46 protein-coding genes (1 of these 46 running past the window's edge) are annotated in these 57,545 nt (G+C 66.6%); 18 read left to right on the top strand and 28 right to left on the bottom strand.

Features of this window, described 5'->3' with window-relative positions:
- Positions 1–108: 108 nt before the first annotated feature.
- The 7 genes from pobA to ASE67_RS08370 all read right to left on the bottom strand — a co-directional run bounded on the left by pobA (position 109) and on the right by ASE67_RS08370 (position 6,711).
- Positions 109–1,278: a 4-hydroxybenzoate 3-monooxygenase gene (gene pobA / locus ASE67_RS08340; protein ID WP_055759370.1), complete on the bottom strand. Its 1,170-nt coding sequence runs from the start codon at positions 1,276–1,278 to the stop codon at positions 109–111.
- Positions 1,275–2,222 (bottom strand): Gfo/Idh/MocA family oxidoreductase, encoded by a 948-nt coding sequence (locus tag ASE67_RS08345; protein WP_055759373.1) that lies wholly within the window; start codon positions 2,220–2,222, stop codon positions 1,275–1,277. Before ASE67_RS08345 ends, pobA begins: the two co-directional genes overlap by 4 nt.
- 124 nt (positions 2,223–2,346) lie before the next feature.
- Positions 2,347–3,189: a class III extradiol dioxygenase subunit beta gene (locus tag ASE67_RS08350; protein ID WP_055759376.1), complete on the bottom strand. Its 843-nt coding sequence runs from the start codon at positions 3,187–3,189 to the stop codon at positions 2,347–2,349.
- Positions 3,189–3,599, bottom strand: a complete 411-nt coding sequence (ligA, locus tag ASE67_RS08355; RefSeq protein ID WP_055759379.1) for a protocatechuate 4,5-dioxygenase subunit alpha — start codon at positions 3,597–3,599, stop codon at positions 3,189–3,191. The genes ASE67_RS08350 and ligA (ASE67_RS08355) overlap by 1 nt, the downstream gene beginning before the upstream one ends.
- A complete protein-coding gene (locus ASE67_RS08360) occupies positions 3,596–4,615 on the bottom strand; it encodes an amidohydrolase family protein (RefSeq protein ID WP_055759382.1) in 1,020 nt (339 codons plus the stop codon). The genes ligA (ASE67_RS08355) and ASE67_RS08360 overlap by 4 nt, the downstream gene beginning before the upstream one ends.
- Positions 4,612–5,460 carry an NAD(P)-dependent oxidoreductase gene (locus ASE67_RS08365; protein WP_055759385.1) on the bottom strand — a complete coding sequence of 283 codons (849 nt, stop codon included), beginning with the start codon at positions 5,458–5,460 and terminating at the stop codon, positions 4,612–4,614. The genes ASE67_RS08360 and ASE67_RS08365 overlap by 4 nt, the downstream gene beginning before the upstream one ends.
- A 54-nt stretch (positions 5,461–5,514) precedes the next feature.
- Positions 5,515–6,711, bottom strand: a complete 1,197-nt coding sequence (locus ASE67_RS08370; protein WP_327196669.1) for a LysR family transcriptional regulator — start codon at positions 6,709–6,711, stop codon at positions 5,515–5,517.
- A 104-nt stretch (positions 6,712–6,815) separates the two neighbouring features.
- Here ASE67_RS08370 and ASE67_RS08375 point away from each other — a divergent pair, with 104 nt between their 5' ends.
- From ASE67_RS08375 to ASE67_RS08385, 3 genes are read left to right on the top strand one after another with little or no spacing between them, the layout of a single operon-like run.
- Positions 6,816–7,487 (top strand): 4-carboxy-4-hydroxy-2-oxoadipate aldolase/oxaloacetate decarboxylase, encoded by a 672-nt coding sequence (locus tag ASE67_RS08375; RefSeq protein WP_055759391.1) that lies wholly within the window; start codon positions 6,816–6,818, stop codon positions 7,485–7,487.
- On the top strand, positions 7,480–8,535 hold the full coding sequence (locus tag ASE67_RS08380; RefSeq protein ID WP_055759393.1) for a 4-oxalomesaconate tautomerase: 1,056 nt from the start codon (positions 7,480–7,482) through the stop codon (positions 8,533–8,535). Before ASE67_RS08375 ends, ASE67_RS08380 begins: the two co-directional genes overlap by 8 nt.
- Entirely contained in the window at positions 8,532–9,419 is an 888-nt protein-coding gene (locus ASE67_RS08385) for an amidohydrolase family protein (protein ID WP_055759396.1), read from the top strand. The genes ASE67_RS08380 and ASE67_RS08385 overlap by 4 nt, the downstream gene beginning before the upstream one ends.
- Positions 9,420–9,483: 64 nt before the next feature.
- Here the strand turns inward: ASE67_RS08385 and ASE67_RS08390 are convergent, their stop codons facing one another.
- Genes ASE67_RS08390 through ASE67_RS08405 form a run of 4 tightly spaced genes read right to left on the bottom strand, consistent with a single transcriptional unit; the run spans position 9,484 to position 13,878 of the window.
- Positions 9,484–11,217: a tannase/feruloyl esterase family alpha/beta hydrolase gene (locus tag ASE67_RS08390; RefSeq protein ID WP_235511842.1), complete on the bottom strand. Its 1,734-nt coding sequence runs from the start codon at positions 11,215–11,217 to the stop codon at positions 9,484–9,486.
- Between the two features lie 17 nt (positions 11,218–11,234).
- Positions 11,235–11,762: a DUF3237 domain-containing protein gene (locus tag ASE67_RS08395; protein WP_055759398.1), complete on the bottom strand. Its 528-nt coding sequence runs from the start codon at positions 11,760–11,762 to the stop codon at positions 11,235–11,237.
- A gap of 55 nt (positions 11,763–11,817) precedes the next feature.
- The gene (locus ASE67_RS08400) at positions 11,818–12,795 is read right to left on the bottom strand and encodes an alpha/beta hydrolase (RefSeq protein WP_055759400.1); all 978 of its coding nucleotides are present in this window, start codon (positions 12,793–12,795) and stop codon (positions 11,818–11,820) included.
- A 21-nt stretch (positions 12,796–12,816) separates the two neighbouring features.
- Entirely contained in the window at positions 12,817–13,878 is a 1,062-nt protein-coding gene (locus ASE67_RS08405) for an alpha/beta hydrolase (RefSeq protein ID WP_055759405.1), read from the bottom strand.
- Between the two features lie 265 nt (positions 13,879–14,143).
- On the opposite strand from ASE67_RS08405, the gene ASE67_RS08410 reads away from it, so the two are divergent.
- Positions 14,144–16,516 (top strand): TonB-dependent receptor, encoded by a 2,373-nt coding sequence (locus tag ASE67_RS08410; protein ID WP_162236339.1) that lies wholly within the window; start codon positions 14,144–14,146, stop codon positions 16,514–16,516.
- 172 nt (positions 16,517–16,688) lie between these two features.
- On the opposite strand, the gene ASE67_RS08415 is transcribed toward ASE67_RS08410, so the two are convergent.
- Positions 16,689–17,636, bottom strand: a complete 948-nt coding sequence (locus ASE67_RS08415) for a LysR family transcriptional regulator (RefSeq protein ID WP_235511843.1) — start codon at positions 17,634–17,636, stop codon at positions 16,689–16,691.
- Between the two features lie 113 nt (positions 17,637–17,749).
- Between ASE67_RS08415 and ASE67_RS08420 the strand changes: the two genes are divergently transcribed.
- Positions 17,750–18,853, top strand: a complete 1,104-nt coding sequence (locus tag ASE67_RS08420) for an aromatic ring-hydroxylating oxygenase subunit alpha (RefSeq protein WP_235511844.1) — start codon at positions 17,750–17,752, stop codon at positions 18,851–18,853.
- Entirely contained in the window at positions 18,850–20,082 is a 1,233-nt protein-coding gene (locus tag ASE67_RS08425) for an NAD(P)/FAD-dependent oxidoreductase (protein WP_055759413.1), read from the top strand. The genes ASE67_RS08420 and ASE67_RS08425 overlap by 4 nt, the downstream gene beginning before the upstream one ends.
- Before the next feature lie 197 nt (positions 20,083–20,279).
- On the opposite strand, the gene ASE67_RS08430 is transcribed toward ASE67_RS08425, so the two are convergent.
- The 3 genes from ASE67_RS08430 to ASE67_RS08440 form a co-directional block, all read right to left on the bottom strand.
- The gene (locus ASE67_RS08430; protein ID WP_055761439.1) at positions 20,280–20,732 is read right to left on the bottom strand and encodes a MarR family winged helix-turn-helix transcriptional regulator; all 453 of its coding nucleotides are present in this window, start codon (positions 20,730–20,732) and stop codon (positions 20,280–20,282) included.
- 58 nt (positions 20,733–20,790) lie between these two features.
- The gene (locus ASE67_RS08435) at positions 20,791–22,053 is read right to left on the bottom strand and encodes an MFS transporter (RefSeq protein WP_055759415.1); all 1,263 of its coding nucleotides are present in this window, start codon (positions 22,051–22,053) and stop codon (positions 20,791–20,793) included.
- A 114-nt stretch (positions 22,054–22,167) separates the two neighbouring features.
- Positions 22,168–25,005: a TonB-dependent receptor gene (locus ASE67_RS08440; RefSeq protein ID WP_055759418.1), complete on the bottom strand. Its 2,838-nt coding sequence runs from the start codon at positions 25,003–25,005 to the stop codon at positions 22,168–22,170.
- Positions 25,006–25,239: 234 nt separating this feature from the next.
- Between ASE67_RS08440 and ASE67_RS08445 the strand changes: the two genes are divergently transcribed.
- Both ASE67_RS08445 and ASE67_RS08450 read left to right on the top strand, forming a co-directional pair.
- A complete protein-coding gene (locus ASE67_RS08445; protein ID WP_200922194.1) occupies positions 25,240–26,619 on the top strand; it encodes a pectate lyase family protein in 1,380 nt (459 codons plus the stop codon).
- On the top strand, positions 26,616–27,347 hold the full coding sequence (locus ASE67_RS08450; RefSeq protein ID WP_055759421.1) for a ThuA domain-containing protein: 732 nt from the start codon (positions 26,616–26,618) through the stop codon (positions 27,345–27,347). Before ASE67_RS08445 ends, ASE67_RS08450 begins: the two co-directional genes overlap by 4 nt.
- 1 nt (position 27,348) lies before the next feature.
- On the opposite strand, the gene ASE67_RS08455 is transcribed toward ASE67_RS08450, so the two are convergent.
- The 3 genes from ASE67_RS08455 to ASE67_RS08465 all read right to left on the bottom strand — a co-directional run bounded on the left by ASE67_RS08455 (position 27,349) and on the right by ASE67_RS08465 (position 30,347).
- Positions 27,349–27,534 carry a hypothetical protein gene (locus ASE67_RS08455; protein ID WP_200922222.1) on the bottom strand — a complete coding sequence of 62 codons (186 nt, stop codon included), beginning with the start codon at positions 27,532–27,534 and terminating at the stop codon, positions 27,349–27,351.
- Positions 27,535–27,583: 49 nt separating this feature from the next.
- Positions 27,584–29,056, bottom strand: coding sequence for a carboxylesterase/lipase family protein (locus ASE67_RS08460; protein ID WP_200922215.1), 1,473 nt, complete (start codon positions 29,054–29,056; stop codon positions 27,584–27,586).
- A gap of 253 nt (positions 29,057–29,309) precedes the next feature.
- The gene (locus ASE67_RS08465; RefSeq protein ID WP_055759427.1) at positions 29,310–30,347 is read right to left on the bottom strand and encodes a LacI family DNA-binding transcriptional regulator; all 1,038 of its coding nucleotides are present in this window, start codon (positions 30,345–30,347) and stop codon (positions 29,310–29,312) included.
- A gap of 119 nt (positions 30,348–30,466) precedes the next feature.
- Here ASE67_RS08465 and ASE67_RS08470 point away from each other — a divergent pair, with 119 nt between their 5' ends.
- Both ASE67_RS08470 and ASE67_RS08475 read left to right on the top strand, forming a co-directional pair.
- Positions 30,467–31,294 carry a 2-keto-4-pentenoate hydratase gene (locus tag ASE67_RS08470; RefSeq protein ID WP_055761453.1) on the top strand — a complete coding sequence of 276 codons (828 nt, stop codon included), beginning with the start codon at positions 30,467–30,469 and terminating at the stop codon, positions 31,292–31,294.
- A gap of 176 nt (positions 31,295–31,470) precedes the next feature.
- Positions 31,471–32,754, top strand: coding sequence for an MFS transporter (locus ASE67_RS08475; protein WP_055759429.1), 1,284 nt, complete (start codon positions 31,471–31,473; stop codon positions 32,752–32,754).
- Positions 32,755–32,907: 153 nt separating this feature from the next.
- On the opposite strand, the gene ASE67_RS08480 is transcribed toward ASE67_RS08475, so the two are convergent.
- On the bottom strand, positions 32,908–33,306 hold the full coding sequence (locus tag ASE67_RS08480; protein WP_055759432.1) for an EVE domain-containing protein: 399 nt from the start codon (positions 33,304–33,306) through the stop codon (positions 32,908–32,910).
- 140 nt (positions 33,307–33,446) lie between these two features.
- On the opposite strand from ASE67_RS08480, the gene ASE67_RS08485 reads away from it, so the two are divergent.
- Together ASE67_RS08485 and ASE67_RS08490 are read left to right on the top strand one after the other, a co-directional pair.
- Positions 33,447–33,854 carry a hypothetical protein gene (locus ASE67_RS08485; RefSeq protein ID WP_055759435.1) on the top strand — a complete coding sequence of 136 codons (408 nt, stop codon included), beginning with the start codon at positions 33,447–33,449 and terminating at the stop codon, positions 33,852–33,854.
- Between the two features lie 75 nt (positions 33,855–33,929).
- Entirely contained in the window at positions 33,930–34,220 is a 291-nt protein-coding gene (locus ASE67_RS08490) for a DUF3297 family protein (RefSeq protein WP_055759439.1), read from the top strand.
- A 184-nt stretch (positions 34,221–34,404) separates the two neighbouring features.
- On the opposite strand, the gene trhO is transcribed toward ASE67_RS08490, so the two are convergent.
- The 6 genes from trhO to ASE67_RS08520 all read right to left on the bottom strand — a co-directional run bounded on the left by trhO (position 34,405) and on the right by ASE67_RS08520 (position 44,275).
- Complete coding sequence (trhO, locus tag ASE67_RS08495; RefSeq protein WP_055759442.1) at positions 34,405–35,340, bottom strand: oxygen-dependent tRNA uridine(34) hydroxylase TrhO; 936 nt, start codon at positions 35,338–35,340, stop codon at positions 34,405–34,407.
- Positions 35,340–36,143 (bottom strand): LytR/AlgR family response regulator transcription factor, encoded by an 804-nt coding sequence (locus ASE67_RS08500; RefSeq protein WP_055759444.1) that lies wholly within the window; start codon positions 36,141–36,143, stop codon positions 35,340–35,342. Before ASE67_RS08500 ends, trhO begins: the two co-directional genes overlap by 1 nt.
- The gene (locus tag ASE67_RS08505; protein WP_055759449.1) at positions 36,140–37,240 is read right to left on the bottom strand and encodes a sensor histidine kinase; all 1,101 of its coding nucleotides are present in this window, start codon (positions 37,238–37,240) and stop codon (positions 36,140–36,142) included. Before ASE67_RS08505 ends, ASE67_RS08500 begins: the two co-directional genes overlap by 4 nt.
- A 149-nt stretch (positions 37,241–37,389) precedes the next feature.
- Positions 37,390–39,888: a TonB-dependent receptor gene (locus tag ASE67_RS08510; protein ID WP_055759451.1), complete on the bottom strand. Its 2,499-nt coding sequence runs from the start codon at positions 39,886–39,888 to the stop codon at positions 37,390–37,392.
- 154 nt (positions 39,889–40,042) lie between these two features.
- The gene (gene ligA / locus ASE67_RS08515) at positions 40,043–42,181 is read right to left on the bottom strand and encodes an NAD-dependent DNA ligase LigA (protein WP_055759454.1); all 2,139 of its coding nucleotides are present in this window, start codon (positions 42,179–42,181) and stop codon (positions 40,043–40,045) included.
- A gap of 39 nt (positions 42,182–42,220) precedes the next feature.
- A complete protein-coding gene (locus ASE67_RS08520) occupies positions 42,221–44,275 on the bottom strand; it encodes an EAL domain-containing protein (protein WP_055759457.1) in 2,055 nt (684 codons plus the stop codon).
- Between the two features lie 134 nt (positions 44,276–44,409).
- On the opposite strand from ASE67_RS08520, the gene ASE67_RS08525 reads away from it, so the two are divergent.
- Positions 44,410–45,930 carry a fumarate hydratase gene (locus tag ASE67_RS08525; protein WP_055761456.1) on the top strand — a complete coding sequence of 507 codons (1,521 nt, stop codon included), beginning with the start codon at positions 44,410–44,412 and terminating at the stop codon, positions 45,928–45,930.
- Between the two features lie 251 nt (positions 45,931–46,181).
- On the opposite strand, the gene ASE67_RS08530 is transcribed toward ASE67_RS08525, so the two are convergent.
- The 3 genes from ASE67_RS08530 to otsB are packed head-to-tail and all read right to left on the bottom strand — an operon-like array spanning position 46,182 to position 50,091.
- Positions 46,182–47,558 carry an alpha,alpha-trehalose-phosphate synthase (UDP-forming) gene (locus ASE67_RS08530; protein ID WP_055759460.1) on the bottom strand — a complete coding sequence of 459 codons (1,377 nt, stop codon included), beginning with the start codon at positions 47,556–47,558 and terminating at the stop codon, positions 46,182–46,184.
- A complete protein-coding gene (locus ASE67_RS08535; protein WP_055759463.1) occupies positions 47,555–49,351 on the bottom strand; it encodes a glycoside hydrolase family 15 protein in 1,797 nt (598 codons plus the stop codon). Before ASE67_RS08535 ends, ASE67_RS08530 begins: the two co-directional genes overlap by 4 nt.
- On the bottom strand, positions 49,348–50,091 hold the full coding sequence (gene otsB / locus ASE67_RS08540; protein WP_055759466.1) for a trehalose-phosphatase: 744 nt from the start codon (positions 50,089–50,091) through the stop codon (positions 49,348–49,350). Before otsB ends, ASE67_RS08535 begins: the two co-directional genes overlap by 4 nt.
- Before the next feature lie 186 nt (positions 50,092–50,277).
- On the opposite strand from otsB, the gene ASE67_RS08545 reads away from it, so the two are divergent.
- The 5 genes from ASE67_RS08545 to ASE67_RS08565 all read left to right on the top strand — a co-directional run.
- Positions 50,278–50,580: a GIY-YIG nuclease family protein gene (locus ASE67_RS08545; protein ID WP_055759469.1), complete on the top strand. Its 303-nt coding sequence runs from the start codon at positions 50,278–50,280 to the stop codon at positions 50,578–50,580.
- A 93-nt stretch (positions 50,581–50,673) separates the two neighbouring features.
- The gene (gene folD, locus ASE67_RS08550) at positions 50,674–51,549 is read left to right on the top strand and encodes a bifunctional methylenetetrahydrofolate dehydrogenase/methenyltetrahydrofolate cyclohydrolase FolD (RefSeq protein WP_055761459.1); all 876 of its coding nucleotides are present in this window, start codon (positions 50,674–50,676) and stop codon (positions 51,547–51,549) included.
- Positions 51,546–52,178, top strand: a complete 633-nt coding sequence (locus tag ASE67_RS08555) for a MarC family protein (RefSeq protein ID WP_055759472.1) — start codon at positions 51,546–51,548, stop codon at positions 52,176–52,178. Before folD ends, ASE67_RS08555 begins: the two co-directional genes overlap by 4 nt.
- A gap of 248 nt (positions 52,179–52,426) precedes the next feature.
- On the top strand, positions 52,427–55,441 hold the full coding sequence (locus ASE67_RS08560; protein WP_055759475.1) for a TonB-dependent receptor plug domain-containing protein: 3,015 nt from the start codon (positions 52,427–52,429) through the stop codon (positions 55,439–55,441).
- Between the two features lie 472 nt (positions 55,442–55,913).
- Positions 55,914–57,545: the 5' portion of a TonB-dependent receptor plug domain-containing protein gene (locus tag ASE67_RS08565; protein WP_055759478.1), read on the top strand. It continues 1,305 nt past the right edge of the window; the window shows 1,632 of its 2,937 coding nt (coding positions 1–1,632); its start codon is at positions 55,914–55,916; the stop codon falls past the right edge of the window.

The following is a 57,545-nucleotide window of genomic DNA, read 5'->3' on the forward strand; positions in this document are numbered from 1 at the left end:
GCGGCATGGCGCCCGCCGAGTTCACGAACCGCCCCAGCCACGGGCATGAGGACACCGAAGCTAACTTATCAACGGCCTGAAAATGGGGAGCACGTCATCACCTTCAAACTACAATGGTAGCCCTACGTAATTCTCCGCAATGGCCGTCTGCATCGCCAATGAACTGACGACATAATCCAGCTCCGCCGTCTGCATGCGATGCTCGAACGCACCGTCTTCCGGGAAGCGGTGCATCAGCTTGGTCAGATACCAGCTGAAGCGTTCAGCCTTCCAGATCCGCGCCAGCGCTCGTGCCTGATAACCGGCAAGGCCACTGTCGTCGTCCATCTGGAAGAACGCGATCAACGCGTCCGACAGATAGGCGACGTCCGACGCAGCAAGGTTCAGTCCCTTCGCACCGGTTGGCGGCACGATGTGTGCGCTGTCGCCGGCGAGGAACAGCCGGCCATAGCGCATGGTTTCAAACACATAGGAGCGCAGCGGCGCGATCGACATCTCCAGCGCCGGCCCGCGGGTGACGCCGTGGTCGGAGAGCGGATCGAACCGCCCGGCCAGTTCGTCCCAGACTCGCTCCTCACTCCAATCCTCGATCCGGTCGGTCAGCGGTACCTGGACATAATAGCGGCTGCGCGTCGCCGAGCGCATCGATGCGAGCGCAAAGCCGCGCGCGCCATTGGCGTAGATCAGTTCGGGGTGGCAGGGCGGCACGTCTGCAAGGATGCCGAGCCAGCCGAACGGATATTCCCGTTCGAACTCGCGCGCCGCCGCCGCCGGGATCGCCCGACGTGAGGGGCCGTGAAATCCGTCGCAACCGATGATGAATTGCGTATCGATCCGGGTGACGACGCCATCCCGCAGGAAGGTGACGAACGGCGTGGCGCTGTCGATATCGTGTAGCGCCACCTCCTTCGCATCGTACAGGATGGTCAGGTCGCGCGCGTCGGCCGCTTCCATCAGGTCGCGCGTCACCTCGGTCTGGCCATAGACGGTGACATGGCGCCCGGTCAGCGCCTTGATATCGATGCGGATCAGGTGATCGTCGGTGGCGAGGTTGAACCCTTCCTCGACCAGCCCCTCCGCGCGCAGCCTCCGGTCGAGCCCAAGCCGGGTCATCAGGTCGGTCGTCACCGCCTCCAGCACACCTGCGCGGATGCGGGCGAGCACATAGTCGGGCGATTGTCGCTCCACGACGATGCAGTCCACCCCGGCCGCGCGCAGCAGATGGCCGAGGAGCAGGCCCGAGGGACCTGCCCCGACGATGACGACCGACGTCTTCATCGCGCGGCGGCCAGCTGCCGGTCGAGCGCGTCGAGGACGCGGTAGCAGGGCAGGACCTGCGCGACGCTGGCGTTGGGTTCGCGGCCTTCGCGGATCGCGGCGATGAATTCGCGGTCCTGCAGCTCGATCCCGTTGGTCGACACTGCGACGCCCGACAGGTCGATCGGCTCTTCCTTGCCCGTCACAAGATCGTCGTAGCGCGCGATATAGGTGCCGGTGTCACCGATATAGCGGAAGAAGGTGCCGAGCGGCCCGTCATTGTTGAAGCTGAGCGACAGGGTGCAGATCGCACCGCTTTCCGCCTTCAGCTGAATCGACATGTCCATCGCGATTCCGAGCTCGGGATGGTGCGGCCCTTCTACCGCGTTCGCCTGCACGATCGGCCCCGCCTGATAGGCGAACAGGTCGACGGTATGCGCGGCGTGATGCCACAGCAGATGGTCGGTCCACGACCGCGGCTCGCCCTTGGCATTCATGTTCTTGCGGCGGAAGAAATAGGTCTGGACGTCCATCTGCTGCACGGCGAACTCGCCGCGCGCGATGCGGTCGTGGACGAACTGGTGGCTGGGGTTGAAGCGGCGGGTATGGCCGCACATCGCGGTGAGCCCGGTCGCGTTGGCCTTGGCCAGCACCGCCTCGCCATCGGCCAGGCTGTCGCACAGCGGGATTTCCACCTGCACATGCTTGCCCGCGTCGAGGCACTGGATAGCCTGCGCCGCGTGCATCTGCGTCGGGGTGCACAGGATCACCGCGTCGAGACCGGGCTGCTCCAGCGCCTCGGCGATATCGGTCGTCGCATGGCCGATACCGTATTTGGCGGCGATCGCCTGGGTCGGTTCCAGTCGGCGACCGACCAGCGAGACGACTTCGACCCCAGCGATATTGCGAAGGCCGTCGAGATGCTTTTCACCAAAGGCGCCGGCGCCGGCGAGTGCGATTTTCATGTGCTTCTCCCTCTCCCGTGTCGGGAGAGGACTGGGGAGAGGGGCAGTCTCTCATTCCCAGTCCTGTCGTTTGTGGTGTTCGACTGCCCCTCTCCCAACCCTCTCCCCTGAAGGGGAGAGGGCTTTAGTTGTCTGGCTTGAGCACGAGGTGGCCGATGGCGGTATTGCTGCACGGCACATGATAATGGCGGTGGAGTGCCTTGGTGCGCTTGCCCATTGCCCCCCGCATGATGAGCCACATCACCATCTCGATCCCTTCGGACCCGGTTTCGCGCAGATATTCGATGTGCGGAATGTGGCGCAGCCGGTCGGTGTCGCCGATCATCCCATCGAGGAAGTCGTTATCCCATTCGCGGTTGATGAGGCCGGCGCGCGGCCCCTGCAACTGGTGGCTCATGCCGCCGGTGCCCCAGACCTGCACGTTCAGATCCTCGGGAAAGCTGGCCACGGCGCGCGCGATCGCCTCGCCCAGCGCCCAGCAGCGATTGCCCGAGGGCGGGGGATAGGTGACGACATTGACCGCCAGCGGAATGACCTTGCACGGCCACTGCGCCACATCGCCGAACATCATGCTGAGCGGCACGGTCAGCCCGTGGTCGACGTCCATCTCGTTGATGATGGTCATGTCGAATTCGTCGAGGATCAGGCTCTGCGCGATGTGCCACGCCAGGTCGGGATGACCATGGACGTCGGGCACCTGGCGCGGGCCCCAGCCTTCGTCGGCGGGCTGGTAGACTTCGCCACAGCCGATCGCGAAGGTCGGAATGATCTTCATGTCGAACGCCGAGGCATGGTCGTTATAGACCAGGATCACGACGTCGGGCTTTTCCGCCTTCTCCCACGTGCGCGTCCAGTCATAGCCGGCGAAGATCGGGCCGAAATAATCGTCGCGATCCTTGTGCAGATCATGCGCGACGCCGAGCAGGGGGACGTGGCTGCTCGCCACGCCGGCGGTGATGCGGGCCATTATCGCGGGTCCCTCTTCGAACGGACGCCCTGCGGCGATCGGCCGCCGGCGTTCATCATCGCTTGATAGTCCTCGACCGACACGCCGGTCATGGTGCTGACCGCCTGCACGAAGCTCAGGCCATCGGTCGAAAAGACTTTCGCGAGGAAATAGATGTTGCCGCCCAGATCGAGGCAGCGATTATAGTCGCGCGACAGGATCGCCGCGCGCTGCTCCGCGCTCAGCGGCCATTGGTCGAGATAGGCCGCCTCGTCCGCCTTCCACCGTTCGCGGTTTTCCGGCTTCATCAGGCTCATCGCGAACTGGTTCATGTGATAGCCCTGCCGCGCCCGCGCAGCGGTGAAGACGCGCGTGCCGGGAATATCCTCGAACTCCGCGAGATAGGCGTGGATGTCGTTGGGTTCGCTCACAGGCCGCGCTCCTTCAGCAGCGTGTCGAGCCGCGGGAAGACGCGACGGGCATTGCCTTCGAAGATCGCGGCGCGTTCCGCGTCGGAAATCTCCAGCGCGTCGACATAGCGTTTGGTGTCGTCGAAATATTGTCCCGTGGTCGGATCGATCCCGCGCACCGCACCGACCATCTCGCTGCCGAACAGGATGTTCTTGTTGTCGATCACATTGGCCAACAGGTCGACGCCGGGCTGGTGATAGACGCAGGTATCGAAGAAGATGTTGCGCATCAGATGCGTGTCGAGCGCCGGCTTCTTCAGCATGTCGGCAAGGCCGCGATAGCGCCCCCAATGATAAGGCACCGCGCCGCCGCCATGGGGAATGATGAACTTCAACGTCGGGAAGTCGGCGAACAGGTCGCCCTGCAGCAGCTGCATGAAGGCGACGGTGTCGGCGGCGATGTAATAGCCGCCGGTGGCGTGCATCGCCGGATTGCAGCTGCCCGACACATGGATCATCGCCGGCACGTCCAGCGCGACCATCGCCTCGTAAAATGGATACCAGTAGCGGTCGGTCAGCGGCGGATGGGTGAAATGCCCGCCGCCCGGATCGGGGTTCAGGTTGCAGCCGATAAAGCCCAGCTCGCGCACGCAGCGTTCCAGCTCGGCGATCGAGGCGGTCATTTCCGCCTTCGGGCTTTGCGGCAACATGCACACGCCGACGAAGGTATCGGGGAACAGGGCGACGACCCGCGCGATCAGGTCGTTGCAACGGCGCGCCCATTCGATCGCCACGCCCTCATCGCCGACATGCGGTGCCATGGCGGAGGCGCGGGGCGAAAAGATGGTCAGGTCCGCGCCGCGTTCCCTGATAAGCCGCAGCTGGTTCGCCTCGATCGTCTCGCGGATGTCGGCATCGCTGATCTCGGGATAGGGCGGGGCGGGTTCGCCCGCCTGGTACGCCGCCACCTGTGCCTCGCGCCAGGCGTCATGGGCCTTGGGCAACACGGTGTAATGGCCGTGGCAGTCGATAATCATGCGGTGTCTCCGAGGGCGGCGAGCTTGGCCGTCAGGCCGTCGGGTGGGGTCAGGCCGAGGCTGCCGAGTGCGTGCTGGCGGCGGATCGTGCCGCGCGTCATCGCCGGCTCGACGCCCAGCGCCTCCAGCGTGACGGCGACCTCCTCCATCTCGGCGGCGCGGCGCAGGCCGTGGGCCATCATCCGGTCGAGATTATAGTCGATCCGGCTTTCCCACCCTTGCGGTTTCCAGCTGGCGTCGAGCGAGGCGATCACCGCGTCCCGCACCCCGGCGCGTTCGGCGGCCAGCGCGCATTCGGCGGTCAGCGCCTCCAGCCCCTTCACCATCACCGACCGGATCATCTTGATCGACGATGCGTCACCGATGGTCGGGCCGGCAAGGGCGACGTTGGTAAAGCCATGGTCGCGCAACACTACTTCGGCCTCCGCCGCATCGGGACCGGCGAGCAACAACGGTACGGCCAGCCGTACGGGCAGGACCGGGGCCATCACCGCGACATCGACATAGCGGCCACCGGCGGCGGTGATCGCCTGCGCGGCGGCGCGCTTGGTATCGGGAGCGACGCTGTTCATGTCGAGCCAGAGCGCGCCGGGGGCAAGGTGCGGCACAGCGGCACGGGCGGCGGGCAGCGCCTGATCGGCGGTCACCAGCGAGAGCACCGCGTGCGCGCCGGCCAACGCAGCCTGCGGCGTGTCGCAACCCTCCACTGCGTGGGCGCGACAGGCGTCGAGCAGGGCGGCGCGCGCCGTCGGATCGGCGACCTTGCGGTCATAACTGCGGACGCCGGGACGGGCGAACGCCTGCCCTGCTTCGCCGAACCCGATCGAGGCGATGATCCTTTCCATGTCCCCGGCCTACCGGGCGAACCGGACATGCCGCCAATCGGAAAGCGCCGGACCTTATCGGTTTTCCTGAAGTCTGGTTTCCTGCGATGCACGTTCGAGCAGCGCGATCAGCCGCGCCTGCCCGGCGGTCGGGCGCCATCCGGTTCGGGTGGTTATGCCGATGGTCCGCACCGTGTCGCTCAGTTCCGGCCCGATCCGCACCAGCAGCCCGGCATCGACCTCCAGTGCGACCTGATCGGGGGAGAGCAGGGTCAGCAGGTCGCTTTCGGCCAGCAGGCCCCGGATCACCATCACCGATCCGCATTCCACCGGCACCGGCGGCAGCGGGCGGCCGGCGAACAGCGTTTCCCAATGGCTGCGCAGCGGGGTGCCGGTGGGGCCCACGACCCAGGGTTGCGCGGCAAGCTGGTCGAGATCGACCGCCTTGCCCGCCAGCGGATGGCCGGCGCGGGCAAAGATGGCGAGCCGGTCGGCGAACAGCGGTACCTGATCGATCCCGGCGGGCGGATCGCCGCGCAGCGCGCCGATCATCAGGTCGATCACGCCATCGAGCAGCGGGTCGACCAGTTCGCGCCACGACCCCTCCACCACGTCGATCACCGTGCCCCGTGCATCGGCGAGGAATAGCGCGAGCGCGTGCGGTAGCAGCAGCGCGCGGCTGAGCGGCATTGCGCCCACCGCGATACGGCCGCCCTCGCCGGCATCGCCGCGCGCCTCGACGATGCCCGCCGCGATCTCCCCCGCTGCCAGGCGTACGCCGCGCGCAAGCGCACGGCCGGCGGCGGTCAGCACCATGCCGCGCCCGCGCCGTTCGGCCAGCGGCGTCGCCCAGATCGCCTCCAGCTCGCGCACCGCGCGGTGGATCGCCGGTTGCGACAGCCCGCTGCTGACCGCTGCGCCGGCAAAGCCGCCCGCATCGGCGAAGTGCAGGAACGCCTCCGCCTGGGTCGCGGTCATCAGCGCATCGGGCCGGGCAAAGCCGCGCTTGCCGCCGCGCCGGCCGATCCCGGCCAGCAGGGCAAAGGCGCGCTCGGTGCGTTCCGCCAGAGCCTGCCCCGCGGCGGTGGCGGTCATGCCGTCGGGGTGGCGTTCGAACAGGCGGGTACCGAGCTGGCGTTCGAGCTTGCCAAGGCCCTGCGTCAGCGCGGGCTGCGACAGGCCAGTGGCGTCGGCGGCGCGGTTCAGGCTGCGCTCGGCGACAATATGGCCGATGGCGCGCAGGTGGCGCAGGTTGAGGTCGAAGGGCTTCACGATGGCGGATATAGCAAAAACTTATGGGCCGCACGCAAGATCGATTGGCATTGCCGCGCGCGACGCGGGACGGACGACGCGACTTGCTCCAGGGAAGGACCGCCATGAACGTCGTCGTGCAGCATATCGACCGGGCCGATGCGGCGGTCATCGACGGCCTAGCCGCCGCCGGGGTCGCGACAGTGCATGAGGCGCAGGGGCGGATTGGGCTGCTGGGCCACCAGCTGCGTCCGATCTATTCGGGCGCGAGGATCGCGGGCAGTGCGGTGACGATTTCCGCTGCGCCTGGCGACAACTGGATGGTGCATGTCGCGATCGAACAGCTGCGGGCGGGCGACATCCTCGTGCTGGCACCGACATCGCCATGCATCGACGGCTATTTCGGCGACCTGCTGGCGACCAGCGCAATTGCGCGCGGCTGTCGCGGGCTGGTGATCGATGCCGGGGTGCGCGACGTGCGCGACCTGACGCAGATGGGCTTTCCGGTCTGGTCGAAGGCGGTGTTCGCGCAAGGAACGGTCAAGAATACGCTGGGATCGGTCAATGTGCCGGTGGTCTGCGCCGGGGCCGCGATCGACGCGGGCGACGTGATCGTGGCGGATGACGACGGCGTGTGCGTGGTGAAGCGCGCCGACGCCGCGGCGGTGCTGGACAAGGCCCGCGCGCGGGAGGCGGCGGAGGAGGGCAAGCGGGTGCGACTGGGCGCCGGGGAACTGGGCCTCGACATCTACGACATGCGCCCCCGCCTCGAAGCGATGGGGCTGAAATATGTCTGACGGCGTGCGCTGCATGTGGATGCGGGGCGGCTCTTCGAAGGGCGGCTATTTCCTGAAGGACGACCTGCCCGCCGACCCTGCCGCACGCGATGCGTTCCTGCTGCGCGCAATGGGATCGCCCGATCCTCGGCAGATCGACGGCATGGGCGGCGCGGACCCGCTGACGAGCAAGGTGGCGGTCGTGAGCCGATCGACGCGTGACGGCGTGGACGTCGACTATCTGTTCCTGCAGGTGTTCGTTGACCAGGCGATCGTGACCGATGCGCAGAATTGCGGAAACATCCTGGCCGGCGTCGGCCCGTTTGCGATCGAACGCGGGCTGGTTGCGGCGGTGGACGGCGAGACGCGGGTCGCGATCTTCATGGAGAATACCGGACAGGTCGCCGTCGCCACGGTGCAGACGCCCGGCGGCGTCGTGACCTATGCCGGCGATGCGGCGATCAGCGGTGTGCCCGGCACCGCCGCGCCGGTGCCGCTGGCGTTTCGTGACACGGCGGGGTCGTCGTGCGGGGCGCTGCTGCCGACCGGGAGCGGCGTCGACAGCATAGATGGCGTCGCGGTCACGATGATCGACAACGGGATGCCCTGTGTCGTGATTGCGGCCGAAGGCGTTGGAATCACAGGCTATGAGGATCGCGAGACCCTCGACGCGAATGCTGCGATGAAGGCCAGGGTCGAGGCGATCCGGTTGCAGGCCGGGCCGCTGATGAACCTTGGCGATGTGACCGAAAAGTCGGTGCCCAAGATGATGCTGGTCGCCGCCCCCCGCGATGACGGGGCGATCGCGGTGCGATCGCTGATCCCGCACCGGGTCCATGCGTCGATCGGGGTGCTGGGCGCGGTCAGTGTCGCCACCGCCTGCCTGATCGACGGATCGCCTGCCGCGAAGGTCGCAAAGGTGCCGCGGGGCAGGCATCTGACGCTGGGGGTCGAGCATCCGACCGGGGTTACCGAATGCGTGGTTACGCTGGATGAGGCGGGCCAGCCGATCGAGGCGGGGATGTTGCGGACCGCGCGGAAGTTGATGGACGGGGAGATTTTCGCGTGAAGGACGAACAGGGCCGTATCCGCAGCTGGACGCTCGAACCCTCCACGCCGCGCTTTATCCCGCCGCCGGGCGCGGTCGATGCGCATTGCCATGTGTTCGGGCCGCAGGCGGACTTTCCGTTCAGTCCCAAGACGAAATACCTGCCGCAGGATGCCGGGCCGGATGCGCTGTTCGCGCTGCGCCGGACGCTGGGGTTCAGCCGCAACGTGATCGTGCAGGCGAGCTGCCACGGCACCGACAATCGTGCCACCTTGCACGCAATTGCCGTGTCGCAGGGCACGTGTCGCGGGGTCGCGGTGGTCGATCCGGCGATCGGCGACGCGGAGCTGGACGCGCTGCACGCCGGCGGTATCCGCGGGGTGCGGTTCAATTTCCTGAAGCGGCTGGTCGACGATGCGCCGAAGGACCGGTTCCTCGACATCGCGCAGCGCATCGCGCGGCTGAGGTGGCATGTCGTCGTCTATTTCGAGGCGGATCTGCTGGAGGAGATGCGCCCGTTCCTCGCGGCGATCCCGGTGCCGGTGGTGATCGACCATATGGGCCGCCCCGATGTGACCCAGGGGCCGGACGGCGCGGACATGGCCGCGTTCCGCTCGCTGCTCGACAGCCGGGACGATATCTGGACGAAGGTGACCTGCCCCGACCGGCTCGACCCCGCCGGGCCGCCCTATGCCGATTTCGTGGCGGCGGTGCGGCCGCTGGTCGAGGCGTATCCCGACCGGGTGCTGTGGGGCACCGACTGGCCGCATCCGAATATGGAGAGCGTGCTGCCCGACGACGGCGCGCTGGTCGACGTGATCCCGGCGATCGCGCCAACCGAGGCGTTGCAGCGCAAGCTGTTGGTCGACAATCCGATGCGGTTGTACTGGCCGGAGGGAGTGTAAACTTCGGCGCCCTTCGCAGAAGAAGCAGCGTCACCCCGGGTCAAGCCCGGGGTGACGATGGAGGTCAGCGCACCGCCTTGCACTCGAACGCGGCCGCCTTTTCCGTATCACCCGCCCCCGCGACCGGCCGTGCGACGAGCGGGTAGGGGCAGAGCGGGCGGGTGCGGCCGGGCCATGGCGTCATCGGGCCGGCGCTCGCGTCGATCCGGTCGGGGGCCTGTCCCTGCTCGACCCAGCGGACCAGCGCGCCCAGGCCATCGAACTGGTCGGTCGCCGGCCCGCCCTGACAATGCGCCATGCCCGGCACCGGGAAGACCCGGACGAACGACGCGGCCTGTCCGCCGTTCTTGCCGTCGACATCGTTCCACCACGCGATCGTGTCGTTGATCGAGAAGACCGGATCGGACGCGCCATGCGGCACGATCATCCGCCCGCCATGCTTGCGAAACCGGCCGAGGTCGCTCGACCGTGCGGCAATGTCCTCCCATGCCGATCGGGGAAAGCCCGGTGCGGTGGCGTGGATCTTGGCCGGATCGCGGTCGAAGTCATAGGCCATGGCGAAGTCCATCCCCGCCTGCGGCCCCGGTTCCAGCGCGCGCGGCGGCGTGGAAAAGATCGTCGCAAGCGCCGGCGCGCCCATCGCCGCATTGATCGCGGGGACGGCCGGGGTTGCCAGCCCCATCTTCCAGATGCGCCAGCCATTATCGGCCATGCCGGCGTCCCACGGGAAGCTGGCATAGAGCGCCTGTCCCCGGCTGTCGCGCGGGCCGCCAAAGGCGCGGACCATCGCATCGATCTGTCCGGGGGCAAGGCAGCTCTGGTTCTTCTGTCCGCTGCATTGGCGGGCGCGCAGTTCGCGCACGACCTCAGCCGTGCCGCATTGGGCAAACGCGCCGACCAGCCCGTCGGCCAGCCCGTCCTTTGCATCGCACGCTGCCAGCACCGCCTGCCGCGCGAGCAGCAGGTCACCGTCGGAAAACGCCTGTGCCAGCCGGGCGACGGGCACGCTCTGCTCGCCGGCCGCGCGGACGATGGCGGCATAGCTCTGCGTATCCCACGCCTCGGCGATCGCCGCCTTGGGCAGCGCAAAGCCCGGCGCGGCGGCGAGGATGCCGTCGAACGCCTCCGGATAGCGCTGGGCAAAGGCCATCCCTTCCTGCCCGCCCTTCGAACAACCTGCGAAATAGCTGTGCGCCGGGTCGCCGCCATAGCGCCGCTTCAGGATCGCGCGGGCCGCGTCATAGCTGGCTTTCAGCGAGGCATGGCCATAGTCGGCGCGCGCCTGTGCATCGAAGCCGAACGCCACCGCGCCGCCGCGCGCCGGATCGGCATTGGTGTCGTTCGAATGCCCCGAATCCTGGCTGATGACGGCAAAGCCCTGCGCCAGCGCGGTCTGCCCGGCGTTGAGCGGCCCGATCGCCGATCCGATATCGCCATTGGTGCCGCCGCCGCCCTGGAACAGGAACCGCCGGTTCCACTGGTCGGGCAGGCGCATCCGGAAATGGATGGCGTATTTCTGTCCGTCCTGACCGGTACGTTCCCGCAGCACGCCGGTCACCTCGCAATGCGCGGGGAGCGGCTGCGTCTTGGCCCCGAAGCCCAGGTCGAGGACCAGCCCGGCGGCCCGGTCGTCGGCGGTCAGGACGCGCATCGTCGGATCGCTCCAGCCGCCGCCCAGCAGCGCGGTGCACCCCTGCGGCGCGGATGCCTGCGTCGTCGCCATCGGCGCGACCGGGGTCGCACAACCGGCCAGCGCCGATCCGGCGAGGATCGCGGCGATCGTGATCGATCGTTGCATCATGGTGCGCTCCATCGTCATGCCAGTTGATAGACGGTGATGCGCACCGCCGCGCCGTCGGCCGGATCGGCGGGGCCGACCGTGCCGAGGAAATTGCCCTGGTTCAGCCATTGATGCTTGCCCAGCGGTACTTCGAACACCGGGGTGGTGCGGACCTGTCCGTTGAACACGACCCCACGATTGGTGATGTGGATCAGCGTGCCGTCGGACTCGCGCATCAGATAGGCGGCCTCCAGCACGGTCGATCCGTCGGCGCGGACCAGTTGCCAATCCATCCCTTCGGGCAGGATCGTGCCGGAAATGCGCGGGCCGGCGAAGCGGCCGCCGGTGATCGGGATGCGGATACGCTTGCCAAGCGGGGTCGCGCCGACCTCCTCCGCCTTGCCCAGCGTCACGATCGCTTCATAGGCGAAGGTCAGGCCGATGCTGGTCAGCCGCTGGGGTGCCGCGGCGGCACCGGCGGGCAATGCCGCCGCCCCCGCCAGCGCGGCAGAGGCGCCGAGCATCGATCGTCGCGTCCATCCGTCGATCATCGAATCCGGCATCCTCGCTCCCCTTGGTCTAATTGCTATTCAGCATAGCTAAAATGTGTCGGCAGGGTCAATTGGCCTTCGCGAATTCGCGCTGGAGCCAGCGGTCGAATGTCTCGACCCAATGGCCGGCGGGCAGGGTGGACGATCCGACGCCGAAGCCGTGGCCGCCTTCGGCCAGGAAATGCGCCTCGACCGGGCGGCCGGCACGACGCAGCGCGGCCATCATCGCGAGGCTGTTGTCGGGGACGACCGCGCCATCGTCCATCGCGTGCAGCAGGAAGGTCGGCGGGGTGGTCGCCGTCACATGATCGGCGGGCGAGCGGCGCGCGACCAGCGCCGCATCGGGCTTTGGCCCCAGCAGCCGTTCGGCGGACAGGCCGTGGGTAAAGGGCGGGGCGGCGGCGATCACCGGATAGATCAATGCGGCGGCATCGGGGCGGGCGTCGATCCGGTCGGTCGCATCGCGCGGGGGGTAGACCGGTTGCGCGAAATCCGTTTCCAGAGTCGCGGCCAGATGCCCGCCCGCCGAAAAGCCCAGCACCGCCACCCGATGCGGGTCGAGGCCGTCCTTGCCCGCCGCCGCGCGGACCATGCGTAACCCCCGCTGCGCATCCTGCAACGGTACGTCCGAGCGGTTGGCCCAGCCTTCGCCCGGCAGGCGATAGACGAGGACATAGACGGTATAGCCCAGCGCATTGAGCCGCCCGGAAATGTCGACGCCTTCATTGCCGATCGACAGGAAATCATAGGCCCCGCCGGGGATCACCAGCACCGATGCGCCATTGGCGCGCGCCGGGCGGAAGACGCGCAGGCCCGGCCGGTCGATATTGCGCAGGAAGGTGGCGGGGCTGTCCGCCGGAACCTTTACCGGTCGAAAGCCGCCGCCGGGCGGGGTGCCGGTCCATAGCGGCACGAACGGCGCGGCGGTCCATGCGGCGGGCGGGGCGGGGCGTTCAGCCACGACACCCTGCGCGGGAACGGCGCCGGGCAGCAGGCCGAGCGAGAGCAGCAACGCGGCGCGAAGGGGCAGGGAACGGGTGGCCATGAGCAATATCCTGTCGGAGAATCATGTCGCCGTGCCATCGGACCCGAAGGCCCGGCGCAGCGCCGCGATCTTGGCGGCAGTGAAGCGCCGCGCAAGCCCGGTGTCGGGGGCGACCGCATCGAACCCGTGGAACCCGCCCGGCGTCACGACCAGTTCGGTCGGCACGCCCGCCACGATCAGCCGCCGGGCATAGTCCACGTCCTCCTCAACGAACAAGTCGACCGATCCGACCGCGATGAAGGTCGGCGGCAGGCCCGACAGGTCGCGCACCCGCGCCGGCACCCCGGCGGCGGGCACGGCCGCGCCGCCGGGCGCCTGTCCCAGAAAGGACGTCCAGCCAAAGATATTGGCGGGTGCATCCCATCCGATCCGGCCGATGAACGGCGGCACCGCGCGCGTGCTGCCGGTACGGTCGTCGAGCATCGGATAGATCAGCACCTGCGCGCAGAGCGGCACGCTGCGCCGGTCGCGCGCCATCAGCGCCAGCAGCGCGGCATGGCCGCCGCCGGCACTTTCGCCCATCACCGCAATCCGTGCCGGATCGACGCCAAGCGTCGCGGCATTGGCGTGGAGCCACAGCAGCGCGGCATGGTTGTCGGCGACCGACCCGACATAGGTCGTCTCGGGCGCCAGCCGGTATTCGACGGTCACGACCACGCAGTCGAGCTGCCGCGCGAGGTCCTGGCATTGCAGGATCGATCCCTTGGCCGACCCGACGATATAGCCGCCGCCATGGGTGTGGAGGATCGCGGGGCGGCGCGTGCCGGGTTTTGCGTTGATGACGTAGATTGTCACCGGCGGCTGGCCGGCGGCGCCGGGAATGCGGCGTTCGACCTGGGGGATGTCGGTCGCGGGCGGCGGCTGGGGGCCGGCGCGCATCGTTCGATAGGCCTGCGTGATCGGCGGCATCGCGGCGACCATCGCCTGAATCTGTCGCGCGGCGGGGCGCAATTCGGGGGCGACCGCCGCGATCGGGTCGATGGCAGTGGGCGAGGCGGCGTTGGCCAGCGCCCCTGTCGGCAGCGTCGCGCCGAGTCCGGCCAGCGCCGCACCGCGTAGAATGTCCCGTCGTTCCAGCGTCATTCCACTCTCCCACCATATCCCCACGCGTACGATTCTTCGCCGATCGTCCTGCGTCATGGCTATGATCGATAGCGTTTTTTTCTGTCGCTGCAACTTCCGTTTGCAAACGATTGAAACGATAGCTATGACGTATTGCAGTTGGAGGATGCCAACGGAGGAGAGATCGCCATGCGGGACCACCGCATGGTCGGCCTGTCGCGCGTCGCGGACGGTCGCCATCCCCTGTTCGTGTCCGGCGATATTGACCGACACCGGGGAGATGATGATGCGTAGATGGACGTTGCTGCTGGCCGGAACCGCGCTGTTGCCGACGACCGCCTGGGCACAGGATGCCGCGCCGCCCGCTGAACCAACCACCGCGACCGCTGCCAGCGACGACAGCGCGGTCGGCGACATCATCGTCACGGGGCAGAAGACATCCGAACGCCTGTCGCGCGCACCGATCGCGATCAGCGTGGTGTCGCAGGATGCGCTGACCCGGCAGGGCGTCGATTCCGCCTCGGCGCTGGCGACCACGGTGCCCAACCTGCAACTGAGTGCCAACGGGTTCGCGGTGCGCGGCATCGGCAGCAACAACAGCTTCAGCGGCTATTCGACCGTCGCGACGCAGATCGACGGCATCTACGAACCCTCGGCACAGGCGCTGTCGTTCGGGCTGTACGACCTAGGCGCGGTGGAAGTGCTGCGCGGGCCGCAGGGCACGGTCTATGGCCGCAATGCCACCGCCGGCGTCGTCAACATCAACACCGCCGACCCGCGCAAGACGCGCGGCGTCACCGCCGATCTGCAGGTCGGCCGCTTCAACGAAGTCCGCGCGCGGGCCGCGGTCGACCTGCCGGTCAGCGATGCGTGGCGGCTGCGCTTTGCCGCCTATCGCCAGGTCGACGACGGGGTGGACGATCATTTCGCTGCGCGCCACGGATACGGCAAGACCGACCAGTCGGGCCTGCGCGTCACCTCGCTGCTCGATGTCGGGCCGGTGACGTGGCGGCTGTCGCTGAACTATGGTCGGAACGAAGGGACGATCCCGGCCAGCTACCTGACCAGCATCAACACGTACCCGCAGGGGAACCTCGCCGCCGGTACCTTTGGCCCGCGGACGGTGATCGAGACCGACGCGCTGAACGTCGGGCAGGCGGCGGTGACCGACAACCGCATGGACCTCGAATACTACTCCGCCCGCTCGCGGCTGGCGTGGCAGGTCGCCGATGGCCTCTCGCTCACCTATCTGGCGGGGTATACGCTGCTGAAGAACGACGGCGTCGACGCCGCTACGGGTGTGTTCACGCAGGAATCGATCGATCGCCGTACCGAAAGCTGGTCGCACGAGGTCGACGTCAATTACGATCGCGGCATCCTGAACCTCGTGCTGGGCGGGTTCCTGTATCAGGATCGCCAGCCCTCGGGCACGCGACTGCTCCACGCCGGCGACACCGCGCCCGCGCCGTTCAACACCGTCTACAACCTGATCGGAGCGAAGATCGCCGGGACCGGCACCGGCATCTCGACGATCAGCGGCGTCGATGTCGTCACCAGCTATCGCGGACAGGGCACCAAGTCGCAGGCGGTGTTCGGGCAGGGGACGCTGGAGATCCTGCCGGGCCTGAAACTGATCGGCGGCATCCGGTCGACCTGGGAACAGGTGAACGCGCGCAACATCGAACTGGTTTGCCCGGGCGACACGATCAACCGGCAGAACATCACCGCGACGACCTGCCCCGGCATCCCGTTCGTCTTCGCCCTGTCGAACGACACCAACCGGCCCGAAGCCAAGTTCGATAATATCAGCTGGAAGGTGGGAGCCAATTACGAGGTCAGCCCGACCACGCTGGTCTATGCGACCGTCAGCACGGGCTTCCGCGGTGGTGGGCTGGAGGCGAGCGGCAACGCGCCGCAGTTCCGCCAGTATCGCCCGGAAACGGTCACCAATTACGAAGCGGGCGTCCGCACCACGTTGATGGGCGGCAAGCTGTACCTGAGCGCCACCGGCTTCAACATGGAGTATAAGGACCTGCAGGTGTCCAGCATCGTGCTGAACCCGCTGACCAACCAGGTATCGGCCGTGACCACCAACGCCGCCACCGCCCGCCTGCGCGGGATCGAGCTGGAGGCGAGCCTGCGCCCGACGTCCAATGACCGGATCAGCGGGTACCTGTCCTACCTCGATGCGCGGATCAAATCCTTCCCGACGGCATCGGACAACCTGAATTCGGCGAGCGGCAATTACAACGCGTTCGCCCCGGCGTTCGGCTTCCGCCCGCTGCCCGCGAACCTCAGCCTCGACGCGTCGGGCAACCGGCTGGCCAATGCGCCGGAGTGGAGCGGGCGGTTCAGCTATGCCCACACCTTTGACCTGAGCAGCGGCGGGCGGGTGATTCCCAGCGTCGATTTCTATGCCCAGTCGCATACCTATAGCGACGTGCAGAATTATGCGCAGAGCCGGCGCGACGCCTATACCAAGACCGACCTGAACCTGCGGTTCGAGGATGCCGACGACCGCTATTCGATCACCGCCTTCGTCAACAATGTCGAGGACAGCCGCGTCCCCAACACGCTTGTCACGGTGTGGAGTTCGACCACCGCCAATTACGATCCGCCGCGCACCTATGGCGTGCGGCTGGGCATGAATTTGCGTTGATGGGACGGCCGGGGCGGCGGGGTGCCGCTCCGGCCATTTCTATTGCCACGCTCCAGTACCCCCGCGAAGGCGGGGGTCCAGGGCCAAGTGAACGACGGCTGGTGGCCGGTACCCTGGACCCCCGCCTTCGCGGGGGTACGGCAGGATCGACCCTCCCGCACATGCCCCGTCACTAGCGATAGTCGGACCAGAACACCGAATCGCGCGCCTGCGTCGGATCGCGGCCGATGAAGCATTCGGCGACCAGCTTGCGCAGCCACGACACCGCCGGATCGGTATGCGAGCGCCGGTGCCAGAATTGCCGCAGTTCGACGCCGGGCACGGCGAAGGGGAGCGGCAGCAGCTTCAGTCCCAGCAGTCGCGCATAGATGCGGCCCACCGCCTGCGGCACGACCGTTATCATGTCGGACCCCGCGACCAGCAGCGGCACGCTCATGAAATGCGGCGAATGCAGTGCGATGCGGCGCTCCAGACCCAGTTCGCGCACCTGCCGTTCGAACCGTTCCTGGCTGCGCCCCTCCTGCGACACGACGATATGGTCGGCCGCGAGGAACTGGTCGAGCGACAGCGCCCCGCCGATCGTCGGATGACGCCCCCGCACCAGACAGACGAAATGCTGCACGAACAGCGTCTGTTCGAACAGGCTGGCGGAATTGGCGTCGGTCAGGTGGCCGATGGCGAGGTCGATGGTGCCGCGCGCCATGCCGTCGATCAGCTGGGCGGGTTGGGTCGCGACCGACCGCACCGTCACGCCCGGCGCGCGTTCACGCAGGCGCGCCATCAGGTCGGGCAGGAACACCAGGTCGCCGAGGTCCGACAGGCTGATGGTGAAGCTGCGATCGGAGCGGGCGGGATCGAAGCGGCCGGCGGGCAGGATTTCAGAGTGGATCGTCGCCAGCGTGCGCAGCACCGGATCGCGCAACGCTTCCCCCAGCGCCGTCGGCACCATCGCGCCGCCCTGTCGCACGAACAGGTCGTCGCCGAAATGCTCGCGCAGCCGGCGCAGCGCGATGCTGACCCCCGGCTGGGTCAGTCCCAGCGCCCGCGCCGCGCCCGACACGCTCGCTTGCGAGAAAAGGGCGTCGAGTACGCGCAGCAGGTTGAGGTCGAGCGGTATCATATCCACCGCTTATACTGCGTATAACGATGATGCGCGATGCTTATGACGTGGCCGGGTGATAGCGTCGGCGCATGGATTGAGAGCCGCCGCCAGCGGCCGCACAGGAGCAGGACATGACCACCGATACCCTCGTCGCCCCGCCAAAGCCGCGCGTTGCCACCGCCGACGCGTCGCGCATGCCATGGCCGCGCAACGCGTGGTACGTCGCCGCCACCGCCGCCGAAATCACCGACAAGCCGCTGGCTCGTCAGATCACCGGGCGGCGCATGGTGTTCTTCCGTCCGCAAAGCGGCGGCGTCGTCGCGCTGGAGGATTTCTGCCCGCATCGCGGCGCGCCGCTGTCGCTGGGCTTCGTGCGCGGCGACACGATCGTCTGCGGCTATCACGGGCTGGCGCTGAACTGCAAAGGACGGCCCGACAACATGCCGGGGCAGCAGGTCGACCGGTTTCCCTCCGCCCACAATTTCCCGGTGATCGAACGCAATGGCTTTGTCTGGGTATGGCCGGGCGATCCGGCGGAGGCGTCGGCCGACAAGCTGCACCCGCTGCCCTGGGCGGAAAGTGCCGACTGGGCCTATGGCGGGGGGCTGTTCCATATCGCGTGCGATTACCGGCTGATGATCGACAACCTGATGGACCTGACCCACGAAACCTATGTCCATGCCAGCAGCATCGGGCAGAAGGAGATCGACGAAGCGCCGGTCAGGACCGAGGTGACGCCGGAAGAGGTCGTGACCAGCCGGACGATGGACGGGGTGACCGCGCCGCCGTTCTGGCAGATGGCGCTGCGCGGCGCGGGGCTGCCCGAGGATGCGGTCGTTGACCGGTGGCAGAAATGCCGGTTCACCCTGCCCAGCCATGTGATGATCGAGGTCGGCGTCGCGCTGGCCGGGGAGGGCGGCTACGACGCCCCGGCGGACAAGAAGGCGGCGAGCATCGTCGTCGACTTCATCACGCCGGAGACGGAGACGTCGCACTGGTATTTCTGGGGCATGGCGCGGCAGTTCGCCATCGACGATGCGGCGTTGACCGACACGATCCGCGAGGGGCAGGGAAAGATCTTCTCGGAGGATCTCGACATGCTGGAACAGCAGCAACGCAACCTGACCCAGTTTCCCGAACGCAAGCTGCTGAAGCTGAACATCGATGCCGGTGGCGTGCGGTCGCGGCTGATGATCGACCGGGCGATCGCGCGCGAGCAGGTCGACGCCGAATGAGCGAGCGCCGGTTCGACGTGCTGATCGTCGGCGCAGGGCATGGCGGCGCGCAGGCGGCGATTGCGCTGCGGCAAAAAGGATTTGCCGGCACCATCGCGATCGTCGGCGACGAAGCCGAGCTGCCCTATGAACGCCCGCCCTTGTCCAAGGAATATCTGGCCGGCGAGAAGGCGTTCGAGCGCATCCTGATCCGCCCCGCCGCCTTCTGGGCCGAACGGTCGGTCGAGATGCTGCTGGGGCACCGTGTCGCCAGCGTCGATGCCGATGCCCGTCGGGTCGTGACCGACGACGGCGCGACCTTCGGCTATGGCAACTTGATCTGGGCGACCGGCGGCAGCCCCCGCCGGCTGACGTGCAGCGGTCACGACCTGCCCGGCATCCATGGCGTCCGGACGCGCGCCGATGTCGATGCGATCATGGCCGAGCTGGACGGGGTGCAGCGGGTCTGCATCATCGGCGGCGGCTATATCGGGCTGGAGGCGGCGGCGGTGCTGACCAAATTCGGCAAGCACGTCACGCTGCTGGAGGCGCAGGACCGGGTGCTGGCGCGCGTCGCGGGTGCGCCGCTATCCGCCTTCTACGCCGCCGAACACCGCGCGGCGGGCGTCGACCTGCGCACCGGCGTGACCGTCGATTGCGTCGAGCGCGGCGATGGCGGCGGGCTGTCGGTGCGCACTGCCGATGGCGGCGCTTTCCCTTGCGAGATGGTGATCGTCGGCATCGGCATCGTGCCCGCCGTCGCCCCGCTGCTGGCGGCGGGCGCGGCGGGCGGCAACGGTGTCGATGTCAATGCGTGGTGCCGCACCTCGCTGCCCGATGTCTTTGCGATCGGCGACTGCGCGGCGCAGGCGAACCGCTTTGCCGGGGATGCGCGCCTGCGGGTCGAAAGCGTGCAGAACGCCAATGACCAGGCGGCGACCGTCGCGACGCTGATCGCCACCGGCGACGCCCCGGCGCACGCCGCGCTGCCATGGTTCTGGTCGAACCAGTATGATCTGCGCTTGCAGACCGTCGGGCTGTCGACCGGCCATGACGATGCGGTGGTGCGCGGCGACATGGCCGCGCGCGCCTTTTCGATCGTCTATCTGCGGGAGGGGCGCGTGATCGCGCTCGACTGCGTGAACGTCACCCGCGACTATGTGCAGGGGCGCAAGCTGGTCGAACAGGGCGCATCGCCGCCGCGCGACCGGCTGGCCGATGCGGGGGTGCCGCTCAAGGAACTGCTGTAGCGCCGATCCCTTAGAGCGGTTTTCGACCAGGCTGAACCACCGTCATCGCCCTTCGGGCGACCGCTCCGCGGCGGGGCGCTTTCGGTCCGATGCAGCGTTGCTCGTCGGTCACGATGCTTGGCATCGCTCCCTCCTCGCGCCTCGCATCGAACCGAAATCACCTCCGTGCCGGTGATCCAACCTGGTCGAAAACCGCTCTAGTCGGTGGTCACCGCGCGCTGCTCGATCCGCTCCAACAGGTCGAGCAGCGTCGCCTTTTCCGCATCGCTAAAGCCCGCCAGCAACCGGTCCTCATGCGCCTCGATCCGGGCGATGCATTCGGTCAGCAGCTGCGTACCGGCCACCGACATGGTGAGGGTGAAGGCGCGGCGATCGGTCGGGTCGGTTTCGCGGACGATCAACCCGCCTTCGATCAGTTCGTTGATGAGCGGCACCATATTGGCGCGCTTGATGCCCAGCAGGCGGCCGACCGTCCCCTGGTTGATCCCCGGATTGTCGGCGACCACCGCCAGGATGCCCATCGGGATCTGGCGGACGCCGGTCCCGTCGAGCGTCACGGCAAAGTCGCTGGCAAAGACGGCGGAGGCCCGGCGCAGGCGATAGCCGACCAGCCGGCCGAGCGTCCGGGTATGGGGATGCGGTTCGGTCATGTTGTTTGCGAAGCCATGTTCCACGAACCGCGTCAAACGCAAATCGCAACCGGGTCGGTCAATGTCGGGGCGGACGCAGTGTCAGCAGGGCGGGCGCGACCGCCAGCGCGACGACCGCGATCATCGCGCCCGGCACCATCACCCATCCGCTCCATTCCAGCAGCCAGTGCGAGACGAGCGGGGTCAGCCCGCCAAAGATCGCGGTGGCCGCCGTCGCGCCCAGCGCGAGGCCGCTGAGGCGCCCTTCGCCGGGCAGCTGTTCGGCGGTGGCGACCGCGCCGACCGCGCTCATCGCGCCGCCCAGCGCCGCCAGCACCAGCGCGCCGATCAGTGCGGCGGGGCCTGCGCCCGCCATCCACGCGAACATCGTCATCGGCAGGATCGCGGCGGCGATGCAGATGGCGATCAGCACCGGCTTGCGCCCGACATGATCGGACAACAGCCCGACCAGCGGCGTGACCGCGATCACCATGACGGCGGCGGCGGTCGCCAGCCACAGCGCCGCCCCTTCGCCCATCGCGCCGGTGCTGGTCAGGAACGAGGGCACATAGACGATGCCGACATAATAGGTGATCGACCCCAGCGCGGAGATCGCGAAGCCGCGTGCGATGGCGGCACGGTGATGGGTCAGCGCATGGCCGATCGGATTGGCGGGCACCGATCCGTCGCGCTGCTGCCGTTCGAACTCGGGCGATTCCTGCAGCGTCGATCGGGCGATGCCGATCGTCGCGGCCAGCGCTGCGCCGAGGAAGAAGGGCACGCGCCAGCCCCATGCCTCCAGCTGCGCCGTCGACAGCCACGACACGACCGCCGCCGAAATCCCGACCGCCAGCAGCCCGCCGACCTCGCTCGCCGCCGAGGCCGAGGAGGTGATGAACCCGCGGCGATCGGGCCGCGCGCCTTCATAGAGATAGGCGACGACCCCGGTATATTCGCCGCCGACCGAGAAGGCCATGACACAGCGCAAGGCCAGCAGCAGCCACCCCGCCGCCGGCCCGATCGCGGCGCGCGTCGGCAACAGCGCGATGCCGAGCATGGCGATGGTCATCAACGCCATCGACAGCAACATCATCCGCCGCCGCCCGAACCGGTCGCCGGCCTGCCCGAACACCAGCGCGCCCAAGGGCCGCATCAGATACGACACGGCAAAGCCGCCCAGCGTCACCGCCAGCGACGTCGTGCCCCCGCCATAGAATACCCGCGACAACAGCGTCGCGAGGTAGAGATACAGCGTGAAGTCGTACCATTCGACGACCGTCGAAAAGGCGGCGATCGTCATCGACCTGCGCGAAATACCGTGCCGCGTGCCGTGGTCGTCCATCGCGCGTCCCCTTCGCCGGTCGTGGTGGACGGTTATCCGGGGAGCGGCAAGGGGGTTCGGGCAGTACGGTCGCCGTCGTGCGTGGCTACTTGTTCAGCACGATGTCTGCGCCCCTCACATCTTTACCCGCGCACCGACCAGCAGCGTGCGGCCGAAATGGTTGTTCTCGTAATTGCGGCGGACATCGACGTCGGTGATACGGCGGCGATAGGCGTCGGTCAGGTTCGTTCCCTCCAGCGACAGTTCGAGGAAGTCGGTCAGCTTGTAGCGGATCGACGCATCGACATTGGCGATCGAGTCATAGCCTTCGAAGATATTGCCGGTGCCCGACCCGCCGTCGACATACGGCCCACGATAGGCGACCGAGCTGCGCGCACTGAACTTCGCATCCTCGTAATAGAGCGTCGCGTTGAACTGGCGCTTCGACACATTGTACAGCGTTTCGGTGCGGGTGACGTTGGGCAGGGTGCCGCCGGGCACCGTCGCCGGACCCTGCTGCGTATAGTCCGCGCTCGACCGGACGAAGGTCGCGTTCACGATTCCGCCGAAATTGTGCAGGAAGCCCGGCAGGAACCGGAACGGTGCCTGCAACGCGATCTCGATCCCGTCGAGCTTGGCGCCCTTGCCGTTGCCGGTGGTCGAGATCGTCCAGATATCCTGTGCCTGGAGCGCGGGGTTCAGCGCGGCGGGAGAAGAGGACACTAGGACGTTCGGCGACAGCCCGGTTTCGGTGAAGGTGCCGCTGCGCGAAATCGCTACGGGGAAGCTCGCGACGTCCTTGCGGAACAGCGCGACCGAAAAGGCGGATTGCGGCGCGAAATACCATTCGGCGGCAAGGTCGAAATTGGTCGCGCGGAACGGTTCGAGGAACGGATTGCCGCTGGTCACGCGGAAGTTGAACCCGTCGGCCGATCCGCCAGGCGTCAGGTTGCCGAGCGAGGGGCGGGTGATGACCTTGGCGATCGCACCGCGCAGGATGATGTCGGGCGTGGGATACAGCGCGACGTTCAGCGAGGGCAGCCAGTCCTCGTAATCGCGCTTCACCGTCACGTTGATGCCGCTGTTGATGCCATAGGACGACTGGTCGGTGCGGACATAGCGGATGCCGGCATTGGCCGCGTATTCGAGGCCGAATACGGTGCCCTTGGCATCGAACTGCAGATAGCCGCCCTTCGTCTCCTCGGTCACGCCGCGGTTGTTGCCGACGTCGAGTGCCAGCGGGCGGTTGTACAGCCCGGTGAACTGCGTCGTCGCGTCGAGGTTGGGGATCAACCACTGGGTCGTCGTGCCCGCCGGGGTCTTTGCGCCCTTCAGCGTGAACAGGTCGGCCAGCTGCGCCGTCACCGGGAAGCCATAGATCGCGGTCGGGCCGAACGCGGTGCTCGCCGAACAGGTGATCGTGCCGAGCACGAGGTCGCGTCCGCCATTGCCGCACACCGACGTATCGCGGGTAAACGACGTAGTGTCGTAATCATAGCGCCGCCACACCCCGCCGACGCGGACCTGGAACCCCTCCGCCACGTCCCATTCGGTGCGCAGCTGTGCGGTCTTGAACTGGTTCACCACGTCCGACGGGCGGTCGCGGATTTCGGCCAGCTGGAAATTGGCCGGATCGGTAACGCTGGTCCCGAAAGCGAGCAGCGGCGAATTCTTGTCACTGTAATCGTAGCGATAGCCCTGCGCATCGCGGTCGTCGAACACGACCGTCGTTTCGAGCGGAATGCTGGCATCCGATTTCGAAAAGCCGCCGAGCAGGGTGAAGCGGAACGTGTCGCTGACATCCTGATCCCAGGTGCCGCCAATCTGGTAGAATTCGGTCTGCGACTGGCGCAGATAATGTTCGGTGCGGACCCATGCGTCGTTCAGCGTCGCCGACACCATGTTGTTGTTCGCATCATAGGTCGGGTTCAGCACGTCGATCTGCCGCTCGTTCGAGCGCAGCAGGACTTCACCCCATTTCTCCCGCCGGTCGGCGCGGAAGCGCGAATAGAGGCCGTCGATCGACACCTTGGTCGCGTCGGTCGGCGCCCATTGCACGCTGCCGGTGATGCCCAGGCGTTCGCGGCTGTGCGTCACCTCGCCATAGCGCGGGATGCGCGGGTGGAACGACAGCGCCGCCTTGTCGCACGCCGCGCTCGCGATGTACGTGCCGCCCCGGTTGGGTGCAGTCCAGCAGCGGGTGCCATCGACCGAATCGAACCGCGCCTGTGCCCAGCGGACGGTGTTGTTGCCGATCTCCTTGGTCACCGTGTCCTGATACGCGACCGACACCGATGCGCCGAGCGTGCCATCGGGCGACTTCCACCCGAGCAGCCCGGCAAAGCGCGGGCCGACCGTCTTCGACAGGTCGTTGTAATTGGCGACGGCCGAGGCGGCGATCGTCACGCCGGTCTTTCCGGCCAGTGGATTGCCGGTGTTGAGGTCGACGACCGCGCCCAGCGACCCTTCGTCCAGATCGGCCGAGGCGGTCTTGTGCACCACGATCGAGCTGAACAGTTCGGAGGCGAAGACGTTAAAATCGAACGACCGGTCGCGGTTGGCCGATGCACCGTCGCTCGACGTGGTGACCGTTTCCAGCCCGTTGACGCGGACGCGGGTGAATTGCGCGCCGAGGCCGCGGACAGTGATCGCGCGGCCCTCGCCGCCGTCGCGCTGGATCGCGATGCCGGGGATGCGCTGTAGCGATTCGGCGAGATTCTGGTCGGGGAACTTGGCGATATCCTCCGCCACGATCGCATCGACCGCGCCGACCGACTGGCGCTTCACGTTCAGCGCGGCGTTCAGCGACGCGCGAAATCCGGTGACGATGATCTCCCCCTCGGCATCGTCGGCGCTCTGCGCCGGCTCGGCCGGGGCGGGTGCTTCCTGCGCGTGCGCCGCGCCGGCAACGGCGATGAGCGACGTCGCGGCGAGCAGCGCGCGAATGAGGCGACGATCGGTGCGAACTTCCATGGCAATCCCTCTCCCTGCGCGATGACACCGGGGGCAATTTGCTACCCCGCCGGTCATCCAGCCTGTCGGACGCACGGTGCCCGGTTCGGGCCGTACCTCCGTCGATCCTCCTCGCGACAGTCCAATCCGCCGCGAGAATCCGGTCTTGCCGTTTTCGGCTTGAGAAACCGGTGTCAACGCGACATTGTGCCGTCACGACGAAGCTGTCAAGAAGCGCGCGGAGAGGAAATCGATATGACCCGACGGATCGCCCTGGCCCTGTACGGCCTGCTGCCGATCGCGATGATCGCGACCGCTGCGCCGGCGCAGGAGGCCGCGACGCCGGCCACTGCGCGCGCGTTTCCGGGGGCACAGGGCTGGGCGGCGGCGACACCGGGCGGACGCGGCGGGCGGATCATCCGCGTGACGACGCTGGCGCCCGACGGCCCCGGATCGTTCAAGGCGGCGCTGGAGACAAAAGGCCCGCGTATCGTCGTGTTCGAGGTGGGCGGGGTGATCGACCTTGGCCGCACGACGCTGACCATCACTGAACCGTTTCTGACCATCGCCGGACAGACCGCACCGTCGCCCGGCATCACGATCATCCGCGGCGGCATCGACATTCGCGCGCATGACGTGATCGTCCGCCATTTGCGCGTGCGGCCCGGCCTCGACGGACAGCCCAAGCGGTCGGGCTGGGAAGTCGATGCGATGAACACCGTGTCGGCGCACAACGTCATCGTCGACCATTGCACGATGAGCTGGGCGCTGGATGAAAACCTGTCCGCCTCTGGCCCGCGGTTCGATGGGGCGACGCCCGACGACTGGCGACGCGGGACCAGTCACGACATCACCTTCAGCTATAACCTGCTGTCCGAAGGGCTGGCCGATGCGAGCCATCCCAAGGGGGAGCATAGCAAAGGCTCGCTGATCCACGACAATGCCACCAACATCCTGATCTGGCGCAATATCTATGCCCATAATGTCGAGCGCAGTCCGTTGTTGAAGGGCGGCGTGCAGGCGGCGGTGGTCAACAACCTGATCTACGACCCCGGCACGCGCGCGGTGCATTACAACCTGATGGCGCTGGAATGGGCGGGGCACGCTTATCAGGAGGGGAAGCTGTCGGCGGTCGGCAATGTGCTGCGCGCCGGGCCGTCGACCGATGCGAACCTGCCGTTCCTGATGCTCGGCGGCGATGGCGACCTGCGCTATCACGGGCGCGATAACGTCGCGGTGGACAAGCATGGCGGGGCGCTGCCGATGTTCGGGCGCTATGGCTACACGCGGGCGAAGCTGATCGAGGTGAAGACCCCGTCGGTGTGGCCGACCGGCCTGCCGGTACTACCCGCGCAGGATGTCGAGACGCATGTTTTGGCCAATGCCGGTGCGCGGCCATGGGACCGCGACGCCGACGACATTCGCGTGCTGTTTTTCGTGGCGGAAGGGCGCGGAAAGATCATCGACGACGAACGGCAAGTGAGCGAATATCCCCATCCGGTGCCGACCACGGCGCCGTTCGTCGAAGGGGAGTGGAATCTGGTGACGATGGAGCCGAAATCGGGACGCTATCCGGGGCAGAAGGGGCCGATCCAGGAATCGCTGTCGGCGCGTGACCGGGCGATGCGGCAATGATCGTCCGGCTGGTCGTCACGCTGCTGGCGTTGCTGTTCGCGGTGCCGGGCATGGCCGCGCCGCGCGTGCTGCTGTTCCACCGCGCGACCGGGTTCGTGCATGATTCCATTCCCGTGGCCGTCACCGCGTTGACCAAAATGGTGCGCGACAAGGGGATGGAGCCGGTCGCCAGTGATGATCCGGCGGTGTTCGACCAACCGCTGCGCTATGCCGCGATCGTACTGGTATCGACCACCACCGATCCGAAGCGGCCGGAGAGCGAATGGTTCGTCGGCCCGCGCCGCGATGCGCTGCAACGCTATGTCGAGGGCGGCGGCGGCATCGTCGCGATCCATGCGGCGGCCGATTCGCATTACAACTGGCCGTGGTATGCGCGGATGATCGGCGGGCGCTTTGCCCAGCATCCGCCGGGGACGCCGGAGGCCGAGGTGGCGCGCACCCCGCACCGCCACCCGGCGACCCATGGCCTGCCCGACCATTTCCGCATCGCTGACGAATGGTACGGCTTTCGCGACCTGTCGACCGATCTCGACCATCTGCTGACCTTCGACCCGCAGTCGATCGGCACCACCGACGTGAACCCGAAGCCGCTGGCGTGGGCGCATCGCGTGGGCAAGGGGCGGGTGTTCTACACCGGGCTGGGGCATCGCAAGGAAAGCTGGAGCGATCCGCGTGTGCTCGCCCATGTCGGCGGGGCGCTGGACTGGGCGACCGGGCGGCGGCGGTGACTTAACGGGGCGCGGAGAGGTCGATTTTGACCGCGTGCGACGGGATCGGAACGGTGAGAATGGCGGCTGCGCTGGCGAGGCCCGCGAGCGCCCAGCCATAGCGCCTGGCGCGTAGGTCGACGATGCCGCGGGCGAGGCAGTAAAGGTCGGCCGCTGCCAGCGCGAGCATCCAAAACGGCGATTTCATCATGGTCAGGATAGCGTCCGTCCCGGTCGGCGGCAATGAGCCTTCGCCTTCACGTCCCCGGCTGGATATACGGAAAGCGGGCGAACAGCTCGCGTTCCCAGCGACGGGGATCGTCGACCACGCGGCTGGCCGTGTCGAACACCATCGTCGCGCGCCGGGGCAGGGTGTGGCGCGGCCATTGGCGGCCGGGATCGCCGTTGCGGGCCAGCGACACGAACGCCGTCATCATCTGCGCCGACAGCGCCCGGGCGGCGGGGCTGGTGCCGCTGACCGATCCGGCGGCGTCCAGCGTGCCGAACACCAGCGGAATGTCGTCGGTATGCGCCGCCCTGCCGCCGGGGCGGGCGGGCGAGCTGTAGTCGAGCTGATAGACCCAGGCGGGCACCCCGGCGGCGGCGCGGGCTTCCGCCTCGACCACCTGTCCCGGCCAGCTGCGCCCGGCGGTGGTCGCGCGGTAGAGGATGTCATCCGGGGTCATGGTCGGGAATCGCGCGCGATACTGCGCCACGACCCATTCGGGCGGGGCATCGACGCGCAGCTGCGGGGCAATGCGGGCGGCCAGATTGTCCCAGCTGAGGTCCGGCGGCGGGGCGATGAAGGCCCGGGTTTCCTCGCGCGTGTTGCCCAGGATCAACGGGATAGAGCGGCCGAGTGGATGGGCGTCGGGCCAGAACGGATGGCGTTGCAGCGCGCGCATGTCGAGCACCGGCCCCATATAGACCCCGCCGCCCAGCACCGGGTCCTCGGCCGACAGCGCGTCGATCAGGCGGGCGACCGGCAGCGTCGAGGCTTCGGCGGGACTGGCCTTCAGCCGGGCCAGGAACGCCTGGGCGCGGCGGGTGGCGTTGAGCGGGCCGGAGGCGGTGACCTGTTGCCCGCTCATCGTCGCGGCGGCGTGGAACAGGCCTTGGGCGTCGGGCATCGCCATCAGCGTCGCGATCTTCGCCCCGCCGCCCGACTGGCCGAACAGCATGACGCGCGACGGATCGCCGCCGAAGTGCGCGATGTTGGTGCGTATCCAGTGGAGCGCGAGCAATTGATCGCGTTGTCCAACATTGCCGCTGTCGGGAAAGCGCGGGTCGAGCCGGGCGAGGTAGAGATAGCCGAGCGCGTTCAGCCGATGGTTGACCGTTACCACCACCACGTCGCCGTCCGCCGCAAGGCGGTGGCCGTGGACCAGCGGGTCGACCACGGTGCCGTTCATGTACGCGCCGCCGTGGAGATAGACCATGACCGGGCGGTTGCCGCCGCGCTGGGCATCGGGGGTCCAGATGTTGAGGAACAGGCAATCCTCATCCTGATGGTCGATGTTGGCACGTTGCGGGCAGGACGCCGCGAAATCGGTCGCCGCCAGCGTGTCGCGAACCGGCGCGGGTGGCGTAACGGCATGAAACCGAAAGCGGGTCGGGTCGACGCCGTAGCGGATGCCGCGAAAGACGTGCACGCCAGCTTCGGTCGTGCCGCGCCAGCGCCCGGCGGGGGCGGTGACGACCGGATCGGCGGCGGCGTGGGCCGGGCGCATCAGGGACAGTGCGGCGGCACCGGCGATCAGGTCGCGGCGGGCGATCGGCAGGGTCACGCAGTCTCTCTCCCGTGCCAACGCTCCCGTTTGTCCTGAGTAGCCATTGAGCTTGTCGAAATGGCGTATCGAAGGACTGCCGAAGGTGCTTCGATACGGGTCTTCGACACGCTCAGCCCCTACTCAGCAGGAACGGGTGTGGGCGGATATATCCTTGTCAGTCGGCAGGGTAATCGGTGTCATCCGCCGCCGCAAGTCACGGCTGCGGCTTGGCGACCGAGGCGCGGCGGATCAGCGTCGAGACGAACAGCGTCGCCTCCGCTTCGGGCGCATCGGCATCGGGTTCGTCGTCGTCCTCACCGATCAGCTTCAGCGCGGCGGCGCGGGCCATGGTGGCGATCGGCCACCGGACGGTGGTGAGCGGCGGCCACAGGTGCGACGCGATCGAGGTATCGTCAAACCCGACGATCGACAGGTTTTCCGGCACGTCCAGCCCGCGCTGCCGTGCGATATGCAGTGCACCCGCCGCCATTTCGTCGTTCGACGAAAAGATCGCGGTCGGGCGCGGCGACAGGTCGAGCAGCCGTTCGGCGGCGCGCATTCCCGATTCGAAGGTATAGTCGCCCTGCGCGATCCAGGTGCGTTGCACGCCGAGGCCCGCGGCCTCCATCGCCTCTTCATAGCCCTGCTGCCGCTCGAACGCTGATCGGAAGCCGTGCGGGCCGGCGATCATGCAGATGCGGCGATGGCCGGCGGCGAAGAGGTGATCGATCGCGCCGCGCACCGCCTCGCGATCGTTTGAAGACACCATATGCGCGGGATCGTCGAACGCGGCGGACCCCATGCGGACATAGCGGCAGCCGATCTGCGCACAGAGCGCCGCCAGCGCATCGTTTTCGGAAATCGGCGGCAGCAGCATGACGCCGTACGGCCGCTGGCGTTCGAGGAAGCGGCGGATTTCGTCGCGCATGTCGGGCGCACCGCGATCGACCGGATGGACCAGCAGTTCGAATTCGGTGTCGCGCAGCACCTCCAGCAACCCCTGCTGAACGCGCAACACCATCTGCGCATTGGGATTGTCGTGGATCAGCGCGATCAGGAAGTTGCGCCGCAATGCCAGCGCGCGCGCCTGCGGATTGGGGATATAGCCCAGCTCGGCGATGACCGCCTGCACCTTGTCCCGCGTCTCTCCGTTCAGCAGCGGCGACTGGTTGATGACGCGGCTGACCGTCTTCTTGGACACCCCGGCAAGGCGGGCGACGTCGTTGATGGTCGGCTGGCCGGTTTTCTTCATGGCGCAATCGATAGCGTGGGGCGGGCGATCCGCCAATGTCCCGGAGGGACGATTTCACCGCCTTGCGTGTGACACCGGTTTCCTATAGGCCCGTCGCAGTAACGGGAGAGGCTGTGGGCATGGGTAATCGCGATCGTATCGCGCAGGCGTTCGTGACGGCGCGGCAGCAGGCGGCCGGCCTGTCGCCCTATCCGGGCGAGCCGCCGACGACGCTCACCGAAGCCTATGCCATCCAGGACCGGGCGATCGCGATCGACGGGCGCGTCGTCGCTGGGTGGAAGGTCGGGCGGATCAACGCGCCGCTGGATGCGACGCTGGGCGTCAACCGGCTGGCCGGGCCGATTTTTGCCGACCAGATATTCGGGGCGGAGACGGCGACGATGGCGGTCATTGCCGACGGCTTTGCCGCGGCCGAGGCGGAATATTGCGTACGGATCGGCCGGGCGCCCGAAGCGGGCCGCACCGCCCTGTCGCTGGACGAGGCGCTGGCGCTGGTCGATGCGGTGCATATCGGCGTGGAGATCGCCAGTTCGCCCTATGCCGGGATCAACGCCGACGGGCCGCTGGTGACGATCAGCGATTTCGGCAATAATTTCGGGCTGTTGATCGGGGCAGAAGTGCCCGGCTGGCGCGAACTGGGTTTTCTCGACTGGCCGGTGGAATCGCGCATCGACGATGCGGTGGTCGGCAGCGCCACCGCGCGGGCGATGCTCGACGGGCCGATCGGCGCGGTCGCGTTCCTGGTCGATTGCCTTGCCGCGCGCGGGCAGACGCTGACGCCGGGGACCTGGGTGTCGTCGGGTGCGGTAACCGGCGTGCACCAGATTCGGCCGGGCCAGCGCTTCGAGGCGGATTTTGGCGTGCAGCATGTGCGGTGCGGGATCGTGGCGGCGGCGGGTAACGCAGACACCGGCCGTACCCCCGCGCAGGCGGGGGGCCAGGGTTGATGATCACGACGGCCTGATCCCGTGGCTCTGGATCCCCGCCTGCGCGGGGGTACGGTCGGTGGGCATCGGAACGGTGGCGGTGGGTGCGCGACGTGGTGCCATCGCCCGAAACGAATACCGCGGAATCACCCTCGTCAGAAGGGTCGATCCGCAGAGGATGCAAGCGGAGGCGTGGAATGACGGAGCAGGGTGACGGCATCGAACGCGCGGTGGCGCGCGCGGGGCGCTATCGCTGGGGGATCGTCGCGCTGTTGTTCATGGCGACGGTCATCAACTATGTCGACCGGCAGATGATCGGGGTGCTGAAACCCACCTTGTCGAAGGACTTGGGCTGGAGCGAAACTGACTTCGCCAACGTCATCTTCTTTTTCCAGATGGCCTATGCGATCGGCTATATCGGCTTTGGGCGGATCGTTGACGTGATCGGCGCGCGCATGGGCTATGCCGTCGCCTTCGTCATCTGGCAGGTGGCGCACATCGCCCATGGCGGCGCATATGGCGTGACGCAGTTCGCGATGGCGCGTTTCGGCCTGGGGCTGGGCGAGGCGGGGAATTTCCCGGCCGGGATCAAGGCGGTGACCGAGTGGTTCCCGGCCAAGGAACGCGCCTTCGCCATCGGCGTGTTCAATGCCGGGGCCAATGTCGGCGCGATCATCACCCCGCTGGCGGTGCCGGTGCTGACGGTCGCCTATGGCTGGCGCATGGCGTTCGTGGTGACCGGCGTGGTCAGCCTCGTCTGGCTGGTCGCGTGGCTCGCCTTCTATCGCTCGCCACGCGATCACCGGAAGCTGTCGGGTGGCGAGCTGGCGTGGATCGAACAGGACCCGGCCGATCCGGTGCAGCCGCTGCCCTGGGCGAAGCTGGTGACGAAGCGCGAGACGTGGGCCTATGCGCTAGGCAAATTCTGCATCGACCCGATCTGGTGGTTCTTCCTGTTCTGGCTGCCGGGCTATCTGGGCACGCGCTACGACCTCGATCTTCTTAGCTTCGGGCCGCCGCTGGTCGCGATCTACCTGTTGTCCGATCTGGGCAGTGTCGCAGGCGGATGGATGTCGTCGCGGCTGATCGCGAGCGGGCGGAGCGTCAACTTCGCGCGCAAGGCGACGATGTTCGTCTGCGCGGTGGCGGTGCTGCCGGTGCTGTTCGCCCAGTCGATCGACAATCTGTGGGTCGCGGTGCTGGTGATCGGGATTGCCACGGCGGCGCATCAGGCGTTTTCGGCGAACCTCTATACGCTCCCCTCCGACCTGTTCCCGCGTGCGGCGGTGGGGTCGGTGGTCGGGATCGGGGGGACGGTCGGCGCGGTGGGGGGCATGTTGATGGCGAAATATGCCGGTTATGTGCTCGATGGGATCGGCAGCTATGCGCCGTTGTTCTTCGTTGCCGGGTCGGCGTATTTCGTGGCGTTGTTGCTGGTGCATCTGCTGTCGCCGCGCTTGGCGCGGGTCGAGGGGGCGTAGGTCCACCCCGTCTCCCCCGTCCGGTTCGAGCAGCTTCGAGCGTAGTCGAGAAGCGTACGTCGAGAACGGGTTGCCACAAACATCGAATTCTCGACTGCCGCTTCTCGACAGGCTCGAAGCTGCTCGAACCGAACGGGGGCGAAAGGGGGAGACTCAGTCCCCCGCCAGCCCCATCACCACCGCCCATTCCGCCTCGCTGACCGGCGACACCGACAGCCGCGACTGGCGCAGCATCGCCATGTCCTTCAGCGCGTCCTCGCCCTTCATTGCCGCCAGCGTCACCGCACGGGGCAGGGGGTGGTCGGGTTCGACCCGCACCGACACCCAGCCTTCGTCGCCATCGGCCTGCGCCGTCCGGGCGATGCGCGCCACGCCCACCGCCGCCTTGTCCTTGCCCGAATGATAGAAGAGCGCGCGGTCGCCGACCGCCATCGCGCGCAGGTGTTTTGCGGCGGCATGGTTGCGCACGCCGTCCCATTCGGTGCCGGTATCGCGCACCAGATCGTCCCAGCCATAGCTGTCGGGTTCGGACTTCAGCAGCCAGTGCGCCATGGGGTATCCTTTTCCTAAACCGCCGGTGAATGTCCGGTTCCGCGTCCGTTCAGTCGCCCGGTCGTATCGAATCGATCATCGGCGCAGATGCGTCGACATGACAAGGGGCGCGATGCCCCGGACATGTAGAGGAGATTGGCATGAAGACGTTGCTGACCAAGGCGGGTCTGGGGCTGTCGCTGGCCGCCACCGCGCTCACTGCCGCTGCCCCTGCCGATGCGCAGTGGCGCCGCGGTTATGATCGGGGCTACGACCGTGGCTGGCACCGCGATCGCGGCAATGGCGGTGCGGCGGTCGTCGCCGGTATCGCCGGCCTCGCGATCGGCGCGGCGCTGGTGTCGAGCGCCAATGACGGCCGTTATCGCGACCGCTACTACCGTGACCGTGGCTATGCCTATAATTACGACGATCGGTATTATCGTCAGCGCGGCTATTACCCGAACGACGGGTATTACGCCTATCGCTACAATAACTACCAGCGTTGCTGGGTCGAGCGCCGCTACGACCCCTATTATGACCAGACGGTGCGCGTGCGCGTCTGCAACTGATCGGGCGGGGCGGGGGAGCAATCCTCCGCCCTTTCCGCTTGGCGGAGGCGGCGTTTTGCGGCATGGGCCGCGCCCATGACTGATACGCCCCCCGATCGCCTTTCGATCAATCCGCGCAGCCCGCATTTCAACCAGCCCGTGCTGGAGCGTGGCATCGGCATCCGCTTCAAGGGCGCCGAGCGCAACGACGTCGAGGAATATTCGATCTCCGAAGGCTGGATCCGCGTCGCGCTCGGCAAGAAAGTCGACCGCAAGGGCCAGCCGCTGACCATCAAGCTGTCCGGCCCGGTCGAAGCCTATTACCAGACGCCCGCCGAGGGTGAAGAAGCGCCGGCCGAGGACGTGAAGGCGGACGAGGCGGAGTAAGCGCCAGATTTACGTCGCCTCGATCCGTGCCGAGCGGATTTGCGGCGATCTATACGCTTGTTCGTCACCCCGGACTTGATCCGGGGTCCCGCTTTTTTGAACGATCGTAGCGGAAGAAGAAGCGGGACCCCGGCGCAAGGCCGGGGTGACGATGGGGTGACAATAGCGCGAGGGCCAATAGCCGCTATTCTTCCGGTCGCTCCATCCGTGCGCCCACATGCTGCTCGCCGCGCTTCGCCGCCAGCGTCACCTGCCGATGCCGTTCCGCTTTCGCCGCCAGCGTCGCCGCGTCGCGTGTGCCTGCGCAGGCGGGGCATTGCACGCCTTCCTCGAACAATGGCGAGGCGCGGTCTTCCGGGCTGACCGGCATGCGGCAGCCGCGACACAGGCCATGGGTTCCTTGCGCCAGGCCATGCCCCACCGCGACGCGTTCGTCGAAGACGAAGCATTCGCCCTGCCACGCGCTGGCCTGCTCCGGCACTTCCTCCAGATATTTCAGGATGCCGCCGTCGAGGTGATAGACATCCTCGATCCCTTCGCTTTTCAGGAAGGCGGTCGATTTTTCGCAGCGTATGCCGCCGGTACAGAACATCGCGACCTTGCGCTTGCCCGCCAGCAGGTCGTTGCGGTGCGCGCGGAACCAGTCGGGAAAGTCGCGGAAGCTGTCGGTGTGCGGATCGATCGCACCGGCGAAGGTGCCGACCTTCACCTCATACGCGTTGCGGGTGTCGATCACGACCGTTTCCGGATCGGCGATCAGCGCGTTCCAGTCGGCGGGCGCGACATAGGTGCCGACGATCGCCGTCGGATCGGTGCCGGGCACGCCCATCGTCACGATTTCGCGCTTCACGCGCACCTTCAGCCGGTGGAACGGCATGGTCGCCGCGTGGCTGAACTTGGGCGCCAGGTCCGCGCAGCCCGGCAGGGCGCGGATCGCGGCGAGCGCGGTGGCGATGCCCTCCGCGCTGCCGGCGATGGTGCCGTTGACGCCCTCGCTCGCGACCAGCAGCGTGCCGCGGATATCGGCACCCGCCAGCACTGTCTCCAATGCGTCGCGGGTCCCTCGCGGGTCGGCAATGTCCGTGAAGCGGTATAGCGCCGCGACGGTAATCCCGCTCATCAGTGGACGAAGCGCGCCACCACGTCGCGATATGAGCGGCTGACCTTTACCTGCGACCCGGATTCGAGGATCAGGAAGCATTCGCCGTTGGTGTGCGGCTTCACCTGCTTCACCAGGTCGAGATTGACGATGGTCGAGCGGTGCACCCGCTGGAACCGGCGCGGGTCGAGCCGCTTTTCGAGGTCCTTCATCGTCTCGCGCAGCACCAGCGAATTGTCGCCGGTGTTGATGACCATGTAATCGCCCGCCGCCTCGATCATCTCGATCGTGTCGACATCGACGCGGAAGATCTGGCCGCGATCCTTGATGTTGATGAGCTTTTCGAAGCGGTTCGCGCCGACCGCATCGTCGCCCTCCGCCTCCATTTCGGCCGCCGTGTCGGGGGCGACCTCGGCCAGCACTTCCTTCAGCTTCTCGACCTCGGCCTGGCCCCGCTTTTCGGTCAGGCGCTGGCGCACGCGGTCGAGCGTGTCGGCGAGGCGCGATTCCTCGACCGGCTTCATCAGGTAGTCGACTGCCTGCGCCTCGAACGCGCGGATCGCATGGTCGCTATAGGCGGTGACGAACACCACCAGCGGCGGTTCGACCTCCATCAGACCCTGCACGACCGAAAAGCCGTCGAAGCCGGGCATCTGGATATCGAGGAACACAAGGTCGGGCTTGTGGGTCTTGATCGACCGGATCGCCTCGCGACCATTCTGGCACTTGTCGATGATCTCGACATCCTCATGCGCCTGCAACCGCAGTTCGAGGCCCTGGATGGCCAACGATTCATCGTCGACAAGGATGGTACGGATGGTCATGCAGCCTCTTTGGTAACGTCTTGCGTCTGGTACGGCAGTTCGATCTCGACCACGAACCCGCCGTCGTTTCCGCCGCGGGTTTCGAAACGATGGTCGGGGCCGTACGCCTGTGCCAGCCGGTCCCGGATATTCTGTATGCCGACACCGGTGGACAGCGTCGGCCGCTTCGGCCCGTCGATCAAGCCGGGGCCGGTGTCGGACACGGCGATCTGCACCCGATCCCCGGCCAGTCGAGCGACGATCGCGATATCGGCCCCGTCCTCCTGCGGCGTGACCGCATATTTGATCGCGTTTTCGACCAGGGGTTGCAGCAGCAGCGACGGCAGGCGCGCGTGCGCCACGCGGCCGTCGATGTCGAAACTGGTGCGCAGGCGATCTTCGAACCGCATCTTCTCGATATCGAGATAGAGTTTGAGGGTTTCAACCTCCTGCTCCAGCGTGACGTGCGCGGTCGGTTCGTTGGCGAGGGTATAGCGCAGGAACGACGACAGCCGGCTGAGCATCACATTCGCCTTCTCGGTCTGTTTCAGCAGGACCAGCGTCGAGATCGAATTGAGCGTGTTGAACAGGAAATGCGGGTTCAGCTGGTAGCGCAGCATGGCGAGCTGTGCCGACGACGCCTGCATCTCCAGCATCCGCATCTCGTCGACCTGCTGTTCTACCACCAGGTAGAAATTGATCCCGAAATAGAGCGCCGACCAGCCCGACAGCACCATGAAGTTCAGGAACAGCGTGCCGAGCACCAGCGACAGGCTGACATCGGGGGAGGTGTTGCGGATGAAGGTGAAGACGAACGCGTCGATCAGCGAATAGGCAAAGGTCGCCGCCGACAGGGTGCACAGCGTCAGGAAGATCGCCGGCACGCGCGGCAGCGAGCGGTAATAGCCGTAGAGGACGCTCATCAGCAGCGTCAGGCAGTATCCGACGATCACCTCGACGATATTGCCCAGCACGATCTTCAGCGGCGCGGCGCTGGCCACCGCCGAGCTGGACCGCAGCAGCAGATAGCCAGTCCAGCCGGCCGCCTGCAGCAGCCAGAAGGCGCGGTTCTTCTGTTCGAAGAAGGGGCGCGAGAAAATGGCGGGCTTCGGCGTCATGCGCTCCGTCAGTCGTCTTGTGCCCCCATGGGCGTCATAGCCGGGCGGGGGCGGGTTGGCAAAAGTGCCTCTAGCGCAAGCGAGCCACAAACGAAAACCGCCGCCCCGTTGCCGGGACGGCGGTTGCCGTTTGGTGGGTTCGGTAAGGCTTAGAAGCCGAACTTGATCGAACCGATGACCGTGCGCGGATAGCCGACGGTGAAGTTCGGGCCGCCTGCTGCGTCGATCGCAGTGCTGATGTTGCTGAAATAGCGTTCATCGAACAGGTTGCGGACGTTCACCGACAGGCTGGTGCGCTTCAGTCCATAGTCTTCGAGGCTGAAGCGCGCGTCGAGATCGACCAGCGTGTACGCACCGACCACGACGTCGTTCAGATCGGTCGCATAACGCTCGTCGACCCACTTGCCCTGCACGCCAAGGCTGGCGGGGCCATAGTTGAACTCCGCACGACCGCCGAACTGCCATTCGGGGGTTTCCGTGACCTTCTTGCCGCGCGTCTGGATCACCGTCGTGCCACCCGTCTGGATGTTCGAAAGCAGTTCGGTGTGGGTGTACGACGCGATCGCGGTCAGCCCGACCCACGTCGCCGGACGCACCGTCACGGTGCCGTCGAAGCCATAGCTTTCCACCGCGCCGATGTTGCGGTCGACCGAGATGCCCGCTTCCTGATCGAACGAGGTGACGATGCGGTTCTGATACTTGATGTACCAACCGGTCACCTGCGACTGCACCATGCGCGTGTTGTAGCGCAGGCCGAGATCGAACGAGTCGGTCTTTTCCGGCTGCACGCGAACCATCGGCGCGCGATACAGATTGTCGGTACGCGGGGCCGAGAAGCCCTTGGCATAGCTGCCGAACATGCTGACGTTGGTGTCGGCGAAGTTGTAGGTGAAGCCGACGTTCGGCAGCACCGCGCTATAGTCGTAAGACGTCTTGTACGGGGCATAGAGCGGGATCGGGTTGCCCGAGGCGCTCGGGGTCGTGCCCGGCTGGATGATGACATAGGGCGGGTTGCCGCCGGTGCCCGCCGCCGGGATCGTCTGCGTGCTGCAATAGGCGAAGCCGTCACGCGCCTGCACCGGGCAGAAGGTCTGCAGGTTGCGCTTGAAGAACGGTGCGCGCAGACCGGCCTGGATCGTCAGCGCCCGGTCGAAGAAGCGACCGATATATTCGCCCGAGATCTGGTTCAGCAGCGCCACCGACTTGCGGTCGCGCTGGGTCAGCGTGAAGCCGCTGGCGTCCAGCACCGGGCGACCGTTGCGGCCCGAGAAAATGTCCTCGGGCATGCCGTTCGAATAGAGATAGCCCCATTCGCCGGTCTGACGATGCTGCGCATTGTCATAGGTATAGGCGACACGGACGCGCTGGTCTTCGGTGATGTCGTAGCGCAGCGAGGCGATGCCGGTGTAGCGGTTGGTATTGGTGATGTTCGGCGAGAAGAAACGCACCGTGTCGAGGAAGTCGCCATCGCCGTTGTAATCAACACCCGGCGAGGTCGTCAGGCTGCCCTTGGCACGTGCCGAGTTCTCGGCGAGCGTCGTGGTGCCGCCGCCATGCGCCAGGACATACTGGTACGAACCGTCGAGGGTCAGCGTCAGCTTGTCGGTCAGCGTGAAGCGCGAATTGGCGCGGATGTTGCCGGTGTTCGACGGATTGACGCGGACGCCGTAATAGTTCGAGCAGCCGCTCGCCGCCTGCGCGGTGCCGCGCACCGGGGTCGGCGTCGAGCAGAGCGCGTCGTTTTCGATGCCGTTGACGATCCCGAAGTTCTTTTCGTCGAAATCGATGCGGATCGGGTTGGCCGGCGACGCATTGGCGTTCAGCGGGATGATCCCGCTGCCGAGCGCGGTGCGCAGGTCGCTGAGCGTCGGGTTGCGATAGAAGTTGTTGCGGTTCTCGTTGTAATGGCCCGACACGCGGATGAAATCGCCATTGTCGCCCAGCGGCTGATAGATGCCGCCGTTGAACTGCTGCTTGCGGATGCCGCCTGGACCACGGAACTTGTCGTTCGAGGCGGTCGATGCCGCCACGAAGGCGCGGGTGCCGAACGAGGTCAGGTTGCCGGTTTCGATCAGGCCGAACACGCGGTGGAAGTCGAAATCGCCATAGGAAGCGACCATCGTCGCCGACAGCGTTTCTGACGGGATGATCGTGCGATAGTTGATCGTGCCGCCGGCGGCCGATGCGGTCGGGCTGTCGATGTCGGTCGCGCCGAGGTTCACGTTGATCTCATCGACCAGCTCGGGGTCGAGCTGCTGGTTCGAATAGATCGCGTAGTTGCCCGAATCGTTCAGCGGGAAACCATCGAAGGTCAGCGAAACGCGGTTGCCGTCGAAACCACGGATGCGGATGTTGCCGCCGGCCGAACCGAACGGATCGCTCTGGGTGAAGTTGACGCCGGGAACGATGTTCAGCGCGTCGAGCACCGTGTTGCCGGGGGTCTGCTTGGCCAGGAATTCCTGATCCAGCACGACGCGCGCCTTGGGGCTGTCGGGGATCTTGATGCCTTCGACGCCGTTGTTCGCGGCGCTGCCGGTGACGACGATTTCTTCCGATTCGAAATCGGTCGAACCGGTCGACTGTGCGAAGGCCGAGGCCGGGAGCAGGAGCGCGGCAAAGGCCACGCCGGCATAGAGCTTGGTGTTCATAAGTCCCCTTTGAATCGCAAGGTTCTGGCGCGACTCGAGTACGCTGGTTCAGGCGGTGGCATTCACCGTCCCGGCGCCAATGAACGCGCCATATTTCTATTTTGCGACAATCGAAAGCGGGGAACTCAGTCTGTTTGGGTGCGTTGCAAAAACGTCACGTTGTTGCAGCGGATACGATGTCCGCCCAGGCGGCTTCGTCGATCACGCGGATGCCCAATTCCTCCGCCTTGGCCCGTTTCGACCCGGCATCGGCACCGACCACCACCAGGTCGGTCTTCTTCGACACCGACCCCGATACCCGCGCGCCCAGCGCGTCCGCTTGTGCCTTTGCCTCGTCGCGGCTTAGCGTTTCGAGCTTGCCGGTGAAGACGACGGTCTTGCCGGTCAGTTCGGAGGCGACCGCCTTGTGCTCGACCGGGGTGGGGGTGACTTCGCGGAGGAGGTCGTCGACCACCGCGCGATTATGCTCCTCGGCAAAGAAGGCGAGGAGGGCGTCGGCGACCTCGGGGCCGATACCCGCCGTCTCGACCGCCGCGACCAGCGCGCGGCCGCGGCGCAGGACGAACTTGCGGTCGTTCTCGCCGATCGCGGGCACGGTCTCGGCGCGGACGACCAGCGCACGTTCGATCATCTCCAGAAACGCCTCAATCGAGCCGTAGCGGCGGGCGAGGTCGCGGGCGGTCACTTCGCCGACATGGCGGATGCCGAGCGCGAAGAGGAACCGGTCGAGCCCGATGCTGCGCCGCGCGTCGATCGCCGCCAGCAGCTTGTCGACGACCAGTTCCGACATGCGCTCGCGCTGGACCAGCGCGTCGCGGTGGGTGTGCAGGCGAAAGATATCGGCGGGCGAGGCGATCAACCCGTCGCGGAAGAAATCCTCGACCCGGACCAGCCCCAGACCGGCAATGTCATAGGCGTGGCGCGAGACGAAATGGATCAGCCGTTCGACGCGTTGCGCCGGGCAGACGAGGCCGCCGGTGCAGCGTACGACGACTTCGCCCTCGCCCCGTTCGGCCAGCGACCCGCATTCGGGGCAGGTGGTGGGAAAGGCCCAGGGTTCGCGCGCTTCGTCGCGGGTCAGGTTGTCGACGATCTGCGGGATGACGTCGCCGGCGCGCTGCACGACCACGCGGTCTTGCGGACGCACGCCCAGCCGTTCGATCTCGTCGGCATTGTGCAGCGTCGCGTTGGTGACGACGACCCCGCCGACCGTCACCGGCTCCAGCCGGGCGACCGGGGTCAGGGCGCCGGTGCGGCCGACCTGGATGTCGATCGCCTTCAGCGTGGTCTGCGCGCGTTCGGCGGGAAACTTGTGCGCGATCGCCCAGCGCGGGGCGCGGCCGACGAACCCCAGCCGCTCCTGCCAGTCGAGCCGGTCGAGCTTATAGACCACGCCGTCGATGTCATAGGGCAGGTCGGCGCGCGCGGCCTCGATCGCGCGATAGACGGCGAGCGCTTGCGCCGCGCCGTCGCAGCGCTGGAAGGCGTCGGCGATGGGGAAGCCCCAGTCCTTGAGCGCCTGCACCACCCCGGCCTGGCTGTCGGCGGGCAGGGCCGCGACCTCGCCCCAGCCATGCGCCAGGAATTTGAGCGGGCGCGACGCGGTGACGGCGGCGTCCTTTTGCCGCAGCGATCCGGCGGCGGCGTTGCGCGGGTTGGCGAACTGGCGCGCCTTGGCCGGATCGACGGCATCGGCGAGCAGCCGGGCGTTCAGGCCGGCAAAGTCCTGCTTCGCCATATATACCTCGCCGCGCACCTCGAACACGTCGGGCGCGGCGGCGGGCAGGGTCTGCGGAATGTCCGCGATGGTCGCGACATTGGCGGTCACGTCCTCACCCACCGCACCGTCGCCCCGCGTCAGCGCGCGGACCAGCCGGCGATCCTCGTAGCGCAACGAACAGGACAGGCCGTCGATCTTCGGTTCGGCGGTCAGCGCGACGGCTTCGTCGTCGGACAGGCGCAGGAAGCGGCGGATGCTGGCGACGAATTCCGCCACGTCGTCATCGGCAAAGGCGTTGTTGAGGCTGAGCATCGGCCGGGCATGGGCGACCTTCGCCAGATGGCCCGAGGGCGCACTGCCGACGCGCAGCGAGGGGGAGTCGGTGCGGACCAGATCGGGAAACGCCGCCTCGACCGCGCGATTGCGGCGGACCAGCGCGTCATACTCGGCGTCGCTCATCTCCGGCGCGTCGTCGCCATGATAGGCGGTGTCGGCCCGGGCGATGCGGTCGGCCAGGTCCGCCAGTTCGGCGCGGGCTTCGTCTTGCGTGGGCGGCAGGGGCTGCGTGGTCATGGGGGCAGCGCTACCGGGGGCGGCGCGCCCGATCAAGCGTCACTCCCCCGCGTCGCGTGCCGTGCTGCGGCGGATGGTGACGCGGCGTTCGACGACGATGGGATGTTCGAAATGCAGCCCGGCACGCCCGTCCTCGGCCCAGCGCAGCGTCGCCGCCGTCCACTGGCCGCCGCCGGTGTCGATGCGCAGCGTCTTGCCGATCGCTGATTCGTCGAAATCGACCAGATCGATCAGCGCGCCATTGGCCGACAGGTCGCGGATGCGGGCCGAACGACGGGTGCCATCCACCTCCAGCGTGGTTGAGCGCAGCATCCGCGTGCGCGGCGACCGCGGTGCCTTGGGCCCCCGCGGGGTCAGCGCGCCGCCCTCCGCCAGCAGCCGTGCGGCGGTGGCGGCATTGTCGAGCGGCTGGCCATAGACGAACCCCTGCACGTCGTTGCAGCCCAGTTCGCGCAGCGCGGTCAGTTCGTCGTGATATTCCACGCCCTTGGCCGTGATGTCGATGCCCAGCATCTCGGCCATCGTCGTGATCGCGCGGACGACGGCGGCGTTGCGCCCTTCGGGATCGCTGACGCCGCGGACGAACGACCGGTCGATCTTGATCCGGTCGAACGGCACGCGGCGCAGGCACGACATCGACCCCTGGCCCGCGCCGAAATCGTTGAGCGCGATCCGTACGCCGATGCCGTGCAGCGCGGCGAAGGTGCCGATCGCGGCACGCATGTCGCGCAGCACGCTGTCTTCGTCGAGGTCCAGTTCCAGCCGTTCGGGCGGCAGGCTCGATCGGGCGACGGCGTTGGCGATGATCGCGGGCAGCGCCGGGTTGGTGAACTGGGTGCCCGACAGGTTGACCGACAGCCGCGCGGTGCCGGGCCAGGTGGCGGCGTCGTGGCAGGCGGTGCGCAACACCCATTCGCCGATCGATTCGATCAGCTTGCATTCCTCCGCCACGCCCAGAAACTCGGCGGGCAGCAGGGTGCCGCGCGTCGGATGCTGCCAGCGCAGCAGCGCTTCGAACCCGGTGATCCGGCCATCGTCCAGCGCCACGACCGGCTGGTACACGATCCGCATCTGGTCGCGCGCCAGCGCGACGCGCAGGTCGTCCTCCATCTGCCGCCGCGACCGCGCACCGTCGAGCATCGCGTCGTTGAAGAAGCGCGCGACGCCGCGCCCGGCATCCTTGGCGGCATAGAGGGCAAGGTCGGCATGGCTGACCAGCGCGTCGGGGGTGGTGCCATGGTCGGGCGAGACGGCGATGCCGACCGAACAGCCGATCGATACCGCCGCACCGTTCAGGAAATAGGGCTGCGAGAGCGCGACGATGATCGCCTGTGCCAGCGTCGCCATTTCCGCGCGGTTGCCGATCCGCGGCAGGATGACCTTGAATTCGTCGCCGCCCAGCCGGCCGACCAGCCCGGCATCGCCGACGGTGCGCAGCAGCCGCTGCGCCACCTGTTTCAGCAGCGCGTCGCCGACCGGATGGCCCATCGTATCGTTGACCGCCTTGAACCGGTCGAGGTCGAGCAGGAACAGCGCGATGCCGTCATAGCCCGGCTGGGCCAGCGTCTGTTCGAGCGACATCCGCATCCGTTGCCGGTTGGCAAGGCCGGTCAGGCTGTCGAACAGCGCGAGGCGGGTGATCGCCGCGTCCGACTGGCGGACGGCGGCCATGTCGGTGCCGGTGCCGACGAATCCTTCGAACCGGCCATAAGGGTCGGTGAACGGGCTGCCCGATACGGTCCAGCTGCCCCCGCCATGCCCCGCCGCCGCCGCCGGGCTGACGGCATAGTTGGTGAAGGCGGTACGCGCCGAGAGGTGAAAGGCGATGGTGCGTTCGGCATCGCCCTGCGCCGATTCGTCGCCGGCGATGCGCAGCACGTCGATCAGCGGCCGACCGACCGGATCGATGCCGGCGGCGGCGAACACCGCGACGATCTTTTCGCTCAGATACGCGATCCGGCCGTTGCGATCGGTCTGCCAGAACCAGTTGGGGCTGTGATCCTCCGCTTCGCGGATCAGGCGCAGCGTACGGTCGGACGGCGCGCGTACGCTATCGTCGGTCCCCTGGACCAACGACCGCAGTGCCGCCTTCAAACCACCGCTCGTCAATGCGCTTCCCCCGCGTGATGCGTGGCAAGGATAGCGTCACAGAAGTGAACGAATTCTTTGCGTGGGCGCACGATCACCCTGTAGGGCGGGAAAGATTTTCGACAGACATGGACCCCATGATGACCGTCACCATCACCGAAGCCGACCTGATCGACAGCGTGGCCGACGCGCTCCAGTTCATCAGCTACTATCACCCGATGGACTATATCCGCGCGCTGGGCGAAGCCTATGCCGCCGAGACCAGCCCGGCGGCCAAGGATGCGATCGCGCAGATCCTGACCAACAGCCGGATGTGCGCCGAGGGGCATCGCCCGATCTGCCAGGATACCGGCATCGTCACCGTGTTCGTGAAATGGGGCCAGAATTGCCGCCTCGACAGCGACCGGTCGCTGCAGGAGGTCGTCGATGAAGGCGTCCGCCGCGCGTACCTGCACCCCGAAAACAAGCTGCGCGCGTCGATCCTCGCCGATCCGGCGTTCACGCGGCGCAATACCAAGGACAATACGCCGTCGGTGCTGCACGTCGAAATGGTGCCGGGCGACACGGTATCGGTCGACGTCGCGGCCAAGGGTGGCGGCTCGGAAAACAAGTCCAAGTTCAAGATGATGAACCCCAGCGATTCGATCGTCGACTGGGTGCTGGAGATGATCCCGCAGATGGGCGCCGGCTGGTGCCCGCCGGGCATGATCGGCATCGGCATCGGCGGTACGGCGGAAAAGGCGATGCTGCTGGCCAAGGAATCGCTGATGGCGCCGATCGACATGGGCCAGTTGAAGGCGCGCGGGGCGCAGAGCGATATCGAGGCGCTGCGCATCGAGCTGATGGACAAGGTGAATGCGCTGGGCATCGGTGCGCAGGGGCTGGGTGGCCTCTCGACCGTGCTCGACGTCAAGATCCTCGACTGGCCGACCCATGCCGCGTCGAAGCCGGTGGCGATGATCCCCAATTGCGCCGCGACCCGCCACGCGCATTTCACGCTGGACGGCAGCGGCCCGGCCTATCTGGAACAGCCGAACCTCGCCGACTGGCCCGACGTCAACTGGACGCCGGACAAGGCGGCGATCCGCGTCGACCTCGACAACCTTACCCCCGAAGTGGTCGCGACGTGGAAGCATGGCGACCGGCTGTTGCTGAACGGCAAGATGCTGACCGGCCGTGACGCCGCGCACAAGCGGATCGCCGACATGCTGGCCAAGGGCGAGGAGCTGCCCGTCGATTTCCGCGGCCGCGTGATCTATTATGTCGGGCCGGTCGATCCGGTGGGTGAGGAAGTGGTCGGCCCGGCCGGCCCCACCACCGCCACCCGCATGGACAAGTTCACTCGCATGATGCTCGACCAGGGGCTGCTGGCGATGGTCGGCAAGGCGGAGCGCGGCGCGGATGCGACCAAGGCGATCGCCGAGCGGAAATCGGCCTATCTGATGGCGGTCGGCGGTGCGGCGTACCTCGTCGCGCGGGCGATCAAGGGGTCGAAGGTCGTCGGGTTCGAGGACCTCGGCATGGAAGCGATCTACGAGTTCGAAGTGCAGGATTTCCCCGTCACGGTCGCGGTGGATAGCGAGGGGCAGAATGTCCACCACCTCGCGCCGCTGGTGTGGCGGGAGAAGATCGCGAAGGAGCGGTTGCTCGAAGGGGCGTGACACGCGCTTGAGGGGGCGGGTGACGCTCCCTTTCGTCATTCCCGCGAAGGCGGGAATCCATTGACGCCGACGTTGCGGATAGAAGCGCGAGCGTTGCGTGTATGGGTTCCCGCCTGCGCGGGAACGACGACGGAGGTGGGGCGGCCGCTCCCCCTCACGTCACCCCGGACTTGATCCGGGGTCCCGCTGCTTCTCCCGGCGGCGGTGAGAAGCGGGACCCCGGGTCAGGCCCGGGGTGACGGGCAGGGCGGTTATTCCGTGTCCGCCGACAGCGCCTCAATGAACCGCTTGCGCCACCAGATCACATCCTCATCGACGATATTCTCGATCATCGCCTGCCAGCGGTCGATCCGCTCGGCGCGCGGCATCCTGAGCGCCTTGTCGATGCCGTCGGCGATATCCTCCGCGCTGTACGGGTTCACCATCAGCGCACCGACCGACAGTTGCTGCGCTGCGCCGGCAAAGCGCGACAGGATCAGGGCGCCCGGGTCGCGCGGGTCCTGTGCCGCGACATATTCCTTCGCCACCAGGTTCATGCCGTCCCGCAAAGGAGTCACCAACCCGATGCGCGCCGCGCGATAGATGCCGGCCAGCACCTCGCGCGGATAGCCCTTGTTCACATAGCGGATCGGCACCCAGTCGGTATCGGCATAGGCACCGTTGATCCGCCCCGACATCTGTTCCAGCGTGTTGCGGATGTCGCGATACGTCTGCACCGCAGAGCGCGACGGCGGCGCGATCTGGAGCAGATAGACCAAGGCCCGTCGGTCGGGATGGTTCTGCAGGAAGCGTTCGTATCCGGAGAACCGCTCGGGCAGCCCCTTCGAATAATCCAGCCGGTCGACGCCGACGATCAGGCTGCGCCCGACCGCGCTTTCTAGCTGGTTGAGCTGCGCCGCGCGCGCGACCGGCCCGGCGGCCCCGGCGATGAAGTCCTTCGCCTCGATCCCGATCGGGCAGCTGATCGCGCAGATGGTGCGCCCGCCGACGGTGACGTTGTTGCCGTCGACCGTGCCGTCCATCTCCTCCTTCACATAGTTGAAGAAGCTGTCGAGCCACTCCTCGTTCTGGAACCCCACCACGTCATAGGCGAACAGCGCCTCGACCAGCCGGCGATGGTCGGGCAGCGCGGTCAGCAGCCGGCGCGGCGGCCACGGGATATGCAGGAAGAACCCCATGCGGTTGGTCACGCCCTGCTGGCGCAGCACCCAGCCCAGCGGGATCATGTGATAGTCGTGGACCCACACCAGGTCGTCGGGTTCGATATGCGGGCCGATGCGTTCGCCGAACACGCGGTTGACCCGTTCATAGCCGCCCTGGAAATCGCGTTCGAACTCGGTCAGGTCCAATCGGTAGTGGAACAGCGGCCACAGCGTCCGGTTGGCATAGCCGTCATAATATTCCTCGACGTCTTGCTCCGAGAGATCCATCACGGCGCTGGTGACGCCGCCATAGGTCTGGAACCGCAGCTCGCGATTATCGCTGGTCTCGCCCGACCAGCCGAACCAGATACCGTCCTCTTCGGCCAATGCGGCGTTCAGCGCGACGGCCAGCCCGCCCTGCGCCCCGCCGCCGGTGCCAGGCTGGGGAGCCTGCACCCGGTTCGAGATGACGATCAATCGGCTCATCGTACTACATTCCATGACTTGCTGAGCAGGACGGCGGAATTGATCATGCCGACCAGTGAGTAGGTTTGCGGGTAGTTACCCCATAATTCCCCGGTTTCGGGGTCGATATCCTCGGACAGCAGCCCGGCGGGCGTGCAGCGCGACAGCATCTCCTCCAGCAGCTCGCGCGCATCGTCGTCGCGGCCGGTCGCGTGCAGCGCCTCGATCAGCCAGAAGGTGCAGACGTTGAACGCCGTTTCGGGCAGGCCGAAATCGTCGGCGATCGCATAGCGCAGCATGTGGCTGCCGCGGCGCAGCCCCTTTTCCACCGCCTCCAGCGTGCCGAGGAAGCGCGGGTCGCTGGGTTCGAGGAAGCGCAGGTCGAGCAGCTGGATCAGGCTGGCGTCGAGGTCGTCGCCGCCGAACGTCGCCGACATGCGGTTCGTCTCCGGCCGCCATGCCTCGCGCTCGATCTTGGTGCGCATCGCGGTCGCCCGGTCGCGCCAGAAGGTTTCCCGCTCGGTCAGCCCCAGCGTGCCCGCGACATTGGCGAGCCGATCGCACGCCGCCCAGCACATCGCCGCGCTATAGGTGTGGACATGGCTCTTGGTGCGCAGTTCCCACAGGCCCGCGTCGGGCTTGTCATAGGCTTCCCAGGCGCGCTCGCCGATCGGCTCCAGCGCCTCGAAATCGGCCTGCTTGCCGACGCGGAACAGCCGCTGGTCGAAGAACCCTTGCGCGTTCGACAGGATGATCTGGCCATAGGCGTCGTGCTGGATTTGCTCATACGCCTGGTTGCCGACGCGTACCGGCCCCATGCCGCGATAGCCGTCCAACCCTTCGGCCTCGCGCTCGACCAGCGTCGCCTCGCCACCGACGCCATAGAGCGGCTGGATTTGCCCGTCGGCGGCATTGTCGACGATGTTGCGGAGATATTCGAGATACCCCTCCAGCACGTCGAGCGCGCCCAGCCGGTTGAGCGCCTGCACCGTATAATAGGCGTCGCGAATCCAGCAGTAGCGATAGTCCCAGTTGCGCCCCGAATGGGCGTGCTCGGGTATCGATGTGGTCAGCGCGGCGACGATCGCGCCGGTTTCCTCATGCTGGCACAGCTTCAGCGTGATCGCACTGCGGATCACCGCCTGCTGCCATTCGACCGGCGTGGCGAGGCCGCGGACCCAGTGGCGCCATTCGTCGATCGTGTTCTTCAGCATCCGCTCGACCGAGGCAGGCAGCTCGTCCGAAAAGCTCTCGTCCGGCCCCAGGAAGAAATGCAGCGTGCGCTCGACACGGAACAGGCGTTCGTCCTCGATCCAGCCGACCGGCGCGCTGGTCGACAGGCGGATCGCCTCCTGGTCGAGCAGGTAGCGGATGTGGTTCGACCCGCGCGTGCGCTCGGCCGGTGCGCTGCCCCAGTCGACCGACGGGCGCAGGCGGACGCGGATGCGGGGGCTTCCGGCCAGCGGCCGCACGATCCGGCAGAAGGCGACCGGGCGATACATCCGGTCGTGCCGTTTGAAGCGCGGGCAGAAGTCGATCACCTCGATCGCATTGCCCGCGGCATCGGTGTGGCGCGTTACCAGCACCGGCGTATTGCGGATATAGGTCTGCTCGGTCTCGACACAGCCGTCGAGGTCGATCTCCCAGAAGCCGAACGCCCCGTCCGACGCCCGCCGCCGATCGTCGAGCAGCGACGAAAAGGCCGGATCGCCATCGACGCGCGGCAGGCAGCCCCACACGAAGCGTCCGTTGCGGTCGACCAGCGCCGACACCTGGCAATTGCCGATCGGCCAGAGGTCCATCGTCGCGGTCATGCGTTTGTCTCCAGCCAGTCGAGGAATGCGGCCACATCGTCCAGCCGGTATGCAGCGGCGGTATCGCGCATCGGGCCGATCAATATGCCCGCGCCGCCATGATGCGCGGCGACCACCATGCCCGGCTCGTCGGTCAGGTCGTCACCGACGAAGATCGGATCGTGCCCGGCGAAGGGCGCGCCTTCGCACAGCGTCGCGATCGCGGTGCCCTTGTCATGGCCCGCCATGCGCAGTTCGATCATCATCTTGCCCGCCTGTGCCGTCAGCCCGTCACGCTGGGCAAAGGCATCGACCAGCGCATGCGCCTCCTGTTCGACCTCCGGCGCGCCGCGATAATGGATCGCGACGCCCAAGGTCTTGATCTCGATCACGATCCGGGGATCGTCGCCGAACCGGTCGGTAAAGGCGCGCTCGGCGGCGGTCAGGCTGGCGGGACGGTCGGGCAGGAGGGTGTTGCCGCCGGCGGGGCGGATTTCCGCGCCATGGCTGCCGACGACGGCGAAGTCGCGGATCGTATCGCCGAGGAAGCCGTCGATCTGTTCGATCGACCGCCCGCTGACGATCGCGACCCGCCCGTCCAGCCGGGCGGGCAGGCGGGCGAGCAGCGCATGGAGCGCCGGGTCGACGCTCACCGCATCGGGCTTGTCGGCCAGCTCGACGAGCGTGCCGTCGAAATCGAGGAACAGGCCGGCATCATCGAGCAGGCCGGCGGGCGGAGGGGGGAGGTCCTGGTACGGCATCGTGCCGATGAACGCGGGGTCGGGCGAAATCGTTTCGCAGGTGCGGTGTATTTTGACGAGGAGGCGCTTCGAAGCGCATCCTCGTCACCCCGGGCTTGACCAACCGTGAGAGGTCGAAGGGGAACGGCCCGCCCCACTCGTCACCCCGGGCTTGACCCGGGGTCCCGCTTCTTCTTCTCTCGGACGATGGCGAAGGAAAGGCAAGGCGGCTGGGTGTACATCATGGCCGACCGCTATCGTGGCGCGACTTACGTCGGAGTGACGACCGACCTCGCCACCCGCATCCACCAGCACCGTACCGGCAGCGGCTCCGTCCACTGTACCAAATACAACCTCGACCGCCTCGTATGGGCCGAACGCGGCGACGACATCCTCGCCTGCATCGCCCACGAAAAGCGCATGAAACGCTGGCACCGCGACTGGAAGTTCGACCTGATCGAACGCACCAACCCCGACTGGCGTGATCTCTCCGCAACGATCATCGGCTGAAGAAGCGGGACCCCGGGTCAAGCCCGGGGTGACGTACTGCTTGGGGTAACCGGGGGGTGGCGAACGCTGCCCACACCCTTTATGCACGCGGGCATGACAGCCCGGATCATCGACGGAAAAGCCTTCGCCGCGACCTTGCGCGCGCGTGTCGCCACCCATGCCGCGACCTTTGCGGCCGAAGCCGGCCGCCCGGCCGGCCTCGCCGTCGTGCTGGTCGGCGAGGATGCGGCCTCCGCCGTCTATGTCCGCTCGAAGGGGAAGGCGACGCGCGAGGCCGGCATGGCCAGCTTCGAACATCGCCTGCCTGCCGACGTGTCGCAGGACGATCTGATCGCGCTGGTCGAACAGCTGAACGCTGACCCCGCGGTCGACGGCATCCTCGTCCAATTGCCGCTGCCGAAGCACCTCGACACCGATGCGGTGCTGCTGACGATCGATCCGGACAAGGATGTCGACGGCTTCCACCCGGTCAATGCCGGACGGCTGGCGACCGGGCTGCCCGGCATGGTGCCGTGCACGCCCTATGGCTGCCTGTTGCTGCTGCGGGGCGAACTGGGCGACCTGTCGGGCATGGATGCGGTCGTCGTCGGCCGCTCGAACATCGTCGGCAAGCCAATGGCGGCGCTGCTGACCGCCGAGAGCTGCACCGTCACCATCGCCCATTCGCGCACCCGCGATCTCGCCGATCATGTGCGCCGCGCCGATATCGTGGTGGCGGCGGTGGGGCGCGCGAATTTCGTCCCCGGCGACTGGATCAAGCCCGGCGCGACCGTGATCGATGTCGGCATCAACCGCACCGATGGGGGCCTTGTCGGCGATCTCGACTTTGCGTCGGCGTCGCAGGTCGCCGGCGCGATCACGCCGGTCCCCGGTGGCGTCGGGCCGATGACCATCGCCTGCCTGCTGCGCAACACGCTGGTCGCGGCGCACCGGCGTGTGGGGCTGGCGTTCGACGACAAGACGCTATGATCGAGCTGTTCGTCTCGTCGCTCATCACCTTCTTCGTGGTGATCGATCCGCCCGGCTGCGCGCCGATCTATGCCGGCCTGACCACCGGCGCGTCCAACCTGCAGCGCCGGGCGATGGCGATCCGCGCGGTCGGCATCGCCGCCGCGATCCTCGTCGTGTTCGCCCTGTTCGGACAGGCGCTGCTGAAGGCGCTGGGCATCAGCCTCGACAGCTTCCGCATCGCCGGTGGCATCATGCTGTTCCTGATCGCGCTGGAAATGGTGTTCGAAAAGCGCACCCAGCGCCGCGAGGACCGCGCGCAGAAGATCATCGAGACCCACACCGAGATGCATGAGGTGGAGGATGTCTCCACCTTCCCCATGGCGATGCCGATGATCGCCGGGCCGGGGTCGATCGCGTCGGTCATGCTGTTGATGAGCCAGGTCGGCGACTGGACCGCGCGGGCGGTCGTGCTCGGCGCGCTGGCCACCATCCTCGCGCTGACGCTGGTGGCGCTATTGGCGGCCGGGCCGCTGATGAAGCTGCTGGGCGCCCGGATCGAGGCGGTCATCACCCGCCTGCTGGGCGTATTGCTGGCGGCACTGGCGGCGCAGTTCGTTATCGACGGGGTGCGGGCGAGTTTTCTGTAAGGCAGCTACGGGGCCGGGGCGTCCTCGTTCTATCCGGCAGGTTCGCTGCCGATCGGCGTGCCTTGCGCAGGGAAATGTCTCTGATCTGTTGCCGATTAGTTACAGTCGTTATCAAAATTTCCTTATCCTTCTGCGCGTATTTACTTTTTCGGCGTCTGGGTACGTAATCGCCTTCGGAAACGATGCGCCGTAGCGGCGTGTCATTTGCTGTAAGCACTTGCAAAAGTGCAATAAAAGGGCGTTACCATATGATTTCGACGATGATGCGTGCGGTATTGCGGAACGGAGCGGCCGTTTCGGCCGTGGCGATCGGCATGATGGCCGTACCGGCGGCCGCCCAGGACACCGCCGTCCCCTCGACCACCACGACCACCGCCCAGAACGATGACGAGACGATCGTCGTCACCGGTTCGCTGCTGCGTCGCGCCGACAAGGAAACGCCGTCGCCGGTGACCGTCGTGACGACCGAGAGCCTCGATCGCCGCGGTCTCGCCACGATCCAGGACGGCCTGCAGACGCTGTCGTCGAACAATGGTCCTGCGCTGACCAACTCGTTCACCGCCAACGGCGCGTTTGCCGGCGGTGCGTCGGCCGTGTCGCTGCGCGGCCTGTCGTCGAACTCGACGCTGGTGCTGTTCGACGGCCTGCGCGGTGCCTATTACCCGCTCGCCGATGACGGCACGCGCAACTTCGTCGATCTGAACACCATCCCCGACGACATCGTGCAGGAAGTCCAGGTCCTGCGCGACGGCGCATCGTCGCTCTACGGCGCGGACGCGGTTGCGGGCGTCGTCAACATCATCACCAAGAAGCAGTTCAAGGGCGTCGGCGGCCGTGCGGAAGCCGGCATTTCCGAACGTGGCGACGCCAGCCAGTATCGTCTCTCGCTGACCGCCGGCACCGGCGATATCGCGGAAAACGGCTTCAACATCTACGGCAGCGGCTTCTACTACCGCTCGGAAGCGCTGCGCGCTGCCAACCGTCGCTATCCGTACAACACCGACGATCTGCGTCAGGTGTGCTATGAGGGGAATTGCGGCGCGAACGGCGTCCTGAACGGCACCGAAGCCGACGGCAACACCGGCGGGTTTGAAATCACCACCCCGTTTGCGGTGCGTCCGCGCAACGCGCTGACCGGTGCCGCAGTCACGGGCCTGTCGAGCCGCTACCAGTATCTCAACGGCTGCCAGGGCCTGCCGACCGCCCAGCTGAGCGCTGCCGAACTGGCACTGCCGCAGAATGCCGCCGCTCCGGCGAACGGCGTCGTCTGCCAGGAAGACATCACGCAGCTGTACGGCAACATCGCCCCGCGTATCGAACGCTTCGGCGGTTCGGCCCGCGCCACCGCCCGCATCGGCGACAATGGCGAAGCGTACGGCGAATTCAACTTCCTGCAGACCAACACCTTCTACCAGGGTCTGCCCGCCACGATCCGCGGCAACGCGCCGGCCGGCTTCTACTTCCCGCGCTATAGCACGTCGGCGAACATTGCCGCTTATGGCAACAACACGATCCTGCAGCTCCCGGTCTACATCTGCGCATCAGGCGTGAACTGCGCGACGGCAGCCGATCGTCAGCTGAACCCGAACAACCCGTATGCGGCCCAGGGCAACACGGCGGCGATCATCGGGCGCATCCCGAACCTGCGCGAGCAGAACGAGACCCGTACCCGCGCCTATCGTGCGGCGATCGGCGTCACCGGCGACATCACCGACAAGGTGAGCTACAATGTCGGCGCGACGGCGATGCACATCGACCTGCAGACCCGTGCGAACGGCTATGTCCGCATTCAGAACCTGCTGAACGCGGTCAACACCGGCAGCTACAACTTCATCAACCCGCTGGCGAACAGCCAGACGGTGCTGGACCAGCTCGCGCCGGAAAACGTCAACAACGCGACCTCGGACCTGTATCAGGCACAGGCCAGCGTCCAGACGTCGCTGTTCGACCTGCCTGGCGGCCCGCTCGCCATCGGTGTCGGCACCGCGATCCGCTACGAAGCGGTCGATGCGCCCAGCGCCAACAGCGACATCAACGGCCCGACCCAGCGGTATTTCCGCCTGAACGGCTTCGCGGCCAAGGGTAACCGCACCGTCTATTCGGCCTATGCCGAACTCGAAGCACCGATCGTCGATCAGTTCCTGATCAACGCGTCGGGCCGGTACGACAAGTATTCGAGCGGCCAGGACAATTTCTCGCCGAAGGTCGGCGCGAAGTTCACCCCGTTCCGTCAGCTCGTGATCCGCGGTACCTGGTCGAAGGGCTTCCGTATCCCGTCGTTCGGCGAGGCCAATGCGACCTTCCCGACCACCGGCTATGTCAACGCGACGCAGGGTGTCTACAACGACGCGTTCCTGTCGCAATATGGCTGCTCGCTGGCGACCTATACCCGTTGCCCGTCGTACATCTCGGCGGCGACCTATGGTCAGACCAGCATCTCGAACCCGGACCTGAAGGCAGAGAAGTCGCGCAGCTACACTGCCGGCATCCTGTTCGAACCGATCCGCAACGTGTCGTTCACGGTCGATTATTATAACATCAAGAAGACCGACGCGATCACGACCGCGAACAACGCTCCGGCCATTGCCGCCTATTATGCGGGTCAGGCGATCCCGGCCGGCTACACGGTCATCCCGGACGCGGTGGACATCAACAACCCGAACGCCCGTCCGCGTATCGCGTTCGTGCAGTCGCCGTTCATCAACGCCAACACGATCAAGTCGGAAGGCATCGATTTCGGGATCAATGCCAGCCATCGCTTCAACGACAACCTGAGGATCTCGAGCAACCTCGAAGCCAGCTACATTCTCGAGCTGAGCACGACGTTCCCGGATGGTTCGAAGGAGCGGTACGAAGGCACGCTCGGCAACTACAACCTGACCGCCGGTTCGGGCACCCCGCAGTGGCGCGGTACCTGGTTGAACACTGTCGAGTTCCGCGACGTGCTGGTCAGCGCGACCGTCAACTATTTCGACGGTTACGACCTGTCGGCCGAGGACCAGACTGGTCCGGGCACCGCGGGCGATTGCGGCCTGTCGGATGGCACCATCCCCTGCAAGGTGAAGGATTACATCACCGTCGACCTGAACACCTCGTTCAAGGTCAACGACCGCTTCACCTTCTACGTGAACGCCATCAACATGTTCGACCGGCTGCCGCCGCTCGACAACGTCACCTACGGCGCGCACCTCTACAACCCGGTGCAGGGTGGCCTCGGCATCCTTGGCCGCTACTTCCGCGCGGGCGTGAAGGTCGGCCTCTAACCATCGGCCTTGCTGAAACGAAACTAGGGGCGGCTCCATCCGGAGCCGCCCCTTTTTTTGTGTCGTCAAACGGCAGGTCGATCGCGGGGAGGGTGCTGCAATGCATCCGACACCAGGCCGCCGATGATGCTTCACGACTATTGCCGGACAATTGACCGACTAGTTTCCGTTATACTGATATACATGAGTATGGCTGTAATACAGGCTATCCGTACATATCGATAAACAAGTATATGGGCCGACTATTATCCCATTATAATATAACTATATCGAAAAAAAACGAGATAACTCAATTATTTGATTTTCTTGGCAGTCATTTAGGTGTCTTGGTGGTGACTGTTACTAAAATGACACGTGCTTTTTGTTTTCCAAATCACGATACTTTAAGGGAATTGCTTCCAAATATTTGCCGCCCTTAGTTTCGTCATGTTGCACCGTCGTTACGGTGCAGCGGGGAAAACAAGGGGCCAATATGAAATTGAACGCACGCAGCGCTCTGCTGGCATCGACGTTGTTGTTCGGTATGGCGACGCCCGCAATGGCGCAGGTTGCGCAGGGTGCCGCTGATCCGTCGACCGACGACTCCGCGCAGGAAATCACCGTCACCGGTTCGCGCATCGCCCGTCCCGATCTCGACGCGCCCAGCCCGGTCACGACCGTCACTGCCGAACAGTTCAACCTGACCGGCACCGTCACCGTCGAAACGCTGCTGAACGAACTGCCCCAGCTGATTCCGGGCAATACCGCCGTCTCGAACAATCAGGGTGGCGAGAGCTTCTCGACCCTTGATCTGCGTGGCCTCGGCCCGCAGCGCACGCTGATCCTGATCGATGGCGAGCGCGTGCCGCCGTCGTCGGTGTCGGGCGTGGTCGATATCGGCACTATCCCGACCGGCCTGATCGAGCGCGTCGATGTCGTGACCGGCGGTGCGTCGGCGGTGTACGGTTCGGACGCCATCGCGGGCGTCGTCAACTTCGTGCTGAAGGACCGCTACGAAGGCGCGGAAATCACCTCGCAATACAGCATCAACGAGCAGGGTGACGGTGCCAAGTTCAATATTCAGGGCCTGATCGGCGGCAACTTCAATGACGATCGTGGCAATCTGACGCTGTTTGGCAGCTATTATACCCGTGAGGCTATCGGCCAGGGTGACCGTCGTCTGACAGCGCCTGCATCGGTGCTGATCTATAACGACGCTGGTACGGAAACCGAAGCCGACGACCGTATTCGCGTCGGGAATTTGCTCGAACCGATCTCGGCTGCGAGCAACGATTATCTGTACGCTTCCGGCGGGTCGGGTACGCCGCCTTGGGGGCAGGTTTCGAACAACGCTGCCAATCCGTTCCGTAACCTGGCCACCCTGCTGCCCGGCACCTTCGCGGCCGCGAACACCGACTGTAATGCCGCGACGGCAGGCGTGGCGGTCAACTCTGGCACGCTGTCATTCAATAATAACGGCCAGCTCAGCCCTTATTTCGGCAGCGGCCTGTGCGCCTATGCCGACCGCGCGTCGGGTTCCAGCCGCTATAACTTCAATCCCGCCAATTTGCTGCAGACGCCGTACGAACGGCTATTGCTGACCGCGACCGGCCGGTACCAAATCACGGACAATATCCGTCTGAAGGTCTTGGCAAACTATGTCGACACGTCGCAGACGGTGAACCTGGCGCCGACGCCGGCGACCGGCATCAGCGTACCGTATAACAGCCCGTTGCTGCCGGCCGACCTGCGCGCCGCGCTTGCCAGCCGTCCGAACCCGACTGCGCCGTTCACCTATGCCCGCCGCTTCAGCGAAACCGGCCCCCGCGTCGGCATCTACGATTCGAAGACCTTCGTCATTCGCGGGACGCTTTCGGGCAAGATCAACGATGACTGGAACTGGGACGCGACGCTCAGCTACGGCAAGGTCGATGCGCTGGCGACATCGCTCGGCAACATCAACCGTACGGCGGTGGCACAGGGCCTGAACGGTTGCCCGGTCGGTTCGCTGCCGGGCTGCGTGCCGGTCAACATCTTCGGCGCCAATACGCTGACCCCCGCGATGCTGTCGTTCGTCCGCATCGATACTAAGGAAGCGCGCGACTTCGAACAGGTCCGCGTGGCC

Origin of the sequence: Sphingomonas sp. Leaf23 (assembly GCF_001421585.1) — a bacterium.
GTDB lineage: Bacteria > Pseudomonadota > Alphaproteobacteria > Sphingomonadales > Sphingomonadaceae > Sphingomonas.

Bases quoted from the DNA above. Each gene is read 5' to 3' on its own strand.
- folD (WP_055761459.1), top strand. From the start codon at position 50,674: ATGACAGCCCGGATCATCGACGGAAAAGCCTTCGCCGCGACCTTGCGC.
- ASE67_RS08420 (WP_235511844.1), top strand. From the start codon at position 17,750: ATGACCACCGATACCCTCGTCGCCCCGCCAAAGCCGCGCGTTGCCACC.
- ASE67_RS08390 (WP_235511842.1), bottom strand. From the start codon at position 11,217: ATGCAACGATCGATCACGATCGCCGCGATCCTCGCCGGATCGGCGCTG.
- ASE67_RS08425 (WP_055759413.1), top strand. From the start codon at position 18,850: ATGAGCGAGCGCCGGTTCGACGTGCTGATCGTCGGCGCAGGGCATGGC.
- ASE67_RS08530 (WP_055759460.1), bottom strand. From the start codon at position 47,558: ATGAGCCGATTGATCGTCATCTCGAACCGGGTGCAGGCTCCCCAGCCT.
- ASE67_RS08450 (WP_055759421.1), top strand. From the start codon at position 26,616: ATGATCGTCCGGCTGGTCGTCACGCTGCTGGCGTTGCTGTTCGCGGTG.
- ASE67_RS08505 (WP_055759449.1), bottom strand. From the start codon at position 37,240: ATGACGCCGAAGCCCGCCATTTTCTCGCGCCCCTTCTTCGAACAGAAG.
- ASE67_RS08430 (WP_055761439.1), bottom strand. From the start codon at position 20,732: ATGACCGAACCGCATCCCCATACCCGGACGCTCGGCCGGCTGGTCGGC.
- ASE67_RS08440 (WP_055759418.1), bottom strand. From the start codon at position 25,005: ATGGAAGTTCGCACCGATCGTCGCCTCATTCGCGCGCTGCTCGCCGCG.
- otsB (WP_055759466.1), bottom strand. From the start codon at position 50,091: ATGCCGTACCAGGACCTCCCCCCTCCGCCCGCCGGCCTGCTCGATGAT.
- ASE67_RS08500 (WP_055759444.1), bottom strand. From the start codon at position 36,143: ATGACCATCCGTACCATCCTTGTCGACGATGAATCGTTGGCCATCCAG.
- ASE67_RS08555 (WP_055759472.1), top strand. From the start codon at position 51,546: ATGATCGAGCTGTTCGTCTCGTCGCTCATCACCTTCTTCGTGGTGATC.
- ASE67_RS08445 (WP_200922194.1), top strand. From the start codon at position 25,240: ATGACCCGACGGATCGCCCTGGCCCTGTACGGCCTGCTGCCGATCGCG.
- ASE67_RS08460 (WP_200922215.1), bottom strand. From the start codon at position 29,056: ATGCGCCCGGCCCACGCCGCCGCCGATCCGGTCGTCACCGCCCCCGCC.
- ASE67_RS08410 (WP_162236339.1), top strand. From the start codon at position 14,144: ATGCGTAGATGGACGTTGCTGCTGGCCGGAACCGCGCTGTTGCCGACG.
- ASE67_RS08360 (WP_055759382.1), bottom strand. From the start codon at position 4,615: ATGATTATCGACTGCCACGGCCATTACACCGTGTTGCCCAAGGCCCAT.
- pobA (WP_055759370.1), bottom strand. From the start codon at position 1,278: ATGAAGACGTCGGTCGTCATCGTCGGGGCAGGTCCCTCGGGCCTGCTC.
- ASE67_RS08345 (WP_055759373.1), bottom strand. From the start codon at position 2,222: ATGAAAATCGCACTCGCCGGCGCCGGCGCCTTTGGTGAAAAGCATCTC.
- trhO (WP_055759442.1), bottom strand. From the start codon at position 35,340: ATGAGCGGGATTACCGTCGCGGCGCTATACCGCTTCACGGACATTGCC.
- ASE67_RS08510 (WP_055759451.1), bottom strand. From the start codon at position 39,888: ATGAACACCAAGCTCTATGCCGGCGTGGCCTTTGCCGCGCTCCTGCTC.
- ASE67_RS08560 (WP_055759475.1), top strand. From the start codon at position 52,427: ATGATTTCGACGATGATGCGTGCGGTATTGCGGAACGGAGCGGCCGTT.
- ASE67_RS08400 (WP_055759400.1), bottom strand. From the start codon at position 12,795: ATGGCCACCCGTTCCCTGCCCCTTCGCGCCGCGTTGCTGCTCTCGCTC.
- ASE67_RS08535 (WP_055759463.1), bottom strand. From the start codon at position 49,351: ATGACCGCGACGATGGACCTCTGGCCGATCGGCAATTGCCAGGTGTCG.
- ASE67_RS08545 (WP_055759469.1), top strand. From the start codon at position 50,278: ATGGCGAAGGAAAGGCAAGGCGGCTGGGTGTACATCATGGCCGACCGC.
- ASE67_RS08480 (WP_055759432.1), bottom strand. From the start codon at position 33,306: ATGGCGCACTGGCTGCTGAAGTCCGAACCCGACAGCTATGGCTGGGAC.
- ligA (WP_055759454.1), bottom strand. From the start codon at position 42,181: ATGACCACGCAGCCCCTGCCGCCCACGCAAGACGAAGCCCGCGCCGAA.
- ASE67_RS08395 (WP_055759398.1), bottom strand. From the start codon at position 11,762: ATGCCGGATTCGATGATCGACGGATGGACGCGACGATCGATGCTCGGC.
- ASE67_RS08455 (WP_200922222.1), bottom strand. From the start codon at position 27,534: ATGAAATCGCCGTTTTGGATGCTCGCGCTGGCAGCGGCCGACCTTTAC.
- ASE67_RS08365 (WP_055759385.1), bottom strand. From the start codon at position 5,460: ATGGAAAGGATCATCGCCTCGATCGGGTTCGGCGAAGCAGGGCAGGCG.
- ASE67_RS08465 (WP_055759427.1), bottom strand. From the start codon at position 30,347: ATGAAGAAAACCGGCCAGCCGACCATCAACGACGTCGCCCGCCTTGCC.
- ASE67_RS08350 (WP_055759376.1), bottom strand. From the start codon at position 3,189: ATGGCCCGCATCACCGCCGGCGTGGCGAGCAGCCACGTCCCCCTGCTC.
- ASE67_RS08485 (WP_055759435.1), top strand. From the start codon at position 33,447: ATGAAGACGTTGCTGACCAAGGCGGGTCTGGGGCTGTCGCTGGCCGCC.
- ASE67_RS08415 (WP_235511843.1), bottom strand. From the start codon at position 17,636: ATGATACCGCTCGACCTCAACCTGCTGCGCGTACTCGACGCCCTTTTC.
- ASE67_RS08525 (WP_055761456.1), top strand. From the start codon at position 44,410: ATGACCGTCACCATCACCGAAGCCGACCTGATCGACAGCGTGGCCGAC.
- ASE67_RS08490 (WP_055759439.1), top strand. From the start codon at position 33,930: ATGACTGATACGCCCCCCGATCGCCTTTCGATCAATCCGCGCAGCCCG.
- ASE67_RS08375 (WP_055759391.1), top strand. From the start codon at position 6,816: ATGAACGTCGTCGTGCAGCATATCGACCGGGCCGATGCGGCGGTCATC.
- ASE67_RS08380 (WP_055759393.1), top strand. From the start codon at position 7,480: ATGTCTGACGGCGTGCGCTGCATGTGGATGCGGGGCGGCTCTTCGAAG.
- ASE67_RS08475 (WP_055759429.1), top strand. From the start codon at position 31,471: ATGACGGAGCAGGGTGACGGCATCGAACGCGCGGTGGCGCGCGCGGGG.
- ASE67_RS08435 (WP_055759415.1), bottom strand. From the start codon at position 22,053: ATGGACGACCACGGCACGCGGCACGGTATTTCGCGCAGGTCGATGACG.
- ASE67_RS08470 (WP_055761453.1), top strand. From the start codon at position 30,467: ATGGGTAATCGCGATCGTATCGCGCAGGCGTTCGTGACGGCGCGGCAG.
- ASE67_RS08405 (WP_055759405.1), bottom strand. From the start codon at position 13,878: ATGACGCTGGAACGACGGGACATTCTACGCGGTGCGGCGCTGGCCGGA.